46 protein-coding genes and 7 pseudogenes (1 of these 53 running past the window's edge) are annotated in these 53,988 nt (G+C 70.0%); 21 read left to right on the plus strand and 32 right to left on the minus strand.

The window, feature by feature from the left end; genetic code table 11:
• The 3 genes from ABZ840_RS30205 to ABZ840_RS30215 form a co-directional block, all read right to left on the minus strand.
• A protein-coding gene (locus ABZ840_RS30205; protein WP_361564701.1) for an acyl-CoA dehydrogenase family protein crosses the window boundary here: on the minus strand, positions 1-1,563 show its 5' portion. 90 nt of this gene lie to the left of the window's left edge; only the first 1,563 of its 1,653 coding nucleotides appear in the window; it begins with the start codon at positions 1,561-1,563; its stop codon lies beyond the left edge, outside the window.
• 37 nt (positions 1,564-1,600) lie between these two features.
• Positions 1,601-2,917, minus strand: coding sequence for an MFS transporter (locus ABZ840_RS30210; protein ID WP_361564705.1), 1,317 nt, complete (start codon positions 2,915-2,917; stop codon positions 1,601-1,603).
• 185 nt (positions 2,918-3,102) lie between these two features.
• Positions 3,103-4,023: a LysR substrate-binding domain-containing protein gene (locus ABZ840_RS30215; protein ID WP_361564707.1), complete on the minus strand. Its 921-nt coding sequence runs from the start codon at positions 4,021-4,023 to the stop codon at positions 3,103-3,105.
• A gap of 459 nt (positions 4,024-4,482) precedes the next feature.
• Between ABZ840_RS30215 and ABZ840_RS30220 the strand changes: the two genes are divergently transcribed.
• From ABZ840_RS30220 to ABZ840_RS30240, 5 genes and pseudogenes are all read left to right on the plus strand, one after another.
• The gene (locus ABZ840_RS30220) at positions 4,483-5,649 is read left to right on the plus strand and encodes a carboxylate--amine ligase (RefSeq protein WP_361564709.1); all 1,167 of its coding nucleotides are present in this window, start codon (positions 4,483-4,485) and stop codon (positions 5,647-5,649) included.
• 44 nt (positions 5,650-5,693) lie between these two features.
• The gene (locus ABZ840_RS30225; RefSeq protein WP_361564712.1) at positions 5,694-7,724 is read left to right on the plus strand and encodes a hypothetical protein; all 2,031 of its coding nucleotides are present in this window, start codon (positions 5,694-5,696) and stop codon (positions 7,722-7,724) included.
• A 124-nt stretch (positions 7,725-7,848) separates the two neighbouring features.
• Complete coding sequence (locus ABZ840_RS30230) at positions 7,849-8,643, plus strand: hypothetical protein (RefSeq protein WP_361564715.1); 795 nt, start codon at positions 7,849-7,851, stop codon at positions 8,641-8,643.
• A gap of 251 nt (positions 8,644-8,894) precedes the next feature.
• Positions 8,895-9,083, plus strand: a pseudogene (locus ABZ840_RS30235) (IS5/IS1182 family transposase); the annotation flags it as partial.
• Positions 9,084-9,124: 41 nt separating this feature from the next.
• Positions 9,125-9,220 (plus strand): annotated as a pseudogene (locus ABZ840_RS30240) (IS5/IS1182 family transposase); the annotation flags it as partial.
• 180 nt (positions 9,221-9,400) lie between these two features.
• Here ABZ840_RS30240 and ABZ840_RS30245 read toward each other — a convergent pair.
• The 3 genes from ABZ840_RS30245 to ABZ840_RS30255 all read right to left on the minus strand — a co-directional run bounded on the left by ABZ840_RS30245 (position 9,401) and on the right by ABZ840_RS30255 (position 10,834).
• On the minus strand, positions 9,401-9,844 hold the full coding sequence (locus ABZ840_RS30245) for a DUF2267 domain-containing protein (RefSeq protein ID WP_361564718.1): 444 nt from the start codon (positions 9,842-9,844) through the stop codon (positions 9,401-9,403).
• A gap of 63 nt (positions 9,845-9,907) precedes the next feature.
• The gene (locus ABZ840_RS30250; protein WP_361564721.1) at positions 9,908-10,303 is read right to left on the minus strand and encodes a DUF2267 domain-containing protein; all 396 of its coding nucleotides are present in this window, start codon (positions 10,301-10,303) and stop codon (positions 9,908-9,910) included.
• 99 nt (positions 10,304-10,402) lie between these two features.
• Positions 10,403-10,834 carry an Hsp20/alpha crystallin family protein gene (locus ABZ840_RS30255; protein ID WP_361564724.1) on the minus strand — a complete coding sequence of 144 codons (432 nt, stop codon included), beginning with the start codon at positions 10,832-10,834 and terminating at the stop codon, positions 10,403-10,405.
• 128 nt (positions 10,835-10,962) lie between these two features.
• Between ABZ840_RS30255 and ABZ840_RS30260 the strand changes: the two genes are divergently transcribed.
• Positions 10,963-11,586 (plus strand): type III effector protein, encoded by a 624-nt coding sequence (locus ABZ840_RS30260; protein WP_361564727.1) that lies wholly within the window; start codon positions 10,963-10,965, stop codon positions 11,584-11,586.
• Positions 11,587-11,889: 303 nt separating this feature from the next.
• Here the strand turns inward: ABZ840_RS30260 and ABZ840_RS30265 are convergent, their stop codons facing one another.
• Positions 11,890-13,647 carry a helix-turn-helix domain-containing protein gene (locus ABZ840_RS30265; protein WP_361564730.1) on the minus strand — a complete coding sequence of 586 codons (1,758 nt, stop codon included), beginning with the start codon at positions 13,645-13,647 and terminating at the stop codon, positions 11,890-11,892.
• Positions 13,648-13,899: 252 nt separating this feature from the next.
• On the opposite strand from ABZ840_RS30265, the gene ABZ840_RS30270 reads away from it, so the two are divergent.
• The 10 genes from ABZ840_RS30270 to ABZ840_RS30315 all read left to right on the plus strand — a co-directional run bounded on the left by ABZ840_RS30270 (position 13,900) and on the right by ABZ840_RS30315 (position 23,905).
• Positions 13,900-14,427 carry a general stress protein gene (locus tag ABZ840_RS30270; RefSeq protein ID WP_361564733.1) on the plus strand — a complete coding sequence of 176 codons (528 nt, stop codon included), beginning with the start codon at positions 13,900-13,902 and terminating at the stop codon, positions 14,425-14,427.
• A gap of 69 nt (positions 14,428-14,496) precedes the next feature.
• Positions 14,497-16,413, plus strand: coding sequence for a molecular chaperone DnaK (gene dnaK, locus ABZ840_RS30275; RefSeq protein WP_361564736.1), 1,917 nt, complete (start codon positions 14,497-14,499; stop codon positions 16,411-16,413).
• Positions 16,414-16,423: 10 nt separating this feature from the next.
• Positions 16,424-17,008, plus strand: a complete 585-nt coding sequence (locus tag ABZ840_RS30280) for a nucleotide exchange factor GrpE (RefSeq protein WP_361564739.1) — start codon at positions 16,424-16,426, stop codon at positions 17,006-17,008.
• 6 nt (positions 17,009-17,014) lie between these two features.
• A complete protein-coding gene (locus ABZ840_RS30285) occupies positions 17,015-17,962 on the plus strand; it encodes a J domain-containing protein (RefSeq protein ID WP_361564742.1) in 948 nt (315 codons plus the stop codon).
• Complete coding sequence (locus tag ABZ840_RS30290; protein WP_361564744.1) at positions 17,962-18,330, plus strand: chaperone modulator CbpM; 369 nt, start codon at positions 17,962-17,964, stop codon at positions 18,328-18,330. Before ABZ840_RS30285 ends, ABZ840_RS30290 begins: the two co-directional genes overlap by 1 nt.
• Entirely contained in the window at positions 18,321-20,960 is a 2,640-nt protein-coding gene (clpB, locus tag ABZ840_RS30295) for an ATP-dependent chaperone ClpB (protein ID WP_361564747.1), read from the plus strand. Before ABZ840_RS30290 ends, clpB begins: the two co-directional genes overlap by 10 nt.
• Positions 20,957-21,415 (plus strand): thioredoxin, encoded by a 459-nt coding sequence (gene trxA / locus ABZ840_RS30300; protein ID WP_361564750.1) that lies wholly within the window; start codon positions 20,957-20,959, stop codon positions 21,413-21,415. Before clpB ends, trxA begins: the two co-directional genes overlap by 4 nt.
• Positions 21,416-21,421: 6 nt before the next feature.
• Complete coding sequence (locus ABZ840_RS30305; RefSeq protein WP_361564753.1) at positions 21,422-21,682, plus strand: UBP-type zinc finger domain-containing protein; 261 nt, start codon at positions 21,422-21,424, stop codon at positions 21,680-21,682.
• A complete protein-coding gene (locus ABZ840_RS30310; RefSeq protein WP_361564756.1) occupies positions 21,682-23,463 on the plus strand; it encodes an FAD-dependent oxidoreductase in 1,782 nt (593 codons plus the stop codon). The genes ABZ840_RS30305 and ABZ840_RS30310 overlap by 1 nt, the downstream gene beginning before the upstream one ends.
• 136 nt (positions 23,464-23,599) lie before the next feature.
• Positions 23,600-23,905: an antibiotic biosynthesis monooxygenase gene (locus tag ABZ840_RS30315; RefSeq protein ID WP_361564758.1), complete on the plus strand. Its 306-nt coding sequence runs from the start codon at positions 23,600-23,602 to the stop codon at positions 23,903-23,905.
• Positions 23,906-24,021: 116 nt separating this feature from the next.
• On the opposite strand, the pseudogene ABZ840_RS30320 reads toward ABZ840_RS30315, so the two are convergent.
• The 15 genes and pseudogenes from ABZ840_RS30320 to ABZ840_RS30390 all read right to left on the minus strand — a co-directional run bounded on the left by ABZ840_RS30320 (position 24,022) and on the right by ABZ840_RS30390 (position 41,423).
• Positions 24,022-24,645: pseudogene (locus ABZ840_RS30320) on the minus strand (UbiX family flavin prenyltransferase).
• Positions 24,646-24,647: 2 nt separating this feature from the next.
• Positions 24,648-26,009, minus strand: a complete 1,362-nt coding sequence (locus ABZ840_RS30325) for a UbiD family decarboxylase (protein ID WP_361564761.1) — start codon at positions 26,007-26,009, stop codon at positions 24,648-24,650.
• Positions 26,009-27,433: an aldehyde dehydrogenase family protein gene (locus ABZ840_RS30330; RefSeq protein WP_361564764.1), complete on the minus strand. Its 1,425-nt coding sequence runs from the start codon at positions 27,431-27,433 to the stop codon at positions 26,009-26,011. Before ABZ840_RS30330 ends, ABZ840_RS30325 begins: the two co-directional genes overlap by 1 nt.
• On the minus strand, positions 27,430-28,206 hold the full coding sequence (locus ABZ840_RS30335) for an SDR family NAD(P)-dependent oxidoreductase (protein WP_361564767.1): 777 nt from the start codon (positions 28,204-28,206) through the stop codon (positions 27,430-27,432). Before ABZ840_RS30335 ends, ABZ840_RS30330 begins: the two co-directional genes overlap by 4 nt.
• Before the next feature lie 83 nt (positions 28,207-28,289).
• The gene (locus ABZ840_RS30340; protein ID WP_361564769.1) at positions 28,290-29,477 is read right to left on the minus strand and encodes an FAD-dependent oxidoreductase; all 1,188 of its coding nucleotides are present in this window, start codon (positions 29,475-29,477) and stop codon (positions 28,290-28,292) included.
• Complete coding sequence (locus ABZ840_RS30345) at positions 29,474-29,665, minus strand: ferredoxin (RefSeq protein WP_361564772.1); 192 nt, start codon at positions 29,663-29,665, stop codon at positions 29,474-29,476. Before ABZ840_RS30345 ends, ABZ840_RS30340 begins: the two co-directional genes overlap by 4 nt.
• 80 nt (positions 29,666-29,745) lie before the next feature.
• Complete coding sequence (locus ABZ840_RS30350; protein ID WP_361564775.1) at positions 29,746-30,924, minus strand: cytochrome P450; 1,179 nt, start codon at positions 30,922-30,924, stop codon at positions 29,746-29,748.
• Positions 30,925-30,939: 15 nt separating this feature from the next.
• Positions 30,940-32,298 (minus strand): MFS transporter, encoded by a 1,359-nt coding sequence (locus tag ABZ840_RS30355; protein WP_361564778.1) that lies wholly within the window; start codon positions 32,296-32,298, stop codon positions 30,940-30,942.
• 119 nt (positions 32,299-32,417) lie between these two features.
• Positions 32,418-33,317 carry a LysR family transcriptional regulator gene (locus ABZ840_RS30360; RefSeq protein WP_361564781.1) on the minus strand — a complete coding sequence of 300 codons (900 nt, stop codon included), beginning with the start codon at positions 33,315-33,317 and terminating at the stop codon, positions 32,418-32,420.
• Between the two features lie 16 nt (positions 33,318-33,333).
• Positions 33,334-34,497 carry an XdhC family protein gene (locus tag ABZ840_RS30365; RefSeq protein ID WP_361564784.1) on the minus strand — a complete coding sequence of 388 codons (1,164 nt, stop codon included), beginning with the start codon at positions 34,495-34,497 and terminating at the stop codon, positions 33,334-33,336.
• 6 nt (positions 34,498-34,503) lie between these two features.
• Complete coding sequence (locus ABZ840_RS30370) at positions 34,504-35,748, minus strand: 2Fe-2S iron-sulfur cluster-binding protein (RefSeq protein ID WP_361564787.1); 1,245 nt, start codon at positions 35,746-35,748, stop codon at positions 34,504-34,506.
• The gene (locus tag ABZ840_RS30375; protein WP_361564790.1) at positions 35,745-36,641 is read right to left on the minus strand and encodes an FAD binding domain-containing protein; all 897 of its coding nucleotides are present in this window, start codon (positions 36,639-36,641) and stop codon (positions 35,745-35,747) included. The genes ABZ840_RS30370 and ABZ840_RS30375 overlap by 4 nt, the downstream gene beginning before the upstream one ends.
• Before the next feature lie 8 nt (positions 36,642-36,649).
• Positions 36,650-37,429: an enoyl-CoA hydratase/isomerase family protein gene (locus ABZ840_RS30380; RefSeq protein WP_361564793.1), complete on the minus strand. Its 780-nt coding sequence runs from the start codon at positions 37,427-37,429 to the stop codon at positions 36,650-36,652.
• Positions 37,430-37,431: 2 nt separating this feature from the next.
• Positions 37,432-39,864, minus strand: coding sequence for a xanthine dehydrogenase family protein molybdopterin-binding subunit (locus ABZ840_RS30385; protein ID WP_361564796.1), 2,433 nt, complete (start codon positions 39,862-39,864; stop codon positions 37,432-37,434).
• A gap of 5 nt (positions 39,865-39,869) precedes the next feature.
• Complete coding sequence (locus ABZ840_RS30390; RefSeq protein WP_361564799.1) at positions 39,870-41,423, minus strand: AMP-binding protein; 1,554 nt, start codon at positions 41,421-41,423, stop codon at positions 39,870-39,872.
• Between the two features lie 118 nt (positions 41,424-41,541).
• On the opposite strand from ABZ840_RS30390, the gene ABZ840_RS30395 reads away from it, so the two are divergent.
• Positions 41,542-42,111 carry a PadR family transcriptional regulator gene (locus ABZ840_RS30395; protein WP_361564802.1) on the plus strand — a complete coding sequence of 190 codons (570 nt, stop codon included), beginning with the start codon at positions 41,542-41,544 and terminating at the stop codon, positions 42,109-42,111.
• A gap of 143 nt (positions 42,112-42,254) precedes the next feature.
• Positions 42,255-42,845: pseudogene (locus ABZ840_RS30400) on the plus strand (hypothetical protein); the annotation flags it as partial.
• Here the strand turns inward: ABZ840_RS30400 and ABZ840_RS30405 are convergent.
• Positions 42,846-43,841 carry an AraC family transcriptional regulator gene (locus tag ABZ840_RS30405; RefSeq protein ID WP_361564805.1) on the minus strand — a complete coding sequence of 332 codons (996 nt, stop codon included), beginning with the start codon at positions 43,839-43,841 and terminating at the stop codon, positions 42,846-42,848.
• A gap of 924 nt (positions 43,842-44,765) precedes the next feature.
• Here ABZ840_RS30405 and ABZ840_RS30410 point away from each other — a divergent pair.
• Positions 44,766-44,846 (plus strand): annotated as a pseudogene (locus ABZ840_RS30410) (SAM-dependent methyltransferase); the annotation flags it as partial.
• Positions 44,847-45,021: 175 nt separating this feature from the next.
• Here the strand turns inward: ABZ840_RS30410 and ABZ840_RS30415 are convergent.
• Positions 45,022-45,647 (minus strand): annotated as a pseudogene (locus tag ABZ840_RS30415) (transposase).
• 98 nt (positions 45,648-45,745) lie between these two features.
• Positions 45,746-45,895 (minus strand): annotated as a pseudogene (locus ABZ840_RS30420) (GNAT family N-acetyltransferase); the annotation flags it as partial.
• A gap of 191 nt (positions 45,896-46,086) precedes the next feature.
• Between ABZ840_RS30420 and ABZ840_RS30425 the strand changes: the two are divergent.
• Entirely contained in the window at positions 46,087-47,445 is a 1,359-nt protein-coding gene (locus ABZ840_RS30425; RefSeq protein WP_361564808.1) for an HAD family hydrolase, read from the plus strand.
• A 377-nt stretch (positions 47,446-47,822) separates the two neighbouring features.
• Here the strand turns inward: ABZ840_RS30425 and ABZ840_RS30430 are convergent, their stop codons facing one another.
• From ABZ840_RS30430 to ABZ840_RS30445, 4 genes are all read right to left on the minus strand, one after another.
• The gene (locus ABZ840_RS30430; RefSeq protein ID WP_361564811.1) at positions 47,823-48,398 is read right to left on the minus strand and encodes an EF-hand domain-containing protein; all 576 of its coding nucleotides are present in this window, start codon (positions 48,396-48,398) and stop codon (positions 47,823-47,825) included.
• Between the two features lie 144 nt (positions 48,399-48,542).
• Positions 48,543-49,121, minus strand: a complete 579-nt coding sequence (locus tag ABZ840_RS30435) for an MFS transporter (RefSeq protein WP_361564814.1) — start codon at positions 49,119-49,121, stop codon at positions 48,543-48,545.
• Positions 49,122-49,125: 4 nt separating this feature from the next.
• Positions 49,126-49,899 (minus strand): MFS transporter, encoded by a 774-nt coding sequence (locus ABZ840_RS30440; RefSeq protein ID WP_361564817.1) that lies wholly within the window; start codon positions 49,897-49,899, stop codon positions 49,126-49,128.
• A complete protein-coding gene (locus tag ABZ840_RS30445) occupies positions 49,871-50,716 on the minus strand; it encodes an alpha/beta fold hydrolase (RefSeq protein ID WP_361564819.1) in 846 nt (281 codons plus the stop codon). The genes ABZ840_RS30440 and ABZ840_RS30445 overlap by 29 nt, the downstream gene beginning before the upstream one ends.
• 91 nt (positions 50,717-50,807) lie before the next feature.
• Between ABZ840_RS30445 and ABZ840_RS30450 the strand changes: the two genes are divergently transcribed.
• Positions 50,808-51,791, plus strand: coding sequence for a LysR family transcriptional regulator (locus ABZ840_RS30450; protein WP_361564822.1), 984 nt, complete (start codon positions 50,808-50,810; stop codon positions 51,789-51,791).
• A 129-nt stretch (positions 51,792-51,920) separates the two neighbouring features.
• Here the strand turns inward: ABZ840_RS30450 and ABZ840_RS30455 are convergent, their stop codons facing one another.
• The 3 genes from ABZ840_RS30455 to ABZ840_RS30465 form a co-directional block, all read right to left on the minus strand.
• On the minus strand, positions 51,921-52,043 hold the full coding sequence (locus ABZ840_RS30455; protein ID WP_361564825.1) for a hypothetical protein: 123 nt from the start codon (positions 52,041-52,043) through the stop codon (positions 51,921-51,923).
• Positions 52,044-52,222: 179 nt separating this feature from the next.
• Positions 52,223-53,122 carry a GAF and ANTAR domain-containing protein gene (locus tag ABZ840_RS30460; RefSeq protein ID WP_361564827.1) on the minus strand — a complete coding sequence of 300 codons (900 nt, stop codon included), beginning with the start codon at positions 53,120-53,122 and terminating at the stop codon, positions 52,223-52,225.
• 285 nt (positions 53,123-53,407) lie between these two features.
• Positions 53,408-53,764, minus strand: coding sequence for a hypothetical protein (locus ABZ840_RS30465; protein ID WP_361564830.1), 357 nt, complete (start codon positions 53,762-53,764; stop codon positions 53,408-53,410).
• Positions 53,765-53,988 lie beyond the last annotated feature (224 nt).

A 53,988-nucleotide genomic window follows, 5' to 3' on the forward strand; every position in this document is an offset into this window, starting at 1 on the left:
CGCGGCCGGGTCGTCGAGCAGGGCGCTGTAGGTGCGGGCGACGAGGAGGGCGCGGCCGTCATCGGTGGTGCGTGTTTCGTGGTCGGCCTGGTCGTGGAGGAGGGTCTCCATGACGGCGCGGGTCAGCTCGTCGGCGTATCGGCCGATCCGCATTTCCTGTTCGTCGGGAGGGAGTTGGAGGAGGTTGTCGCCCCTTTCGCGCAGGTGCTGCCAGCGGGCCCGGGTGGCGGGGCGGTCGCCGTAGGTGTCGGCGAGGGCGGTGTGGGCGTTCTCGCGGCGCATGCAGCGCAGTACGTCGAGTGCGATGACGTTGGAGGAGCCCTCCCAGATGGAACCGAGGTGCGCGTCGCGTACGAGGCGGGGGTTGACCCAGTCCTCGATGTAGCCGTTGCCGCCGCGGATTTCCATGGCCTCGCCGGTGACGGTGCGGGCCCGCTTGCACACGGTGTATTTGGCGAGGGGGGCCAGGACGCGGACCAGCGCGCAGGCGTACTCGTCACCGGCGTCGGCGGCGGTGAGCCGGGCGGCGGCCTCCAGGACGAGATGGAGGGCGGCTTCCGTATCGAGGATCATCGGCAGCAGGGTGGCCCGCATCAGTGGTTGGTCGAAGAGGGGCTTGCCGAAGACCTGCCGGTCGCGGGTGTGGTCGAGGGATTCGCGCACGGCGCGGCGCATGAGGGCGGTGGCGCGCATGGCGTTGGACAGTCGGGATACGTTGAGCATCTCCGCCATCTGCCGGAAGCCGCGGGTGAGTTCGCCGACCGGGGTCGCGTACGCGTCGTCGAGGGTCACCTCGCCACTGGCGATGGAACGCGAGCCCAGCTTGTCCTTGAGGCGGTCGATGCGGAGGGCGTTGCGGGTGCCGTCGGGGCGCAAGCGCGGCACGAGGAACATGCCGAGGCCGCGGGTGCCCTCACCCTGGCCGGGGACGCGGGCGAGGGTGAGGATCACATCGGCACTCGGGTTGGACGCGAACCATTTCTTGCCGGTCAGTGTCCAGTGCGTGCCGTGGTCGGTGGCGATGGTCTCGGTGCGGCCCACATCGGTGCCACCCTGCTTCTCCGTCATGAACATCGCGCCGGTCTTCCGCAGCGCGGGGTCGGTGGACGACAGGGCGGCGATCTCGTCGGCATACCGCTCGGCGTCGAACAGGCGCAGGATCCGAGCGGCCGAGTCGGTCATGGACAGCGGGCAGGCCATGCCGAATTCGGACTGTACGTAGAGGTAGGACAGGGCGTACTTGACGGTGTGCGGGACCTTCGTGGGCCAGCCGAGGACGCCGGGGCGGTGCGACATCGCTGCGAGTCCGAAGCGCTCGTACGCGATCGCGGCTGCCTCGTCGTGAGCGGGGTGGAAGGCGATCTCGTCGATGCGGGTGCCGTCGGGGGCGTACTGGACCAACCGGGGCGGATTGGCGTCGGCGAGGGCGGCCTGCCGGTCGAGTTCGCCGGCGGCCAGCTCTCCCAGCTCGACCAGCAGCGGTTCGACACGGGCACGGTCATCGGAGGACAGGACTCGGTCGAGCAGCGGCCGCAGGGCGGGGTCGCGGTCTGCGTAGTTCATGACGTCAGGATTCATGGCGGACACTGGGTGCTCCAGATCAAGCGGGCTGTGTGGTATGGGAGTTCCGCTCCGAGGCAAGGTCGGCGTCGCCGGTACGGGCGAGGAGCGGCAGGACACCGGCGAGGGTGAGCGCGGTGTAGCCGAGGCCGAGGGCGACGACGGGCCAGATCGAGTCGAAGGCGGTGAGCAGGTACTGCGAGACGATGGGGGCGGTCCCCGCGAACAGCGTCGTGCACAGTTGGTACGACAGTGACATCCCGGTGTAGCGGACCTCGACGGGGAAGACGCGGGCGAGGATGCCGGCGAGCGCCGCGTAGTACATGGCGTGCGGGAAGGTGGCGAGGCCCATGCCGAGGACGGCGAGCCAGAAGTTGCCGGTGTCGATGAGGACGAACATCAGCGGCAGTACGACGAACTCGGGCAGCAGCATCCACAACACGGCGCTCCGCACCGGCCACTTGCTCGCGAGGACGGCGCCGAAGGGCTGCACGATGACCTGCACGACGAGGGCGATGGAGATGACGGTGAGGAAGGAGGACCGGTCGAAGTCGAGGTCCGCGGTGGCCCAGGACAGTGCGAAGGTCGTCTTCACATAGGTGATGGCCACGCCGGCCGTACCGGCGATGACGCCGAGGAAGACGAGCAGCGGGAACCGGGTGAGTACGTCCTTGATGGGCAGCTTGACCGGCTTGTTGCGGGCGAGGGCCTCCTGCATTTCGGGGGTCTCGGCGAGCTTGAGCCGGATGAAGAGACCGACGGCGACGAGCACGGCGGAGAACAGGAACGGCACCCGCCACCCCCACGATTCGAAGGCACTGTCCGGGAGTTGGGCAATGCCCAGGAAGGCGACGGTGGCGAGGAGGTTCCCGACCGGGGAGCCCTGCTGTGCGAAGGCGCCGTAGAGCAGCTTTCGGCCGGGCGGGGCGTACTCGGTGGCGATGAGCACGGCACCGCCCCACTCACCGCCCATCGCGACACCCTGAATCATGCGCAGCAGGATGAGCAGGACGGGGGCGGCGGTGCCGATCTGGTCGTAGCCGGGCAGCAGACCCACGCAGAAGGTGGCGCCGCCCATCATGGTCAGCGTTGTGACCAGGGCTTTCTTCCGGCCGTACGTGTCCCCGAGGTGCCCGAAGATCAGGCCGCCGAGGGGGCGGGCCAGAAAACCGACCCAGAAGGTGGCGAAGGCGGCGAGGGTACCGACGGCCGGCGAGGCGCCGGCGAAGAAGATCTTGCCGAGAACCAGCGCGGAGGCGGATCCGTAGATGTAGAAGTCGAACCACTCGATGGTGGTGCCGACGAAAGCGGTGACACCGGCGCGGCGGGCGTCGCGGGCTTGCACCTCGTGCTGCATGACGAGCGTCCTCTCGTAGCGGCAGATCCCGCTACGGAGGGCAGGGCAGCTACTGCGATCAACCCTCGCCCTTTCGCGAGACATGGGTCACTCTGCCTCGCGATATTAGGCGCTGTCCAAGACCAATAATGGGGTCGATTGCAACAAGATCGCGCACAATCGTCGGGCGCGATCGTCGTGCACGATCACTCGTCCTTTGCCGTGTCCGGCGCGGACTGCGGGGTCGGCAGTACGTCCTCCGCCACGCGCAGTACCGCCTGCAACGCTGCCGACGCGTTGCCGGTGCGCCAGCCCAGGGCGATGGGCAATACCGGCACGTTGTCCCCGACGAGGGGCCGGAACACCACGTGCTCCAGGTGAATGCTGCAGGCCGACTCGACGACGACGGCTGCACCGACGCCGGCGCCGACGAGAGCGAGCATGTTGTACGAGTCCGGGGCCTCCTGCGTGATCCGGGGTACGAAGCCGGCGTCGTGGCATGCCTGCACCATCGCCTCACGCACTGCCGATTCCCGCGAGCGCGGAAACGTGACGATGGGTTCGCCCGCGAGCTCGCTCACGTGCACCTCGGTGCGCTCGGCGAGCGGGTGGCTGTCCGGCAGGGCGAGCATGAGGCGCTCCATGCGTACGACGCGTGCGGTGATGCCGCGCCGCACCGGCAGCGCGACGAAACCGATGTCGAGGCTGCCGTCCGCGACCCGGCGCAGCGCCTCGCCGGAGTACGTCTGCCCTTCGAGCACCAGCTCGATCCCGGGGAGTTGTGAGGTGACCGCGCGCGTGAGCAGCGGCAGCGCCGAGTAGCTGCTGGCCCCGGCGAAGCCGACCGTGACCCGGCCGGCCTCGCCCAGGTGGGTGGCGCGGACGGTGCGCCGTACGGCGGAGGCGTCGGCGAGCAGCTGCTTGGCCGGTTCCACGAGGGCTTGGCCGGCCGGGGTGAGCCGCACGCTGCGAGTGGTGCGGTCGAACAGTTTGACCCCCAGGTCGCGTTCGAGGAATTTGATCTGCTGGCTGAGCGGTGACTGCGCGATGTGCAGACGCTCGGCGGCCCGCCCGAAGTGCAGCTCTTCGGCGACGGCGACGAATCCGGTGAGGTGTTTCAGGTCCACCGGCCCAAAATAGCCCGCGGCCCATTCGGGGTGCCGTGCCACACCGCTCCGCCGCGATGGGGGCCGATGGCCTGCGCGCTGAGAACCGATGACCTGCGTACTGAGAGCCGGTGGGCGGCGCGCTTCCCCACGCGGCCGTCCGGTCCCCGCCTCGTAGTGCAACACCCTGGTCAAGGAGTTGGCGGGCCGGGCCGGCTCCCGCCTGTTGCGTCTCCAGCGTGCCCCCGATCGAAAGGCGTACCCGCGAGAACGTTCGGTCTCCGTCCTGCCGTGCGGGCATGAGGTGCTTGCGCGCGGGCATGAGGTGCCTGCGCGGCAGATCGCCGGGCACGGCCGTGCCCGGCACGCCGTCTATGAGCGCACGCGCCGAAGGAGAAACGGCCTATGACACAAAGCGAACCGGTCACCAGGAACCCCGAAAAAGGCTATGTAGCTCTTCTTGGCTGGAGTCTCAATGCGGTGGAAGCCCTCGACCGGTTCGACCGGCGATACGTCGTCGTGGCGCCGGAGTGGGCCGAGAAGTACTGCGTAGAGCACGACATCCCCTACGTGCCGTGGGACTTCGAACGGCTCAACGACCGTTCCTTGGAGATCGCCGAGACTCTTCAGAACAAGGGCGTCGACGTCGCGATCCCGCTGTTCGAGGAGACGGTGGAGTGGGCTGGGGCGATCAACTCCGTTCTGCTGGACAACCCGCGTCTGTACGGTCAGGCCATGCTGCTGCGGGACAAGGCGCTGATGAAGCGCCGCGCGCAACTCGGCGGCATCCGGGTCGGGATCTTCGAGGAAGCCCACGACCGGGACGACGTGATCCGCTTCCTCAAGCGCGTCAATCAGACCCTGCTCAAGCTCGACGGTGACCCGAACGACCCGATCCACCTCAAGGCGTTCGACAAGGCAGGATGCCTCGGGCACCGCGTCATCCGCACGCCGGACGAGGTCGACATGATTCCGGAGGAGGAGTTCCCGGTTCTCATGGAGTCCCACCTCGACGGCTGGGAGTTCGCGGTCGAGGCGTGGGTGCACAACGGGAAGATCAAGTTCCTCAACATCTCCGAGTACGTCACGCTGGGTTACTCGGTGTTCGTGCCGGCGACCCCGGAACTGGAGCGGTACCGCCCGCAGATCACGGCGCAGATCGAGAAGCTCATCAAGACGTTCGACATCGAGTTCGGCTTCGTGCACCCGGAGTACTTCGTCACCAGTGACGGCGAGATGTACTTCGGAGAGGTCGCCTACCGGCCGCCGGGCTTCAAGGTGTTCGAGCTGCTGGAGCGGGCGTACGGGTTCAACGCCTACCATGCGCTGGTGCTGGCCTTCGACCCGAAGACGACCGAGGAGGAGATCGACGCCTTCTTCCCGCGCGAGGTCGTCGACGCGTCCGGGGTCGCCGGCTGCTTCGGTGTCTACCCGCGGCGGCGCGTCGTGAGCGGCCTGGAGATCCCGCAGGAGACCGAGGACGACGACTACTACGAGTCGCACGACCTCTCGACACCGCTCGAGGAGACCGTCACCAAGAGGACCGCGTTCGGCACCCACTGGGGCCTGGTGTACTTCTTCGGTGAAGACCCCTACCGGATGCGCGACCTGTTGAAGAAGCAGGAAGAGCTCGACTTCTACGTCTGACGGGCCGACCCGTGGACGCAGGAGACCAACCCGAGGGAAACCCTTTGAAACCGACCGTCGACGACAATGGTGAGGCCACGACGCTGGACAAGCGCGTGACCTCACTCGACGACGCCATCCGGGCCATGGCCGAAACCCGCGACTTCGGCAAGCACACGAAGCTGCGGCGAGTCCTGGAAGCACTGCGGCGGGTGCTCATGCAGCCGGGCGGCGTCGTGGCGGTACAGGCCAGGGCGCAGGCCCTCGAGGAGGCCGGGCTGTTCCAGGGGACGGACTGGGCGTCACCGGAGATCCTCATCCCGTCGCTGGTCGGCCCGGGCCTGCACAGCGGAGACGCGGACACCGTCGTCATGGAGGCGACCAGCGAGCTGCGGATGCTCGCGGTCGCCCGCGGCGACTACGCGCACCCGACGCTGCCCGCCGAGGACGCCCGCCAGTTCCTGTCCCAGGTACTGGCAATGAACCTGGAGCTGCTGTTCACCCCGCCCAGCGAGGCGGAGCGAACCCAGCAGGGCCGGACCGCACAGCTCATCCGGGACCTGTTCCGCCACCTCGCCGACGAGATCGGTTACGACAGCCTCCTGGACGACCTGGTAGACGAGATCTGGCGGATCCTGCGCCAGCGTCCGATCCAGGTCGAGGCGGTGCAGTCGCTGATCACCCGGATCGCGATCTACCGCAACGATCCGGACGTCGCTCTGGGCGTGTCCTCAGGGCAGGGCGTCGACCGGCTCATCTCGAGCCTGTTCGGGACCACCGAGGCGTGCCGGGAGGACCCGGGCATCGACGTCTTCCGCTCCCGGCTGGAAGCGATGGACACCGTCGGCCTGCAGTACGAGGCGGCGGGGTTCGCGCGGGCGATGCACGACACCGGCCTGGTGTCGCCGTACCACGCGGAACTGCTGCGGTACCTCCTGCGCGAGAGCGACTACCTCATCGGGGAGGCGCTCGGGCTGTCCGACACCGGCCGGAACTGCCTGCTGCGCTACAGCGAACTGGTGCACCGGCTGATCGAGGTGGCCGTGCACCCGCAGACCGCGCAGAGCGTCTACGGGCTGGCGCTCCTGCTCGACCGCGGCATCCTCTACGAGCCGCCGGTGGTGCCCGCGCTGTGGCGCCAGCTGGGGCTCGAGCTCTCCCCAGCCGCGCGGGAGCGGCTGACGACGGTCTTCGGCGACGAGCCGGGGCCGCAGGCGCGGCTGGTCGCGGGCGTGCTCTCGATGCTGGGCCTGCCGCTCGGCGTCGGTCAGGGCGACAACCCCACCTGCCAGTCGGCCCGCGCGCTGTCGATGTGGGCCTACAACGACCCGGACTACCTGCTGCAAGTGGTGGTCTGGGCGGCGCGCGACGACGAGATCCTCATGCACTTCGAGGGACAGCCGATCTCGTCGAAGGACAGCGCGAGCGGAGTCGCGACCACGCTGCCGATGGACCTGGACCCCGTCTCGCTGCTCGTGGTGCCCCACCTGGACCGGATCTACGCCGAAATGGGGCGGCACTGCGCCGCACGGCCGGGGGACCCGCACCGGTGGATCAACCCCGAGTTCCACGGCTGGTGGACGGCTCGTGGGTTCCACATCAACGTCGACGTCGCGACCGGCAACCTGGTCGACCTCGACGAGTTCCTGCGGCAGTTCCACGCCGGCTACCACCCCACCTACAACGGCGAGCAGCCGCTGATCCATCCGCAGCCGGCCGGCGTCGCCGTCACCGACAGTGCGGCCCGCTACGTCGGCTGGCACGCGATCACGATCCTGCGGGTCGCGCCGGACCCACAGGACGTCATGCGGGTGTATTTCTTCAACCCGAACAACGACAGCGGCCAGGACTGGGGCGACGGCGTCGTCGTCTCCACCGCGGGCAACGGCGAACGGTTCGGCGAGGCCTCACTGCCGTTCGACCAGTTCGCCTCGCGGCTCTACATCTTCCACGCCGACCCGCTCGAGCACGGCGAACCGGAGCGAGTACCCGCCGAAGACGTCGCGCGGATCATCGGCTACATCGAACGCAGCTGGGGCAACGACCGGCTCCCCGCGGGAACGCTGCAGGCCCTTGAGGGGCCCACGAGCCTGTGAGGGGCCCACTAGCCTGTGAGCCCTGACAAAGCCGCGAGAAGGCGTACACCAAGACCGTAAAGCTGCGCTGCGGCGTGTGATGTGAGCACGGGAAGCCGGTTGGGGAGCTGTTATGCACTGTGGAATGACCGTGGGAGTGCACGGGACCCTCAACCGGCACTCCTGGCTCGAGAATGCCGACGCGGAGGAGTTCCGCGAGACGGTGATGGACCTCGCCCTGGTGCGTGCGGAGGCCTATGGCTGGCGCGCGCCCTACGGCTGGCGCACGCCGCAGGGAAAGAAGCTCTTTCCAGACCCGGAGCGCTGGCTGGAATGCGACAGGGGCGGTGACTGGACCGGCGGCGATGAGGTCCGCGAACTCGCCTGGATGCGGGCCGACATTCCCGAGGACGTCCGCCACCCGCGTCTGCCGGTGCTGCCGATGACCCGAATGCTGTCCGACGCCCTCGGGCGGGTGGGGGAAGTAGCGGTCATGGCGCTGTGCAGTTACCTTCCGCTCCAGATCACCGGCGAGGACGCGTCCGGTGACTTGGAGGACATGCGGGAGTGGTTCTCCCTGGCCTCCCCGTCCGCGCCCGTCGATGTCCACGTAACGGTCTCCGCAGCCCCCACCAAGGCATGGGACGCCCCGAAGGAGCCGGCGCGTGTGCTCACCGCTGTGCAGGAGCGCCTTGGCACGGCGGTCGAGGCACGTATGCCTTCGAGGAACGACGCGGCGAATCTTGTGCGCTGCGGGACGAGCGGCGAGCTGCTGCAGGGAACCCGGCCGATGGCACAGTTCTTGGTCCGCGCGCGGGAGTGGTCACCGGAAGTAGCAGCGTGGTTGACCGAAGCGACCGGCGACGCTCTGCGGACAACAGGCCACTCCACGCCTGCCGTGGTGACCGTCTCCCACGCGCCGTCACCGGCCACCGCCTGACTCCTCGCCGCCACGCGGAGCGGAAGGCTCAAACCTGGGCGGCCGCCCAAGCCCCAGCACGCGGCGCAACCCACCGAACGCCGGCCGGACGGGGCGATCGCCGCCGCCACCGCCCGGCTGGTCCTGCCCGCGGCGTGGCACCCACTTCCTTGCACAGGTCACTGCAGATGCGGACCCCACCGCCTCGCCGGTTCAGGGCTGCCGCCTGCGCGTCGACAAGGCCTGCTCCAGCCGGCGGCAACCGGGCCTGCCTCCGTGGCCGGGGTATCACGGCGACCATTGCCGACCCCGAGGACCAGCGGGCCCACCGCCGGCGCCGCGGCGCTGCCGGCGGCCGCTCGCCCGCCTTCGACCGGGCTCAGTACCGGCGACGCAACACCGTCGAGCGTTGCGTGAGCGAGTGGAAACTGTTCCGTGCGGTGGCCGCCCGCTTCGACAAGCGCGGCCACCTCTTCAACGTCACACTTGCCGTCGACGCGATCGTCTGACCCGCGACTACGAGACCCGGCCCGCCCGCTCCGAAGCCATGGTCCACCTGGCGCTGACCGACCTGATGGCCCGCGGCCTCACCGACGAGATCCCCGTTTGTGAGGATTACCGCCTGCGGCGATCGTCATGCACAGCCGCACACCGGTTGGGCGCGGTGAGCGACAGGGCGGAAGTCCCCGATCGCGGCGGATCGGGGACTTCAGTCATTTACGAGGCCGGCCGGTGGGATCGGAGCGGGCCCGTTGCCCCCCCGGGGGCGGTGTCTCGTCTACGCGGCCGGGGTGAGTTCGGCGCGGCCGAACAACAGCGCGTAGCCGGTGGGGAGTTGGTGGATGATGCGGGTGATGAGGTCGGGGCCGGCATGCGCTGCGACGGCCGCGAAGACGGAACCGGTGTCCCACCGGGTGGTGGCCAGGGAAGCGCCGGAGCGGGCGGCGAGGTCCTTGACGAAGGCCCATCCGGTCAGCGGCTGGGTGTCGGGTATCTGCGCGGTCAGGACGCGTGCGGCCTCCAGGGGCAGCCGGGCGGCCAGGTCGACGCGTTCGTCGCCGGTCAGCTGGCGTCCCAGCCCCGCCAGGACCAGGCGGACGGCCTCCTCGGCCCTCTCCCGGGTGGGGTAGGCGCCTTCGTAGCGGACCTTCTCCAGCATCTGCTCGTACGCCGTCCCGTACGGCTGCGAGTGCTCAGGCGGTACGCGCACGTCGGTGATCACTGCGGTGCATGCCTTTCGTGGAGCCAGGTGGGATGGTGCCGGTGTGTGGCACCGAGGTATGGGTCAGGTGGGCCGCGGGCGGCCGAAGAGCAGGTCGTAGCCGTCGGGGAGCTGGAGCAGGAGCTGCCCCAGCAGGTCGTCGCCGGCCGTGTCGGCGACGGTGGACAGTACGGCGCTGACGTCCCAGGTCGCGGTCTGCTCGGTGGCGCCCTCGATCCAGGCTGCGGTCGCCCGCACGAACCGCTCCGGCGACAGCGGTTCGGCGCTCTGGAGCGGGTTGAGGAGGATCAGGGCGAAGTCCTCCGGCAGGCGTGCTGCGAGCTGGGCGCGGACTTCGCCGACCAGGTGCGCGCCGAGCAGGGCGAGCACCACACGGGCCGCGCGCTCGGCTTCCTCCACAGTGCCGTACTCACCGTGTTCCTTCACACGGTCGAGGAACGCCTCGCGTCGCAGAGTCATCTCGACCACCACCCCTCGTTCTTCGGACTGCCCACGGGGGTGCGGAGGGCGGGATGAGGGGAGATCGGGTGCCCGTCCTCCGCACCCCTCCGGCCGGTGTCAGTCGGAGATCTCCTTGCGTCCGGATCCGACGCCGATGGAGATCTTGCGGGGCTTGGCGCGCTCGGCGATCGGGATGCGCAGGGTGAGCACGCCCGCGTCGTAGTCGGCCTGGATGTGCTCGGTGTCGAGGGTGTCGGCGAGCACGATCTGGCGGGAGAAGACGCCCAGCGGCCGCTCGGAGAGCTCGATCTGCACATCGTCGGCCTTCGCCACCGGCCGCCGCTCGGCCTTGACGGTGAGCATGTTCCGCTCGACGTCGATGTCGATCGCGTCCGCGGTGACGCCGGGGAGGTCGAAGGCGACCACGTATTCGTCGCCCTCGCGGTAGGCGTCCATCGCCATCGCCGACGGCTTCGACCAGGTACCCGGGCCCATCAGCGTCTGTGCCAGCCGGTCCAGCTCACGGAAGGGGTCAGTGCGCATCAACATCGTGAAAACACCTCCAGCAGGTTCAGGCAGTTACTGCCAATGCGCCTCACTGGCACTGTTGTAGCATGTCATCCAATGGATGACAAACATGATGTCGTCAGTCTGATGACAACCCGAGGGAGGTGTCCGTGACCCCGGCCGACCAGCCGTCCTCACCCAGTACCGACGCCCACAGCCCGGCGTCGTTCCTTGCCGCCGCGGCGGCTCTTGATGCCATCGACGACGCCCTGCGCGAAGCCCAGCACAAGACCCCGAACGCCCCCGCCCCCGGTCCCGAACAGGCCCTGGCCTCCTTGTCGCTGCTGCGGCAGGTACGCGAGCAGCTCGCCGGATGGGAGACCGGTCTGATCGAAACAGCCCGCGACGCGGGCGCCAGCTGGGCCGATCTCGCCCGCCCGCTCGGCGTCGCCAGCCGCCAGGCCGCCGAACGCCGCTACCTGCGCGGCCGCCCCGGCCCGGCCGGGACCACCGGCGAGCAGCGTGTCCAGGCCACCCGACAAGCCCGCGCCGCCGACCGCACCACCGCCGCTTGGGCCCGCCGCAACGCGGCCGACCTGCGACGTCTCGCCGGCCAGATCACCGCACTCACCGACCTTCCCCCCGCCGCCCGCCGCCCGATCAGCGAGCTCCACGCGGCCCTCGCCCACGACGATCCCGCCGACCTCATCGCCCCGCTGACCGCTGCCCGCCCGCACCTGGCCGCCGCTCACCCCGACCTCACCGCCCGGCTCGACACCCTCACACCTCCCTGACCCCGCCAGGCGCACCCCAACAGCAACCCGGTCCTCGTCCGCCCCCGGGCAAACGAGGGGAGATTTGGCGACCAACGCGGCCGGCCTGCGGGCCCACCTGGCATGCTCCCTCACCAAGCAGTGCCTGGACGGGGGCGCAGCTGGTGGTCAAGGTGTCGAGGCACCGGTTCGTGCCAGGCTGCGGACCGGCCCTGGCTTTTCAGGCGGCTCTACCGAAGCCGGCCGCGGCCGGGTCCTAAGGTCACAGGCGACCCGTTCGAGTGCCGGGCCGACCCGCTGCGCCGGCCCTCCGGGCCCCCGCGGTCAGCGCCGCCCACCCAGGATGATCTTCCAGACGCGGGTTGCCACTTGTAGATTGAGCCGGATCTCCACATCCGCCAGGTCGCGGTCGCTGATCTCACGAATGCGCTGCAGCCGGTAGCGCAGAGTGCTGCGGTGGACCGTCAGTGCGGCGGCCGCATCGTCGTAGTTGCCTCCGCAGTCGAAGTAGCGCGAGAGCGTTTCCACCAACTCCGTATCGTGCCGTGCGTCGTAGTCGATCAGCCGGCCGAGCCACTCGCGCACGAAACCCTCGAGCTCCCGGAGATCGTTTCCGGGCCCCAGGATCCGGTACAGCCCAAGGTCGTCGAAGAACGTCGTCCCGCTGCACTGGCGGGAGTTCTGCCGCACCTCCAAGGCCCGCAGTGCCTCCTGATAGCAGCGGGGAATGCCGTCCGGGGAGTCGCAGCGGGTGCTCACCCCGATCGCTCCGTCGGGCGTCCCCAGCTCATGGGCCAGCGCCGCGTGCACGGCATAGTCGGGCTTCGCCTGGGTCAGCAGGACCACCCGGCCGCCGCGACGGGTGATCAGCGGACGGGCCACCGTGGTGGCCGTCGCTTGCTCGACGGCGCGGGTGAAGGAGTCGTCCTCGGCGTTGCCCAGCCAGTGCACCACGACCACGTAGTGGGTACGTCGCAGATCGTGGCCGACGGCATCGGCTCGGGCGTAGGCGCTCGTCTCGTCAGTGCCTTCCAGGAGGTCGTCGATCAGCTGGCGGCGCAGCCGCAGTTCGACCTCGGCGAGTTCGCGCAGATGCATGAGCTCGTGGGCGAGCGACTGCTGGGCGTGCTCCAAGGCGAACATTATGTGCTCGTCGGCCGTCGCCTCGGGGTCCTCGAGGGCGAGTAGGCCGAGGAGTTCGCCGCGCGGCCGGACCAGGGCGATCAGCCGGCCTCTGACCCGGACCGGGCCCGCCTCGCGCGTGACCTGCCGCAGTATTTCTCCCTGGCGGGTCGAGGACCGCACCGGATAGGGGTCGGGCCGGTCGGGACCTGCCCAGGACCTCAGGTTGCCGAACCGGTCCTCGATGAGCGCCGACAGCCCGGTGAGCTCGTACAGTGCTTGGGTGATGGCGTCCTCGCCGCCGCCCCGGGCAGTGACACGGGCGAGGGCCTCGTGCACGGTGTTCTGTCGGTGCAGCTTGGCGCGCAGTGTGTCCAACTTCCGTAGTGCTGTGGCCCGTTCGGTGCGGAGTCGGCTCAGTTCGACGGCGTTGTCGTGCTGTTCGGGGCGCGAGGCCGCCAGTGACATGGCCGCCGAGGTGAACCCCATGAGGGTCGAGAGCAGGAAGTGTCCCTGCTCATCGGGCTCGGAGTGGGAGGAGACCACGATGTAGCCCAGCAGACCGCCGGCCCCGCGCAGGCCGAACGCCCAGTTCCAGGACCGCGCTGGAAGGAATACTGGGCCGTCGGCCTTGCCCAACTCCTTCATCCGCGCACCGTCGGCGGTCGGCGCTCCCCTGTCGTGGTCAGGAACGCGAGAAAAATCGTCGCCCGTCGCGAGGTATCCGGCCTCGGCGCGGTAGGGACCAAGGGCGCTGATGTGTCGCATGGCCAGCCGCACGATCCCACTTTGCTCCGCGCAGGTGAACAGGGTGTGGGACAGCTCCAGCAGCCCGTACGGGTCCAGCGCCGCGAGCGGACGGGGGGCGTGCCGTCCGGTGTCCGCAGTGTTGCTCGGGTGGCGGGTCACTTTCTGGTCGAAGGCGTCGGCGGACAGCCTCCGCGACGGATGGGAGGCCATAGATCACTCCGTTCTCCTCCGGTCATCGGAGGCGATCGAGCGAGCCGGGGGATCCACGCCTGGACGAGCCCTGAGTACCCAGCCTAGGCGAGATCACCCGATGTGTCCGAATGTGAGCTTTGCTCTCGCGGGCCGACAGACTGCGTGGATTTCTGACCTGCCGGGTGCAGGTGGAGCGCACTGCTCACTGCCACGCTGGGCTTGTCAGGGGTCGTCGGGCGCACCGGTGGCCGTGGCAGGAAGGGCTGGCTGATGAACGAGAAGGCCCGCAGGACCATTGCCTCGTACACGACCTACCAGGAGGCGGAACGCGCCGTCGATCACCTTTCCGATCAGGGGTTTCCCGTCGAGAGGGTGGGCATTATCGGGCAGGACGTGCGCCTGGTCGAGCAGGTGACCGGCCGTATGGGTTATGCCGAGGCCGCGCTGCACGGCGCGGCGAGCGGAGCCCTGCCCGGCGCGCTGATCGGGTGGATCTTCGGGCTGCTGAACTGGCTGAACCCGGTCGTGTCGGGACTGCTCCTCGCCTTGTACGGGCTGGTTTTCGGAGCACTCGTCGGCGCGCTGCTCGGCCTACTGGTGCACGCGGCCCAGCGTGGCCGCCGGGACTTCGCCTCGGTGAGCTTCATGCAGCCCAGCCGGTACGACGTCGTGGCCGACGACGCGGTCGCCGAAGAAGCGGCGCGGCTGCTGGCCGAGCTGCCCGGCGGGACCGGCACCGGCACAAGCAGCGGGGCCGGGAAGAGCAGCCGCCCGCAGAGCGGCCCCGCCATCACCTGAGCGCGTGCGGAAGACCGGGCGCCACCCCGAGGACGAGCGGGGGCCGCCCGTCGCGAAAAGGAGTTCCTCATGGCCAAGGCAGTAGGCATCGACCTGGGCACCACGAACTCGGTGATCGCCGTCTGGGAGGGCGGCGAGCCGACGGTCGTGCCCAACAACGAGGGCAACCGTACGACACCGTCTGTGGTGGCCTTCACCGACACGGGTGAGCGCCTGGTGGGCCAGCTGGCCCGCCGCCAGTCCATTCTCAACCCCAAGGGCACCATCTACTCGGCCAAGCGGTTCATCGGCCGGCACTTCGACGAGATCTCCGAAGAGGCCAAGGCCGTCGCGTACGACGTGGTCGAGGGGGAGGGCGGGGAGGCCCGCTTCAAGGTGGGCGACAAGTTCTACGCGCCCGAGGAGATCAGCGCGCAGGTGCTGCGCAAGCTCGCCGACGACGCCTCCAAGCAGCTGGGAGAGCGGGTCACGGAGGCGGTCATCACGGTGCCCGCCTACTTCAACGACGCCCAGCGCACCGCCACCAAGGACGCCGGACGGATCGCGGGCCTGGAAGTGCTGCGGATCATCAACGAGCCGACCGCGGCCGCCCTCGCCTACGGCATGGACAAGAAGGAGCACGAGACGGTGCTCGTCTTCGACCTGGGCGGTGGCACCTTCGACGTCAGCATCCTCGACGTCGGCGACGGTGTGGTGGAGGTACGGTCCACGGCGGGCGACAGTCATCTGGGCGGCGACGACTTCGATCGCCGGCTGGTCGACCATCTCGCCGACGGCTTTCAGAAGGACAACGGCATCGACCTGCGCCAGGACCCACAGGCGCTGCAACGACTGTTCGAGGCGGCTGAGAAGGCCAAGACCGAGCTCAGCTCGGTGACCCAGACGCAGGTCAGCCTGCCGTTCATCACGGCCGATGCCTCCGGGCCCAAGCATCTGACCACGACGATCATGCGGTCCACGTTCGAGCAGATCACCGGCGACCTGGTGGAGCGCTGCCTCGGTCCGGTGCGGCAGGCCATGGACGACGCCAAGGTCAGTGACAACGACATCGACGAGGTCATCCTCGTCGGCGGCTCCACCCGCATCCCCGCCGTCCAGGCCCTGGTGCGGAGGCTGACCGGCGGCAAGGAACCCAACATGAGCGTCAACCCCGACGAGGTCGTGGCCATGGGCGCCGCGATCCAGGCCGGGGTCCTCAAGGGCGAGGTCAAGGATGTCCTGCTGCTCGATGTCACCCCGCTGTCGCTGGGCGTGGAGACACGCGGCGGCGTGATGACGAAGATCATCGAGCGGAACACCACCATCCCCGTGCGCCGCTCCGAGACCTTCTCCACCGCCGAGGACAACCAGCCCGCCGTCGACGTCGTCGTCCTGCAGGGCGAGCGGGAGAGGGCCGCCGACAACCGGGTCCTGGGCCGCTTCCAGCTCACCGACATCCGCCCCGCGCCGCGCGGTGAGCCGCAGATCGAAGTCACCTTCGACATCGACGCCAACGGCATCCTCAATGTCACCGCGCGGGACAAGGACACCGGCAAGGAACAGGGCATCACCATCAGCGAGAGCTCCAACCTCGACCGCAGCGAGGTCGAGCGGATGGTCCAGGAGGCCGAACGCAACCAGGGCGAGGACCAGGCCCTGCGCGAGGCGGTCGACGCCCGCAACGAACTGGACGCCATGGCCTACCAGGTCGAAAAGCGCCTCGGCGAGCTCGGCGACGCCGCGCCCGCACACGAGAAGGCCCGCGCCGAGATGCTGATAACCGAGGCCCGCGAGGCCGTCAAGAACGAGGCCGGGACGGACAAGGTTCGGCCGCTGACGTCCGAACTCCAGCAGATCTTCGCGGGACTCGCGGCTCACCAGGCGGAAGCGGGCGCGGGCGGTGCGGCGGGTACCGGCTCGCCGGACGGATCCGGTCCCGGCGGGGCCGCGCCGGGCGGCGCCGAGGGCGACGACGATGTGATCGACGCCGACTTCGACAAGGGCTGAGGTGCGTGCCATGCCCACCCCACCTCCGGGCCGAGAGCCCGACCCGCCGCCGGAAGGCGCCGTACAGCCGCCGCGCGAGGAACTTGCGCAGCCTGGACCGCCGACGGAGGAGGCCGAGCCGGGGCCCGATGCCGCAACCGGCACCGCCGCACCTGACGACGACTACGAGGCCGCGCTGCGAGAGGCCGAGGACCGCTGGCGCCGCGCCCTGGCCGACCTCGACAACCTGCGCAAACGCCACGCCAAGGAGCTGGAGCGGGAGGCCGCGGTCGAACGCGCCCGTACGGCTGCGGCCTTCCTGCCCGTCATCGACAACCTGGAACTTGCCCTGAGCCACGCGGCCGCCGACCCCGGTGCGATTGTCGAAGGTGTTCAGGCCGTGCATGACCAGGCCGTGAACGTCCTGGAGCGGCTGGGCTACTCGCGCCACGCAGAGAGGGGTGTGTCGTTCGACCCGGCCCGGCACGAAGTTGTCGGCGTGGTCCAGGATCCTGACGCCGAGCCGAACACCGTGGTCCAGGTGCTGCGACCCGGTTACGGCGAGGCCGAGCGGCAGCTGCGGCCTGCCGCCGTGACCGTCGCCAAGCGGGAGTGACCGTCCATGGCACGCGACTTCTACGAGGTGCTCGGCGTTCCGCGCACCGCCGACCGGGACGAGATCCAGCGGGCCTACCGCACTCTGGCCCGCAGGTATCACCCCGACGTCAACAAGGACCCCGAGGCGGAGGAGCGGTTCAAGGAGGTCAATGAGGCCTTCAGCGTCCTGTCCGATCCGGAGCAGCGAACCAAGTACGACCGCTTCGGCGAGGACTTCCGGAAGATCCCGGACGACTGGGAGGAGCGGGTTGCCGCCGGCGCCGGGGCAGGGGCCGGGGCCGGCACCGGCTTCCGATGGAACACCGGCGGCGGCCCCCGGGCGCGGTACTCCACGGCAGGCTTCGACGGCGAGGATGTCGACGTCGAGGATCTGTTCAGCTCGCTGTTCGGCGGCGCCGGGCGGATGCGCGTGCCCGGGGCCGACCAGGAGGCCGAACTGCCGCTCACCGTCGAGCAGGCCTATCGGGGCGGCCGCCGTACGGTCACCCTCGCCGGGCCGGCCGGGCAGCGGCGTTACCAGGTCGACGTGCCGCCCGGCACCACCGATGGGCAGCGCATCCGGCTGGCCGGAGAGGGCGGGCGGGGGAGCGGCGACGACGCTCCCGCCGGAGACCTGTTCCTGAGAGTGCGGATCCAGCCGCACCGTGAGTTCCGCCTCGACGGCCGGGACGTCCACGTGCGGCTTCCGGTCACCCCGTGGGAGGCGGCGCTGGGTGCGACCGTGCCGGTGCCCACGCCGAGCGGTGCCACGGCGAAGGTGACTGTGCCCGCGGGGTCCTCCAGCGGACGGCGTCTGCGGCTGCGCGGTGAGGGCATGCCAGGCCCGAACGGCGCGAACGGAGACCTGTACGCGGAGCTGAGGATCATGGTGCCGCCCCGGCCGAGCGACCGGGAGCGCGAGCTGCTGGAGGAACTTGCCGCCGTCTCCACGTTCGATCCGAGGAGGACCTGATGACCGACCGACCGGCCGAGGCCCGCCCGTCCCACGCACGCACGACCGAGGCGGGCGTGCAGTACGCGATCGTGCCCGTCGCCAGGCTCTCCCTGGAGACCGTGGCCCGCCGCTCAGGTCTCCATCCCGACCTGATCCGTCGGTTCGTCGCCCTCGGACTGGTGGACGCCGGCCATGACGCCTCCGGGCGGCTGGTGTTCGCCGCCACGGCACCGGCCGCCCTGGCCCGTGTCCAGCGGCTGCGCACCGGGCTGTGCCTGAACTACGCATCCATCGGTCTGGTGCTCGACCTGCTCGATCGCATCAGCTTGCTCGAAGCCGCGCTGCGGCGTGCAGGCATGAGGAGTGATCTACCACCATGGACATGAACAAGCTGACCCAGAAGTCCCAGGAAGCCCTGCAGGAGGCCCAGAGCGCCGCAGGCAGCATGGGGCACACCGAGGTCGACGGCGAACATCTGCTGCTCGCCCTCCTCGACCAGGAGGAGGGCCTGATCCCGCGCCTGCTGCAGCAGGCGGGCACCGAGCCCGAGGAGTTGCGCGCGGCCGTACGTGAGGACCTCTCCCGCCGGCCCAAGGTGACCGGCCCGGGCGCGGCGCCGGGCCAGGTCTTCGTCACCCAGCGCCTGGCCCGGCTGCTGGAGTCGGCCGAGCGGGAGGCCAAACGCCTCAAGGACGAGTACGTGTCCGTGGAACACCTGGTGCTGGCGCTGGCCGAGGAAGGCTCGGCAACCGCCGCCGGGCGGCTGCTGAAGGAGCACGGCGTGACCCGGGACTCCTTCCTCGGCGCGCTCACTCAGGTCCGCGGCAACCAGCGCGTCACCTCCGCCAACCCCGAAGTGGCGTACGAGGCTCTGGAGAAGTACGGCCGCGATCTCGTCGCCGAGGCCAAGGCCGGGCGGCTCGACCCGGTCATCGGCCGGGACGCCGAGATCCGCCGCGTCACCCAGATCCTCAGCCGCAAGTCCAAGAACAACCCCGTCCTCATCGGCGACCCCGGCGTCGGCAAGACCGCCATCGTCGAGGGGCTCGCCCAGCGCGTCGTCCGCGGCGACGTGCCCGAAGGACTCCGCGACAAAATCGTGTTCGCCCTCGACATGGGCTCGCTGGTCGCCGGCGCCAAGTACCGCGGCGAATTCGAAGAACGCCTCAAGGCCGTGCTGTCCGAGGTCAAGGCCGCCGAGGGACGCATCCTGCTCTTCGTCGACGAGTTGCACACGGTCGTCGGCGCGGGCGCCGCCGAGGGCGCCATGGACGCGGGCAACATGCTCAAGCCCATGCTGGCGCGCGGCGAACTGCACATGATCGGCGCGACCACCCTGGACGAGTACCGGCAGCACATCGAGAAGGACGCCGCCCTCGAACGCCGCTTCCAGCAGGTCCTGGTCGACGAGCCGAGCGTGGAGGACACCATCTCCATCCTGCGCGGACTGCGTGAACGCCTGGAGGTCTTCCACGGTGTGAAGATCCAGGACACCTCGCTGGTCGCGGCGGCGACGCTCTCCCACCGCTACATCACCGACCGGTTCCTGCCCGACAAGGCCATCGACCTCGTCGACGAGGCCTGTGCCCGACTGCGTACCGAGATCGACTCCATGCCCGCCGAACTCGACGAGATCACCCGCCGGGTGACCCGCCTGGAGATCGAGGAAGCGGCCCTGTCCAAGGAGACCGACCCCGCCAGCAAAGCCCGCCTGGAGGAGCTGCGCAAGGAACTGGCCGACCTGCGCGGCGAGGCCGACGCCAAACACGCCCAGTGGGAAGCCGAACGACAGGCGATCCGCCGTGTGCAGGAACTGCGCCAGGAGCTGGAGCAGGTCCGTCACGAGGCGGAGGAGGCCGAACGTGCCTACGACCTCAACCGCGCCGCCGAACTCCGCTACGGCCGCCTTCAGGACCTGGAGCGCCGACTCGCCGCGGAGGAGGAGCAACTGGCCTCCAAACAAGGGCAGAACCGGCTGCTGCGCGAGGTCGTCACCGAGGAGGAGATCGCCGAGATCGTCGCCGCCTGGACCGGCATCCCCGTCGCCCGCCTCCAGGAGGGCGAACGCGAGAAACTGCTGCGCCTCGACGAGATCCTGCGCGAGCGCGTCATCGGCCAGGACGAGGCCGTCAAGCTCGTCGCCGACGCCATCATCCGCGCCCGCTCCGGCATCCGCGACCCTCGCCGCCCCATCGGCTCGTTCATCTTTCTCGGCCCCACCGGCGTAGGGAAGACCGAACTGGCCAAGACCCTCGCCCGGGCCCTGTTCGACTCCGAGGAGAACATGGTCCGCCTCGACATGAGCGAGTACCAGGAGCGGCACACCGTCAGCCGGCTCATGGGAGCCCCGCCCGGATACGTCGGCTACGAGGAAGGCGGCCAGCTCACCGAGGCCGTACGCCGCAAGCCGTATTCAGTTGTGCTGTTCGACGAGATCGAGAAGGCGCACACCGATGTCTTCAACACCCTGCTGCAGATCCTCGACGACGGCCGCATCACCGATGCCCAGGGCCGCACCGTCGACTTCCGCAACACCGTGATCATCATGACGTCCAACATCGGCTCCGAGCACCTCCTCGACGGCGCCACCGCCGAGGGCGAGATCAAGCCCGACGCACGCGCCCTGGTGATGGGCGAGCTGCGCGGGCACTTCCGTCCGGAGTTCCTCAACCGCGTCGACGACATCGTGCTCTTCAAGCCGCTCGGTGAGCGGCAGATCGAGCGGATCGTGGAGCTGCAGTTCGACGAACTGCGCCGCCGCCTCGGCGAACGCCGTATCACCGTCGAACTCACCGACACAGCTCGTGAGTTGATTGCCCATCAGGGCTACGACCCGGTGTACGGGGCCCGGCCGCTGCGGCGTTACATCTCCCACGAGGTCGAAACACTCGTCGGGCGCGCCCTGCTGCGCGGTGACGTTCAGGACGGCGCGAAGGTCCGCGTCGACGCCGAGCACGGAGAACTGGCGGTCACCTACGACCAGCCCGAGGATGTGCAGGGGGCGAGGACGGCATGAGTGCCGTGCAAGCCACCAACGTCCCCTGTCCGCACTGCGGGCGCACCAACCGGGTGCCCGTGGCCGCCGAGGGTCGCCCCAGGTGCGGCAACTGCAAGCAGCCTCTGCCGTGGATGGCCGACGCGGGCGACGACGACTTCACCGAGGTCGTCGAGCAGGCCACCGTGCCCGTCGTCGTCGATCTGTGGGCCACCTGGTGCGGCCCCTGCCGCATGGTGAGTCCCGCCCTGGAGAAGGTCGCCGCCGATCTCGCGGGAAAGATCAAGCTGGTCAAGATCGACATCGACAAGAACCCGCGCCTGGCGCGGCGGTTCGAGGTCCAGGCGGTACCGACGCTCTTGGTCCTCGACAAAGGACAGACCATCGCCCGGCAGTCGGGTGCCGCACCTGCCCCCGCCCTGCGGCAGTGGGTGGAGCAGTCGATCGCCGGCCGCGAACCGGCCGGGAAAGGATGATCGGCCATGACCGTACGAACCGACCCCCACCTCGCCCTCGTACGCCCCGTCACCCCGCGCGCCCAGGGGTGCGAGGAGTGCCTGGCCACAGGTTCCCCCTGGGTGCACCTCAGGCTCTGTCTGACCTGCGGCCACGTCGGCTGCTGCGACTCCTCGCCGAACCGGCACGCCCGCAGGCACGCCGCCGCCGACGGCCATCCGATCGTGGCGTCGCTGGAGCCCGGTGAGGACTGGCGGTGGTGCTTCGTCCACCAGGCGATCGTGTGATGTCCGGCAACGAGACGCGGCCGGGCGCAGCGCCCTTGCCGGACGACGCGGAGGAGGCCGTCCCCCTCGAGACGCCCGACATCTACGGCGCCTATCCCCGCCTGTCGGACGACCAGATGGCCTACCTGGCGCAGCACGGTCGGCGGCGCGCGGTCGAGGCAGGTGACGTGCTGATCCGGGAGGGGGATCGGTGCGAGACGTTCTACGTCGTCCTCAGTGGCTCGGTCGCCATCATCGAGGGCTACGGCACGCCCGAGGAACGCCTGCTGCGTGTGCACGGCCCTGGCCGCTTCATCGGCGAACTCGGCCTCCTGAACGGACAGGTGGCCTTCTACACCGCCATGGTCAGGGGCCCCGGTGAGGTTCTCGCCCTGTCCATGAATCAGCTGCGTGACCTGGTGACCCGGGACTCCACGCTGGGTGATGTGGTGCTGCGCGCCTGTCTGGGCCGCCGGGCTCTGCTCGTAGGACAGGGCGCCGGTTTCCGCATCATCGGCTCGCGCTATTCGCCCGACACTCGGCGGCTGCGCGAGTTCGCCGCCCGCAACCGGCTGCCCTACCGCTGGATCGATCTGGAGACGGACGAGGAGGCCGAGGCACTGCTGCGGCGCTTCGCGGTCGGTCCGGAGCAGACGCCGCTGGTGATCTGGCGGGACACGACCCTGCTGCGCAATCCGAGCAACGCCGAACTGGCCCGGTTCATCGGCCTGCCGTCCCTGGAACAGGGCAACGGCCGCGGCGATCTCCTCATCGTCGGCTCCGGTCCGGCCGGTCTCGCCGCCGCGGTGAACGCCGCCTCGGAGGGCCTCGGCACGACCGTGGTCGAAGTGCTGGCCACCGGCGGCCAGGCCGGGACGTCATCCCGCATCGAGAACTGCTTCGGCTTCCCTTCCGGCATCTCCGGCGCCGAACTCACCGAGCGCGCCGTGCTCCAGGCCGAAAAGTTCGGCGCCCGGATCAGCGTCCCTGCGGAGGCGGCCCGGCTCGAACGGCGGGACGGCCACTACGCCGTCGGGTTCGCCGACGGCAGTGAGATCACCGCCCGTACCGTCGTCCTGGCCACCGGCGCACGCTACCGCCGCCTCCATGTGCCCGGCATCGAGCCGTTGGAGGGCGCGAGCGTCCACTACTCGGCGACCCTCTACGAGGCGCAGCAGTGCCGTAGCGGCCCGGTGGCCGTGGTCGGTGGCGGCAACTCCGCGGGTCAGGCCGTGCTCTTCCTGGCCGGGTACGCACCGCAGGCGTATCTGCTCGTGCGTGGGCCGAGCCTCGAGGCGCACATGTCCCGCTACCTGATCGATCAGATCGAGCGCCACCCGCGGGTGCGCGTACTGCTGCGCACCGAGGTGACCGAGGCACTCGGAGACAAGGTGCTGGAGGCGGTCACCGTGGTCGACCACCGTACGGGCGAGCACCGCCACCTCGCGGTGCGGGCCCTGTTCGTCTTCACCGGGGCAGACCCGCACACCGACTGGCTGTCCGGCGCGCTGGCCCTCGACGCGCGCGGCTACGTGCTCACCGGTGCGGAGGCGCAGGCCTGTTCCGTTCCCGAACTGTGGCAGAGCCAGGGCCGTGACTGTCTGACGCTGGAGACCAGCCTGCCCGGCGTCTTCGCAGCCGGCGACGTCCGCAGCGGCTCGGTGAAGCGCGTGGCCTCCGCGGTCGGCGAAGGCGCGATGAGCATCCACTTCGTGCACCGCTACTTGGGCCACACGGCCGCGCCCGGCGGCACTGACAGCTCCCCGCACACCCGTCCGAAGGAGTCCGCCTGGCTCGCCTGACGCGCAGCGGGCGACGAGATCACGAGTAGGAGAAGGAGAAGGAGGCGGTGGGAATGACCACGCCCGTCCGGCGTCAACCGGCCACTTCGGTGCCCCGCCGCTGCCGGGTGGCCGAGCATCGGAAAGGAACTCCCTCATGACCGACATCAACGTTGCGCTGCACGTACGGGTCGAGGCTCTGCCCGGTAGGGAGGAAGAGGTCGCCGCCTTCCTCCGCGCGGGCCTTGCCCTCGTACAGGAGGAGCCCGGCACCGTCGCCTGGTTCGCCGTGCGCCTGAGCCCGTCCACCTTCGCCATCTTCGACGCCTTCCCCGACGACGACGCACGCCAGGCCCACCTCGCCGGCCGCCTGGGCAGTGCCCTGATGGAACGAGCCGGCGAACTGTTCGCTCAACCACCTTCCGTCGAGCAACTCGACGTCCTCGCCCACAAGCTCCCCTGAAGACCAGGCGGACCGGTCCATGCCCGGCGCGTCGGACGGGAAGTCCCCGGTGGACGAACCGGCCACCAAGAACGGCACCAGCGCCTCGTCGTCGACCGGCCGGAGGCCCGGCGCGATCAGCGAAGACGCTCGCGCCGAACCTCAAAGACCTTCCGGCTCCTGCGCTCCCGGCCCCACCGCACCGTCACCGGGTGCGGCAGGCGCAGGTGGTCGAGTGCCCGGCCGATTGTCTGGGTGACCACTTCGTCGAGTGACGTGGGGCGGGTGTAGAAGGCGGGCACCGGCGGCATGATGGTCGCGCCCGCCTCCGTCGCCTGCGTCATCAGCCGCAGGTGCCCGGCATGCAGGGGAGTCTCGCGCAACAGCAGGACGAGCGGGCGGCGTTCCTTCTAGGTGACGTCGGCGGCGCGCACCAGCAGATTGTCGTCGTAGCCGTTGGCTATGCCGGACAGCGTCTTCACGCTGCACGGCGCCACCAGCATCCCGTCCACCGGGAACGAGCCGCTCGAAATCGCCGCGCCCAGGTCATGCTCGGCATGCAGGTGGTCGGCGCGCGCCCGCACGTCGGCCACTGTCAGGTCGGTCTCCTGGGTCAGCGTCGCCTTGGCCGCCTTGGTGAGGACCAGATGGGTCTCCACACCCAGTTGGGAGAGCAGCTCCAGAGCGCGGACCGCATACACCGCTCCGGACGCTCCGGAGACCCCCACGATCACCCGTGGTGGGAAACCGTCCCCGTCCATGATCAGCCCTCCAGTTCGGCGAGGTAGGGGTGCAAGGAAGAGGACTGGGAGCGGATGCGGGCGAACTTCTCGCGGTCCCCGGCCGGTACGGTCGCGTCCATCCCGAGCTTCGCCGTCGTCCCGCCGTGTGCCGAGGGATCCAGGCTGCTGCCGGTGGTGCGCTCCACCACGAACAGGTCGCGGTCGGCCTGCATCCGGGTCGCGATCGCCCACTCGACCTGCTCGTCGTCGAACACGTCCACGTCGTCGTCGACGATCACCGCGAGCTTCACCGTCGTCACCGCCGCGAACGTCGCCATCGCGGCATGCTGCGCCGTGCCCCCTCCACGGGAGCGCAGGGAGATCACCGCGTGCATCCGGCACGACCCGCCCTCGGTGAGCCGCACGGCCGCCACATCGATCCCCGCGGCCCGCAGTGCCCGCAACAGGCGCGCCTCGCGCGGCAGCCCGCCCAGCCAGAAGTGCTCCCGACCGCCGGAGAGAATCGTCTGCAGAAAAGCGCTCTCCCGTGACCAGCGCGAGGACAGCTCCAGCACCGGGGCGGGCCCGCCCGGACCATAGGTGCGCGGATACTCCCCGAACGGCCCTTCGTCAGCGCGCCGGCCCGCGCGGAAAGTGCCGACGAGTACCATCTCCGCGCGGGCGGGCACCGGTACCTCCAACCCCTCCACGTATGTGACGTCCAGCCGCCCGGGATGCAGGGCGCTCGCGACCTCCAGGTCGTCGAGGTCGGCTGCCGCGGGCGACTGCGAGGCCAGCGTCAGCAGCGGATCGACGCCCACGCAGAGCGCGACGGGCAGGTCTTTCCCCGCCGCCTCGTGCTCGGCGAAGATCGACCGGAGCCTGCCCGGCAGCATGAGGGCGCGCGCCTCGCGGTCCCCGGTGACCTGCAGCCGGTTGATCGACAGGTTCGCCTTGCCGGTGCGCGGATCGCGCGCCACGATCAGCGCCGAGGTGAAGTACCGGCCTGCGTCGCGTTCGTGCTGCACCGGCAGCGGAAGGTCCCCGAGCAGGTCGCCTCGCGTATCGTGCCGGGCGGTCACCGGCGCTTCGGCCGACGCGATCACCGCATACGGGCGCGGGGTGCGTACGGCGTCGGCTAGCCGGTCGACCACCTCCTCCTCCGGGCAGCCCAGCGCCAGGGCGAAGTGCCCGCGTGAAGGCATCGTGTTGCCGACGAGCGGGTACCTCGCGCCGCGCACCGCGTCGAAGGCCACCGCGTAGCGGCCGTCGGCATGCTCCAGTACGGCGGCCACGTCCTGGTCCGCGTCGATCTCACTGCTCACCCTGCGCAGCTCGCCACGTTCCTCCAGCAGCGCCAGCCAGCCCCGCAGATCGGGCTGTTCCGGCCAGGTCGTGCCCATCACTCCCCCTCGGGCAGTGCGAAGTGGACGTGCTTGAGCTCGGTGAACTGTTCCAGCCCTTCGACACCGCGGGTCCGGCCGAGGCCGGAGGAACCGTAGCCGCCGCTGGGCATCTCCGGGTACGAGCGGTTGTAGCCGTCCACCCAGACGGTCCCCACCTGCAGCGACCGCGCGACGCGCCAGGCGCGTGAGCCGTCGCCGCTCCACACCGAGGCGGCGAGCCCGTACGGAGTGGCGTTGGCCGCTTCGATCGCGCCGTCCTCGTCGTCGAAGGGTTCGAGGGTGATCAGAGGGCCGAAGATGTCCTCCTGTACGAGAGGCGAGTCCACCGCGACGCCGGCCACCGCGGCGGGGGTCACGAAGTGTCCCGGCAGATCGTCGGGGCTGATGCGCTCCCCTCCGGTCAGCAGGGTCGCGGTGGACCGTGCGAGATCCACATAACCGGTGAAGCGGTCGAGCGCGCGAGCGGAGATGAGCGGGCCCATGTCCGTCTCTTCGGCGGCGGGATCGCCGAGCCGGAGCGAGCGCAGGACGTCGACCACCCGGTCACGCGCGCGCTCGAAGACCGGGCGCTGTACCAGGAGCCGGGTGCACGCCATGCACATCTGCCCGCTGGTGATCACCGATGCCCGGGCCGCGGTCTCGGCGGCCTTCTCGACGTCGGCGTCGGCGAACACCACCATGCTCGCCTTGCCGCCCAGTTCCAGCAGGGTGCGGGTCATGTCCGGGGCCGCCGCGCTGCGGATCGCGGCCCCGATCGCGGTGGAGCCGGTGAAGGCAACGGCTCGGACCAGCGGATGGGTGACCAGGGCGTCCCCGACGAGGCCGTCGCCCACCACGAGCTGCACGACGTCGTCGCCGATTCCTGCCGTGCGGCCCAGTTCCAGCGCCCGCCGGGTGACCAGCGTGGTCTGCGGGGCGGGCTTCACCAGCGCGGTCACGCCCGCGGCGAGCGCCGGGGCCAGGTCGCGGAACAGCAGCAGCAGCGGCCAGTTCCACGGCACGATGAACGCGGTCACGCCGACCGGTTCGCGCACCAGGTGGGCTTCGGACCCGTCGGGCAGCGTGCCGGCCCGACCCCCGATCGAACGGGCGAGCCCGGCGTTGTAGCGGAGTGCTTCGACCGCCCCGGCCACTTCGAGGCGGGCCTCCCGGATCGGCTTGCCGCTCTCCGTCACCAGCGCCTGGACGAGCTCCTCGGTGTGCTCGCCGAGCACGTCCGCCCATCGCCACAGCAGCGCCTGGCGCCGGCGGGTGTCCACGGGCCAGTTCCCGCGCTGGGCCGCCGCGGCGGCCTCGGCAGCCTCGGCGAGCCGGTCGGGTGTGGTCGCGGGGGTCTCCTGCAGTGGCCGCAGGGTGGTCGGATCGGCCGGACGGGCATCCTGCGGGACGCCCCAGGTGCGGTGTTGTGCCGTGGCCGTCATACGAACACTCCGCCGCCGTCGACGACCACGGTCTGCCCGCTGACGAAACCGCTGGCGGGGCTCGCCAGCCACAGCACCGCGCCGACCAGGTCGTCCGGTGCCATCTCGCGTGCCAGGCACCGGGTCTGCTGCATTCTGCCGAGGTAGTCGGGGTCGTTGATGGCGCGGGAGGCGGCGTCGTCGACGAGCCCCGGCGAGACGGCGTTGACGCCGATGCCGTACTGCCCGAGCTCCCTGGCCGCGGCCCTGGTCAGTCCCTCCACGGCCGCCTTGGAGGCGACGTAGTGGGCGAAGCCGGCCGCGCCGGTGCGCGTGACCACCGAGGCGATGTTGACGATCCGTCCGCCGCCGCGTTCCCGCAGGGCGGGGACGGCGGCCCGGATGACCTGCCAGGTGCCGCGTACGTTGACCCGCAGCACGGTGTCCCAGTCCTGTGCGGTCAGCTCCGTGAGGGGACGCTTGGGGCCGAGCGTCCGGTAGACGGCGGCGTTGTTCACCACCGCGTCCAGGCCGCCGAACCGGTCGGTCGCCTGCCCCACGACCGTGTTCACGTCGTTGTCGTCGGTGATGTCGCACGGCGTGAAGACCGCGGTGCCCGGCCCTTGTGCGGTGGCCTTCTCGGCGAGCCGCTTGCCGTCCTCGGCACACTGGGGCAGGTCCGCGGCGATCACGTTGGCCCCCGCCGCGGTGAGCGCGCACGTGTAGGCGGCACCGATGTCGCCCGTCGCGCCGGTCAGCAGTACGACACGATCCTGCAGAGTCGCTGAAGTCATGGAAGTTCCTGATCCTTGAGTAAGTCGTGCCGGTCGCCCGGTCAGGGACGGTTCACACCTCTGGACACGAGAGCGAGGTCCTGTCACGCGGCGGTGGCGAGCGCCTCATGCCAGTCGGCACCGCGGGCGAGCAGGCGGCGGCAGTCCAGGAGCCGCCGTGCGGAGTTGATCGCGAGGGCGCCTTCGAATCGGTCGCCGTCGCGATACAGGGCGAGCAGGCTCTCCTGGTCCTCCCCTTCGTGCACGATGCGGACGTCGCCACTGCTGCGTCCGGCCAGCTGGATGCGCGTCCCGTACTGGTCGGACCAGACGTAGGGCACGGGCGTGTACTCCACCGGGGAGCCGGGGTCGAGCATGTTGCGGGCCACGACCGCGGCCTGTTCCCTGGCGTTGGTCCAGTGCTCCAGCCGGACATGCCGGCCGTAGCCGGGGTGGAACCAGCGGGCGACGTCGCCCGCGGCGTACACGTCCGGCGCCGAGGCCCGGCAGTACGCGTCGCACAGCACGCCGTCGTCCAGGCGGATTCCGGAATCGGCCAGCCAGCCGACGGCGGGTGTCGCGCCGATGCCCACCACGACCAGGTCGGCGTCGATGGTGCTGCCGTCCTCCAGCCGCACCCGCTCGACTGCGGTGTCCCCGTCAAAACCGGCCACGGCGCGTCCGCACAGGACGCGGACGCCGATGCGGACGTGCAGCCGCGCGCACGCCTCGCCCATCCGCTCGCCGAGCCCCCGGGACAGCGGCACCGGCAACGCCTCGACAAGGGTGACCGGCAGATCGCGCCGGCGTGCCTCCGCGGCCACCTCGGCGCCCACGAAGCCGCCGCCGACGATCACCACGCGCGGCCGCTTCGCGAGCGCGTCACGGAGGGCCAGCGCATCCCCGAGCGTGCGCAGGGTGCGCACGCCCTCCAGCCCGCGCAGACCGGGCAGAGAGCGGGGCCTCGCACCCGTCGCGACGACCAGTGCGTCGTACGGCAGAGACGATCCCCCGGACAGCTCGACCGTCTTCGCCACGGGGTCGAGGGCGCGGGCCCGCTCGCCGAGGCGGAACTCCACCTCGAGTGCGGCCAGTGCCTCGTCACTGCGCAACGCGGTCCGCTCCGGCGCCCAGTCCCCGCTCAGCAGCTGCTTGGACAGCGGCGGGCGGTCGTAGGGCATGGCCTGCTCGTCACCGACGAGGGTGAGGGAGCCGTCGTAGCCGTTTCGGCGCAGCGCTTCCGCGGTGCACAGGCCGGCCAGCGACGCACCGACGACCAGGACGCGCTTCACGACGCCGGGTCGACGTCGATGGCGGCGACCGGGCATGCGCCGGCGGCTTCGCGCGCCCGCGCCTCGCCGGGTTCGGCTTTGGATATCAGCCGCGCGATCCCGTCCTCGTCCAGTTGGAACAGCTCCGGGGCGGCCAGTTCGCATTCGCCGTACCCGCAGCACTTGTCGGTGTCCACCGTGATCTTCATGGCGTGTGGTTTCCCCTCGTCGCCGCGTCATCCGTCGCTACGTCACCTGTCATCACGTCACCCACTCCTCGCGGCACCTGTCACCAGGTCACCGGGAGCCGTCGGACGCCGAGGTGCCGGCCGCCGCCTTCCAGTGGATCGGTGCGCTCGACTTCGCCGTTGATCCGGAAGCCCGGGATCCTCTCGAGCAGCGTTTGGACCGCGATGCGGATCTCGGCCTTCGCCAGCGGCATTCCCGGGCAGCTGTGGATGCCGGCGCCAAAGGCGAGGTGCTTGTTGGGCTTGCGGTCGATGACCACCTCGTCCGGGTTCTCGAAGACCCTCCCGTCGCGGTTGGCCGAGGCGAACAGCAGGATCACGCGGTCGCCCGCGGACATCTGCTGCCCGGCCACGCACGCGTCCGCGGTCAGCTGCCGGGGGAACCAGTGCAGCGGGGTCTCGTAGCGCAGGATCTCGTCGATCGCCGTGGGAATGAGCTTCGGTTCGTCGATGAGCCGCTGCTGGGTCTGGGGGTGCTCGGCGAGGTGGAGCAGCACGTTGCTCAGCCCGAGCGCCGTCGAATCGTGCCCGGCGTAGGTCAGGATGAACATCATGTTGGCGAGCGTCCCGTCGTTCACGCCGAGCTCGTCGTTGATGGTCAGCAGCTGCGAGATGAAGTCGTCGCCCGGTTCCTTGCGGCGCTGCTCGAAGAGCCGGACCCAGTAGGCGCACACCCGGTCGATGACCTTCCGGCCCTGTTCGTCGGAGGCGTGCTCCAGGAAGTCCAGGGAGTACTCGCGGATCTCCTCCGCCTGTTGCGGGCCGAGGTCGTACAGGCGCGTGATCACGTCGAGCGGCAGCGGCAGGGCCAGGCCCTCGACCAGCTCGGCCTCGCCGGAGCCGTGGAATGCCGCGATGAGCCGGTCCACCGTGGCCTGGATCTGCGGCTCCATCCGCCGGGCCGCGGCCGCGCTGGTGAGCGGGGCGATCAGCCTGCGGAACTTCTCGTGCTCCGGCGGGTCGTAGTCGATGGGCGGGAAACGGTTGTCCGACACGGCGGGGACATAGACGCCGCCGGTGGAGGAGTAGGTGCCGTGGTCCATGGCGGCCGCGCGCACGTCCTCGTAGCGGGAGAGCGTCCAGTAGCCGCCGTGCTTCTCACCGCGGGCGACGGGGCACTGCGCGCGGAGGCCCTCATACAGTTCATACGCGCGTTCGGGCGAGAGGTCGCGCGCGTGGGGGTCGTAGGTCGGGCCATGCGGGTCGGTCTGCTCTGTCATGGCGCTCTCCTGTGGTCAGGCCTTCGCGGGCTCGGTCATCGGGTGCGGGAGCTGCTCGCGTTCCATGGCTCCGCGGGTCTCCGGGCTGATCGCGTTGGCGATGAGGAACGCGATCACGACAGCGATCAGGCAGACCATGAGCCGGCCGGGCACATCGGCGAGGCCGGGGCTGGCCAGGTTCACGAAGGTCGGCATCAGTCCGCCGATCATGAACCCGGTGTTCCAGCAGACGGCCGTGCCGCGCGAGCGCAGCGCCGTGGGGTAGCGCTCGTTGAGGAACACCAGAACCGGTGCGTACGCCGCGTTGGCGAAGAACGCCAGCGCCGTCGCGTACACCGTGATCAGCCCGGTCTTCGCCGGATCGGTGCTGGTCATGAGCCAGACGAGCAGCGGGAGGGCGACGAGGTTGAAGCCACCCATCAGCAGCATCGACCGGCGGCGGCCGATACGCTCGCTCAGTTCACCGGCGGCGATGGTCGCGACGACCACGCCGAGGCTGGAGACGAGCAGGATCACGCCCTGGGAGCTCTTGTGCACGCCGGTGATCTGATCGAGCAAGGTCGGCAGGTATCCGGAGGTCAGGTAGTACTGCGATCCGGCACTGGCGACGAGCAGGATGTTCAGGGCGAACATCCCGCCCCGGCCGTCCCGCACGAGGTCGCTCATCCGCGGCTTGGGCTGCGGCGCCCCCTCCTTCTGCGCCTGCTGCTGCGCCTTCCACAGCGGTGATTCCTCGACGCCGCGCAGCACGAAGTAGGAGAGGATCGCGGCGGCCAGGCCGGCGAAGAACATGACGCGCCAGCCCCAGACGTCGAACCGCTCGCCGGGGAAGATCTGGCTGACGACGATGAACAACCCGCTGGCTATCGCGGCGCCGAGGCCTGCTCCGCCGCCGCCGATCAGGCCGGACATCAAACCGCGCCACCGCGGGCCGACGCTCTCGGTGCCCAGGGTGTGGGTCGCGGCGACCACGCCCCCGACGAAGATTCCCTGAAGGAACCGGAGGATGAGGAACACGACAGGCGCCCACACTCCGGCGGTGGCGTAGGTGGGCACCGCGCCCATGGCCGCGGTGCACAGGCCCACGCCGGCGAGGACGATCACCATCGTCTTCTTGCGGCCGTGGCGGTCGGCGATCCCGCCGAAGATCGCCGCCCCGGCGGGACGCAGCAGCACGCTGACGGCGAACGAGGCATACACGGCGGCCAGGCTCAGCGTCGGGCTGGAGGCGGGGAAGAGGAGCTCGCCGACGGTGCCGGCGACGAAGAGAAGGATGAACAGATCGAAGAGATCGAACGCCCAGCCGGCGACAGAGGCAAAGGCGGCGTAGAACGTGGCTCTGCGAGAAGGTCCCGTGATGCGGGGTGTGGACATTGCCCATCTCCTTGTGCGGCTCAGTACTGGTATTAAGGGGCGCCGTCGCGCGATGAGCGATGCGCAACTGCCTAGTCGTGCGGTAGTCAGCGCCTATATGGGCAGCTGGCGCCCGGCCTTCAGGTTTCGTCACCGCTGTCGCGGTCACCCTCGAACGCAGCGACGAGGAGATCGAGGAACGCACTCGCGGCGGGAGTGAGAGGGCTGCCCTTGCGCCAGATCACACCCAGCTCCCGCCGGGCCACGGGATCATCGAGGGATATCGCCGTGGCGTAGCCGGCGGAGGCAAGACGCGGCACCACGGACACACCCACCCCGCTGCGCACCATTCCGCACAGGACGGAGAGCTGGCCGGTCTCGACGGTCACCCGGGGACTGAAGCCCGCCTGCAGACAGACCATGTCCATCAGCTCGCGCAGCCCGTACCCGCGGTGCATGCCGACGTAGTCGTCCCCCGCCAGCTGTGCCAGGTCGAGGGCGGGCCGGTCTGCGAGGCGGTGCTCCGGAGGCAGCATCGCGACCATCGGCTCGCGTACCAGGATGCGCCCCGTGACACCGGGCCGTGCCAGGGGCGCGCGGCTTATCGCCAGGTCCAGCATCCCTGTGTGCACCATGCGTTCGAACTCGCCGGACACATTGTGCTCGGTGAGCAGCACTTCGATGCGGGGGTGCGCGGCCCGGTATTCGGCCAGCAGGTCGGGGAGCAGCGTGGCGCCGACGCTGGGCAGTACGCCGATCGTGACGCGGCCGCGGTCCAGGGACCGTATCGCGGCCGCCTGCGTACGGGCCTGTTCGAGATGGAAAAGCGCGGGCTCGACGTGCTCCAGGAAAGCCTCACCGGCTGCCGTCAGTTCAACGCGTCGGCCGAGTCGCTGGAACAGGTCGACGCCCAGTTCCTTCTCCAGCTTGCGTACCTGGACCGACAGCGAGGGCTGGGCGAGGAAGAGCTCTTCGGCCGCGCGGGTGAAGCTGCCCGCTTTGGCGATGGTGAGTACGTAACGAAGCTGGTGCAACTCCATCTTCAGCGCCTGACGGTTATCGGTTGTGGTGGGCGGCGTCGGTCGGCCGGGAGGCCTGAGACCGTGCCGGCGCCGCCGTCGGTGATGCCCCGTGCGCATGGATGTCGGCCGTGAGGCCACTGAGCGGGAGGCCGGTGCCGCCCCAGCGCCGCTGGATGACCTCCGCGGCTATGGACACGGCCGTCTCCTCCGGTGTCCGGGCACCGAGGTCGAGGCCGATGGGGGAGGCGAGGCGGGCGATGTCGGCGTCGGTGACGCCCTGCGCCCGCAGTCGCGCGGTGCGGTCGCTGTGGGTGCGGCGGCTGCCCATGACGCCGATGTACGCCGCCGGGGTGCGCAGCGCGGCCGTCAGCACGGGGACGTCGAACTTGGGGTCGTGGGTGAGCACGCAGATGACGGTGCGTTCGTTGACGTCGGTGCGGGAGAGATGGTCGTGCGGCCAGGCGCACACCACCTCGTGCGCCTCCGGGAAACGTGCGGCCGTGGCGAACACGGGCCGCGCGTCGCACACGGTCACGCGGTACCCCAGACGTGCGGCCATGCCGCTGAGCGCGGCGGCGAAGGCGTTCGCCCCGTAGATGAGCATGCTCGGTGGCGGAGCGAAGGACTGGATGAACACCGCGACCTGGTCCATACGGCGTTCCCCGTACGGGCCGTAGTGCTCGGTAGCGGTGATGCCTTGTGCCAGCAGCCCGCGTGCGTCGTCGCGCACCGCGGCGTCGAGCCGGTCCTCGCCCAGGGAGCCCAGCGTCCGGTCCTGCCAGACGGTCAGCTGGGCCCCCAGGGGCGCCCGTCCGCCGGTGACGGTGGCGACGGCGACCGGCTGCTCCCGCTCGATCGAGGTGAGCACCAGAGGGAGCGACGAAGCGGGAACAACCGGCCGGATCAGGATGTCGATGACGCCGCCGCAGGTCAGGCCGACGGAGAAGGCGTCCTCGTCACTGACGCCGTACCTTTCGCGTCGTGGCACCCCCGTCTGCAGCACCTCGGTGGCCGCCTCGTACACCGCGCCCTCGACGCAGCCGCCCGAGACGCTGCCCACCGCCTCTCCTGACGCGCTGACGGCCATGACCGCGCCCGGGTCGCGCGGGGCGCTGCCCCGGGCGCCGACCACCGTGGCCAGGGCGAAGGCGCTGCCCTCGGCCAGCCATCTGCGCAGCTGCGGCATCACGTCACGCATGGCGGTTCATCCCCGGCGCTTTCCGACACGTAGGAGCTGCTTGATGCGGTCGAGCAGCGGCGCGAGGACCAGGCTCATGGCGCTGGGGGCCTTCACCGGGCCGGACGGTGCCTGGCCGGAGGCTGCCGCTTCGGCGACGGCGTCGGCGAACTGCTCGAACATGCGGCGGCTGACGTCACCGGCAAGGGCGCGGCCGAACTGAGCGATGCGGCCGGTGAGGTAGACCTTGGCGTCGGCGTGCATCGCGGTGCCGGTCTGCGTGGGCTCCGTGCGGAGCGTGATGTCCGCCTGGGTCTGCGCTCCGCCGCTGTCCTGTCCCTGGGCGAGCACCCGCAGCCGGCCGGCGGCGCGGTCGTGCTCGACGATGTGCGCGAGGCCGTGGAACGCCAGCTTGATCGGTCCCACCGACACCCGGGCGCGGCCCGCGTAGTGGTTGTCGCCGAGGTCATCGGTGAGCTCGGCACCGGGCAGGCAGCGGGCCAGGAGGTGGACGTCGTCCAGTACGCGCCAGATCTTTTCCTCGGACACCTCGATCCCGGTCGTGATCTCGACCGCGATGGTGGGGTCACCGCTGGGCAGCACGATGTCCTTGGCCAGGGACGCGGTCGTGCCGGCGTTGTCCTCCTGGCCGTCGGAGGCGTTACCGCCCTGCCCGGAGCGGCCGACGAGCGCCCGGCGCCCGCAGTTGCCCGGGGCGGGAATCCCCTCGGGGTGCGCACGGTGGGCCTCTCCCACCGCGGCGAGGATGTTCCGGTATCCGGTGCACCGGCAGATCACGCCCGAAAGTTCCTCCGGCAGCTCCTCCTCGGTGACCTCCGGCTTGTTCGCCAGCAGGTCGTAGGAGCTCATCAGGAAGCCCGGGGTACAGAATCCGCACTGCAACGCGTGGTTGCGTCCGAACGCCTCCTGCAGCGGGTGCAGGTCGTCGGGCCGCCCCAGTCCTTCGACGGTGACGATGTCCGCCCCGTCGAGCTGTACGGCGAAGAGCAGGCAGGCCCGTGCCGCCTCGCCGTTGACCAGCACGGTGCACATGCCGCAGACGCCGTGCTCGCAGCCCACATGCGTGCCGGTGAGACCCAGATGGTCGCGCAGTGCGTCGGACAGGGTGACCCGCGCGGGCAGTTGGAGAACGGCAGGTGTCCCGTTGACGGTCATGCGCACTTCGACCGTGTCGTCCGCCCCCGCTTTCACCGGCCGGGGCGGGACGGGGGGCGCCGCCCCGGTACGTGCCGCTGCTTCGTTGATGGTCATGCGCTTACCTCGCCGGAGTTCTTACGGGCCCGTTTGTATGCCTTGGAAAGTTCTCTGGCGGCCAGGGTGCGGAGCAGTCGGCGCCGGTAGTCCCTGGACGCGTGGGCGTCACCGTCGGTGTCGACCATCTCCTCGACGACGGCGGAGAGCTGCTCCCCGAGCCGGTCCGCCGGCGCGTCGCCCATGCCCGTGACCGCCGCGGTGAGCTGCTCGGACACGTCGCGGGTGATCGCCTTGTCGGACACGCCGAACGCGGTCATCGTCGCTTCCGGGCGGCCACCGCGCAGGCGCACCCGCGTGGCGACTCCCGCAAGGGCGAAGTCGCCGTGCCGGCGTGCGATCTCGGCGAATCCGAAGCCCTCGTCCGCGGTGGCGACCGGCAGCCGCACGGCGGTGAGGATCTCCTCGGGGCCCAGCGCGGTGGTCATCGCCCCGCTGTAGAACTTCCGGGCGGGTACCTGCCGGGGGCCGTTGGGCCCGGTCAGTGTCAACTCGGCGTCGAGACAGCAGGCCACGGCCGGGAGCTCGGCCGACGGGTCGGCGTGGGCGAGGCTGCCGCAGACGGTGCCCCGGCTGCGCAGCTCCCGGTGCCCTACCCAGGGCAGTGCCAGGCGCAGCAGCGGAACGCTTGCGCTGAGCGGGTCCCGCTCGACGCGGCGCTGCCGTACGGTGGCGCCGATGTGCAGGTGCTCCTCGGAGCGGGTCAGCTCGTCGAGCTTCTCAATGGAGTTGATGTCGACCAGGGTGTCGGGGCGGGCGAGTCGCATGGCCAGCACAGGGGCCAGCGACTGCCCACCCGCGATGACCTTGCCGCCCCCGCTGGTTCCCGCCAGTTCGGCGATCGCGTCGGCCAGACTCGACGGACGAACGTAGGCGAACGGTGCGGCTTTCATGGTTCAGCTCACCGGCCCTGGAACTTCGGGGCGCGCTTTTCGGCGAACGCGGCGACGCCCTCGGCGAAGTCGTGGCTGGAGCGCAGCATGGAGTACGCCTTGCGTTCCAGCTCGATGCCGGAGTACAGCGGCGCGTCGACGCCCTTGTCGAGGACTTCCTTGGCGGTGCGGGCGGCCAGCGGCGAGAAGCCGAGCAGTGCGCCGACGATCCGCTCGACCTCGGCATCGAGCGCCGCACGGTCCTGGACGACGTTCGCGACCAGGCCCCAGTCGCCGGCCTGCTGGGCGTTGATGCGGGTCGCTGTCATGACGTGGTACTTGGCGCGGGAGAGGCCGATGAGCCGGGCGAGGCGCTGGGTGCCTCCGGATCCGGGGATCATGCCCAGCCGCATCTCCGGCAGCGCGAACTCGCTGCGCTCGGTGGCGATGCGGATGTCGGTGGACAGGGCGAGTTCGAGGCCGACGCCGAAGCAGTAGCCGTCGACGGCGGTGATGACCGGCTTCGGGCTGCGGGCCGGCGCGGTGATGTTCTGGCCGAGGTCGGTGAAGTCGACCGGCTCCACCTCCATGAAGCCGGCGATGTCGCCGCCCGAGGAGAAGTGCTCGCCGGCGGCCTGTATGACCACCACCTGGATGTCCTTGTCGGCGTCGATCTCGGCGAAGCGGTCGGCCATCACCTGGCGGGTCTCCATGGTGATGATGTTGAACTTGCCGTGGTCGAGGGTCAGGTAGGCGACGCGTCCGTCGTGGCCGCGGTCCAGCCTGATCTCGCCTCCGGTGAGTGCCATGGTCACAGGGTCCTTTCGCTGTCGCTGCCGTTGAGCAGCTCGTTGAGCACGTTGCCGTGCAGCGGGAGGGTGGTGATGTCCACGTCGGCCGGGGCGAGGGCGTCGGCGACCGCATTGGCGATCGCGACGGGAAGGCTCATGCTGCTGCCTTCACCGCAGCCCTTCGCACCGAGGCGTGTGAGCGGCGAGGGAGTCTCGAGGTGGTCGCTGTTGAGCTCGTACTGCGTCTCCGCAGTGGTGGGACAGAGGTAGTCCATGAACGTCGCGGTGGGCTGCCCGGCGTCGGTGTAGCGCATCTCCTCGAACATCGCGCCGCCGATGGCGTGCGCGAGCGCGCCGTGGATCTGGCCTTCGAGCAGCTGGTGGTTGAGGATCGTTCCCGGGTCGTGGACCGTCACCACCTGCTCGAGCTCGAGCTGCCGGGTCGCGGCGTCGATGCGCACGCCGACCAGTTCGGCGACGAACCCGTAGCACAGGCTCGAGTTGATCTGGTCGGTCCTGCTGGCTGCCTTCGACTGCTGGGGAGTGAAGGCGGCCTCCTCGTACAGGCGCGCGGGAGTGCCCTCGGGCAGCGCACCGGGGTCCCAGTGGACCAGTCCGGCCGCATGCCGGAAGGGAACCGCCCGCTCGGGTTCGTCACGGAGCCGGACCTGGCCCTGGCCGAGTTCGACGTCGGCCGGATCGGCACCGAGCAGGGTGGCGCCGGCGATCTTGATCGTCTCGGCCAGCTTCTCACTGGCCTCGACCAGGGCACTGGTCAGCAGAGGCGCGAACCGGGAGGAGTAGCTTCCGGAGGTCACCGTCCACGGTGTGGTGGCGGTGTCCATCTCGACCACCGGCCGCACCTGTTCCCGTGGCAGCCCGAGCTGTTCGGCGACGACGGCCTGGGCGACCGTGGCATGGCCTTGCCCCTGCGGCACAGTGCCCAGCAGTACCGACACGATGCCGTTGAGGTCGACGCTGATGCGCACGTGCTCGGTGGAGCCGGACTTACCGCGCCCGGCCTTGCGTTGCTCGGCCGGGGTGGCCAGGCCCACGTAGCCGATGTTGGTGGCCGACGGGTCGACGATCGTGGCGATGCCGATGCCGAAGTACTCGCCGCGCTCGCGCGCCTCCCGCTGCTTTTCCCGCAGCGCCTGGTAGTCGGCGTTCTTCAGCAGCATGTCCATCACGCGCTGGTAGTCGCCGGAGTCGTAGATGCCGCCGGTGGGGGTGGCGTACGGGAAGTCCTCGCGCTGTACGAAGTTGCGCTGCCGCAGCTCGGCCGGGTCGAGCCCGCACACTCCGGCGATCTTGTCCATGAGCCGTTCCAGGCCGAAGTAGAGCTGCTGGCCGCCGAATCCGCGGTTGAGGCCGGTCGGTGTCTTGTTGGTGACCACGGCGCGGGAGCGGATCTGCACGGCGTCGATCTTGTATGCGCCGGTGATGTTGCCGAAGCAGCGATACAGCGTGCTGGGCTCCGGCGGGCGCAGGTAGGCGCCGACGTTGTCCACCAGGTCCGCGCGCAGCCCCTGCACCGTGCCGTCGGCGGAGACCGCGGCCTCGAACCACATGACGCGGTCGGAACCGGCGGAGCTGGCGAGCAAGTGCTCGATACGGTCCTCGGTCCAGCGCACTGGCCGGCCGGCGTACTTGCTGGCCAGCGCCATCAGCGCCACGTAGGGGTAGATGCCCGCCTTGATCCCGAAGCTGCCGCCGTTGTCGGCCGGGATCATCAGCCGAACCCGCGAGGCGGGCACGCCGAGTGCTCCCGCCAGCACCGGCACCATGGAGAACGGACCGTGGAAGTTCGCCCAGGCCTGGACGGCGGGCCCGTCGACCTCGTCCTGCCACTCGGCGATGACCGAGTAACACTCCATCGGGGTCGAGGAGTACCGCGGGAAGCTGTACTTGCCCTTCACGATGTGGTCGGCGGCGGCGAAGACGGCGTCCACGTCACCGAAGGCGAAGGTCCGGTCGGTCGCCACATTGCTGTCGGCTCCGTCGTGCAGCCGCGGGGCCTCGGGCAAGAGGGTCTTCTCGACGTCGACCACCGGCGGCAACGGTTCGTAATCGATCTCGACGAGCTCGGCGGCATCCTCCGCGAGATACCGGTCGGCGGCCACCACGACGGCCACCGGCTCACCGACGAACCGGACCTTGTCGGTGCCCGTCGGGTAATACGGCATGGGCGTCTTGAGCGAGAGCGGGAAGGGCTTCAGTGTGGCGAGGACCTCCTCGGGTCCGATCACGGCGGCGACACCGGGGTGCCGTCGCGCCCGCTCGAGATCGACACCGCGGATGCGGGCGTGCGGATGAGGGCTGCGCACCACCGCGGCGGTGAGCGTGCCGGGCAGGGGGTCGATGTCGTCGAGGAAGCGGCCACGGCCTGTGAGCAGCGCAGGGTCCTCGATCCGTGCGGTCGGCCGGGCCGGCCGTTCGAAGGTCGTCGTCATGTGCGTCACCTGTCTGCCGCTGCGGCGCTGTCGGCCAGCGCGTGGAAGTCACCGGAATCCAGCCCACGGCGGAGGATCTTGCCCGCTCCCGACTTGGGGAGCTCGGCCACGGCGATGAGTCGTTTGGGGCGCTTGAGGGAGGGCAGTCCGGAGCGCTCGCGTACATAGGAGTCGAGTACCGCCAACGCCTGGTGGGGGGCCATGTTTTCGGCGGGAACGAAGAACGCGGTGGCGGCCTGTCCCCACCGGTCGTCGGACAGCCCGACAACGACGACCTCACTGACTGCCGGACAGCGGATCAGGCTGTCCTCGATCTCGTCCGGGTAGATGTTCTCCCCACCGGAATTGATCATGTCGTCGACGCGTCCGGCGACCCACAGGTCCCCGTCCTCGTCGGCGGTGGCGAGGTCTCCGGGGAAGTACCAGCCGTCGCGGATCGACTTGGCGTCTGCGTCGGGGCGGTGCCAGTAGCCGGCGAAGGCCTCCGGACTCTGCAGGGAGATGGCGATCTGCCCCTGCTCGCCGGGGCCGACCAGCGCGTCGGGGCCGGCGTCCGGGACCGGTTCGACCAGGCGGACCCGGGAGAAGACACCGGCCCGGCCCGCGCACCCGGGCTTGGCGATGACGTCGGGCCCCACGGTGAAGGTGTAGATCTCGGTGCTGCCGAAGTGGTTGACGAAGGAGGCCGGCTGGAGTGTCTCCGCCAGTTGCTCCACCAGCGCCGGGGTCATCGACGAGCCTGCGTAGGCCAGTTTGCGCACGGACGTGGCTTCCGCGAGGCGGCCGGTGCGCACCAGCGACCAGTAGATCGTCGGTACGAGGTAGAGGCAGCTGATGTGCTCTTCGGTGATGAGCGCGAGTGTCTCGTCGGCGTCGAAGCGCACCTGCGGAGTCCATGTGCCCGCACCGACGACGGTGGCGATGAGTGTGCGCAGCCCCATGGTGTGGAACAGCGGCATCACGCCGAGCGTCACGTCGAAGGGGGCCTGTCCGCTCTGCAGCAGGTGGGCGACCGCGGCGTGGTGCTCGGCACGATGCGTCCGCGGCACGCCCTTGGGTCTGCCGGTGGTGCCCGAGGTGTAGAGCATGACGCTGGTGTCGTGCTCGGACACCCGGACGTCGAGCGGACCGTCCGGCTGACCGGACGCGAGGCGCTCGATCGTGGCATCGGCCGGGTCGCCGGAGAGGATCCACGGCAGGGAGTCCATGCCGCTCAGTGCCTCTTCGGTGACGGCGGCGGTCGACGCGTCGCTGATCACCAGCGCGGGCTCGGCGTCGGAGAGGCAGTACTGGAGCTCGGAGGGGCTGAAGCGGAAGGACAGCGGCACCGAGACGGCCCCCAGCTTCTGGATGGCCAGGTGCAGGCTCGCCAGCGGCTCACCACCGGCCATCGAGAGCACCACCCGCCCGCCGGGGCGGACGCCGAGCTCGGCCAGGGCCCGCGCCAGCCGGTTGGTGTGGGCGTCCCATTCCCGATACGTCATCGGGGCCCTGCCGCCGACCGCCCGGCGCTGCGGGTAGCGCTCGGCCGTCCAGCGCATGACCGTGCCCAGATCCATGGCCTTCCCTCTCCCCCGAGGTGCGGTTGAGCAATGCACGCAACCGCACGCCCGGACCGTTCTATTCGAACCGTATGTTTCAGACCGTGCAGCTTGAACCTACGGTACGCTTCAGACCATGTCAACGGTCCGGCTCTCAACAACATCGTTCGTGGTCCTGGGCATGATCGCGACGCGTGGCCCTTCCACGTCGTACGACCTCAAGCGCGCGATCGGCCGGTCCGTGGGCTACTTCTGGAGCTTCCCGCACGCGCAGCTGTATTCAGAGCCCAAGCGGCTCCAGAAAGCCGGTCTCCTTGAGCTGCACCAGGAGGACACCGGGCGGCGGCGCAAGACGTACACCATCACCGCAGCGGGCCAGGCCGCGCTGGGCGAGTGGCTGGCCGAGCCGGTCAAGGAGCACTTCGAACTCCGTGACATCGCGGAGATCAAGCTGTTCTTCAGCGAGCTGGCGGAACCGCGGGACGTGGCACGGCTCGCCCAGGACCAGATCGAGCAGCACGAAAACCGGATCGCCGAGTACGAAGAGATGCAACGCCGCTACGGCCACATCGAAGAGGTCGCCAGCCGCATGATCACCCTGGAGCTCGGGCTCGGTATCGAATACGCCGCCCTGGAGTTCTGGCGCAAGGTCCGGGCGCGGGCGGAAAGCGGCGACTTCCCGAAGCCCGGCCCGACGCAGCAGTGAGTTTCCCGGTCCGCCGACGCGGCAGTCCGGGTTCCGAGGCGAGGCAGTAGCTCATCACGTGCCCGGCCCCCCGGGGAGGTTGTGGGGACGGTGGCAGCGGAGCTGCTCGCCGAGGAGGCCACCGAAGCGGCTCGGAAGGACGCGTCGTCAGCGGACCGTGCGGATACCTGAGAGTGCTCGGCGGCATGATCCGCGCCAACCGGCCGTGGCGGTTGGTGCCGGGATTGTCGAAAGCCCTGGCGGCCGCTCTCGCCGCGGGAGCCATCGCCACCGTGAACTCCACCGTCTGGAACCTGGGCGGTGCCCTGAGCACGCTGCGCCTCGTGATCGCCATGGTCGGGTCTGTCGTACTCATGACCGGCTGGCTGATCGTCGACGGGCAGCTGTGGCAACGAGCAACAGACGTCTCGTGGGAGGCGCGGCAGAGGGCGAGGCTCTACAACGCCTCGACCGTCATGACCGTGGGTATCGGGGTGCTCGTCTGCTACGGGGGCTTGATGGTCATCAACTTGGTGTGGGCTCTGTTCATCGTCAACGACCGAGTGTTCGCCTCCATGACACGTACTCCGCTGCATGCCACGGAGTACTTGGTGTTGTCCTGGTTCGTCGCTTCGGTGGCCACGGTGAGCGGCGCGCTGGGGTCCGGCCTTGAGAGCGACGAGGCGATCCGGGCAGCCGCCTACTCCAAGCGGGAACAGGAACGTCGCCACATGCTCGAACACGACCACACCTAGCTAGGTCCTGTGGAGAGTGGTCGAGGGCGTCACGCCATAGCGTTGACGGTAGTCGGCGGCGAACCTGCTTCGGTGTGTGAAGCCCCAGCGGTAGGCGACATCGGTGACGGTCACCTGGTCAGGTTCCTTACGGCGCAGCTCCTCGTGAGCACGGGCCAGTCTTATCCGGCGCAGGTAGGCCATGGGTGGCATGCCCACGTGCTGGCGGAACCCCTGTTGCAGCCGCCGTATGCTGACCTCGGCGATCTCGGCAAGGAGCGTCACGGTGAACGGACGCTCCGGGTGCGCCTCCATGGCGTCGATGGCGCGCTTGACCGGGGCAGGCCGGCAAGGTGGGGCCGGCCGCGCCAGTTCCTCGCGATAAGGGTGGTCGGCCGCCAGCAGCAGTCCGATCACCACCGCCTCGTGCAGGCGGTCGGCGACCAGCTCCTGATGGATGAGCCCCTGGGACGTCTGCGCATCTTCCGCGGCCATCCGGACCAGCTGTGCCCAGCTGCGCCCAGGACCGTGAGAGACGTCCATGGCGGGCGAAAGCCGAAGGGGCAACCGGATCGGGGCGTCGAGCAGCCGCTCCAACTGGAGCTCCAGTTCCGAGCGTTCGACCTTGACAGCGAGAAGTCGGCAATCACCGCTCCACCGGTCCAGCACCGTATTGTGGCCGGGCTGGAAGACCGCGGCCTGGTGCACTGTGGCCAGTAGTGGATCGAGGCGCCCCTGATGCCACGTCATGGACCCGGTGAGCGGCACGTCGATGTGGTAGGCCCCCAGCTCACCGAAGCGCATGCACAGGTCTGCACCGAATTGCAGAGTACCGAGCGTCACATGGTGGAGCCTGCTGATCGCGAAGTGTCCGGTGAGAACGGCTGATGGCTGGAGCAGGTCGACGACGTTGGAGTAGAAGTTCCGCCCGATGACCTGCCGGGCCTCGTCCAGGTCGTCGGTGCGAAGCTGGACCGGCTGGCCGAATTCGGCTCGTGGGGCCGGAACCTGATACATATCCTCCGTCGCTCCTCTTGCAGGACAGCGCTTGTTCGCTCATGCCCGGGGGGCCGGGGGCGGTGCTTCTCTTCCTTCAGGAACCAGGCCCGGTGCCGGTGCGTTGGGCCGGCACGTCAGCCCACCCGCTGGGGGAACACGTGGGTGATTCCGCGACGGGCGGCCCGGCCATCCTCCGGCAGCGGGCCCGGACCGGCGGCGACGCCGCGGTCCGGGCGGCACCAACGAAGCCGCGCAGCTCCCAGTCCAGCAGGCACAAGATCATCTGACATCCGTGGCAGTCTGCCGCTCCACCACTCCGGCAGTCGAGCCCCCCACCGAACTCATACTGCACCGATTCGGTTGGTTGCGTTTACAGGATCACTGCAAGTGTTAACCGGACCATGTCCTCAGGCAACAGAACTTAGGTTTCTGCCTGGGCCACTGCCCCTGCGCAGGGCTGCCGAGAGGATGCCGCTCGGTAAGCCTGCGGGCGGCGTTCCGGTTGCCCAGACCCCGCACCCGGAACGCCGCGCCCATCGAAGCAGCGGGCCGCGCGCTCAGCGGGTCGCCGGCAAAGCGGTCTGAGATGCACGGCTCGCAGCCCGGTCGGAGGGGGGCTACGACGCCCTCCCACCAGGCCCCTCGACGACGTGCTCCGCGACGTCCGCGAGTGACACGTCTCGCCCGAGTCGGCCCGTAGCCGTTAAGGGGCGGCGCCGGCGTGGACGGCAGCAGGCCGGTGGGAGGCCGAGGGAGCGGAGACCAGGCAGCTCGGGGGCGCGAGCACCGGCTGATCCTCCGTCTCGCAACGTCACGCTCGCCGCCCGTTGGTGAGACCTGCTTGAGCGCATCCGCCCAGCAGTCGGGTGGAGCAAGCACCCATGGTCCCGGCAACCGCAACGAGTCTGGCCAAGACCGAGGCGCCGTCGGCCGCCGGACCTCTTGGACGCAGCCCACCTGCTTGTGCCGCCCAGCATCACGCTGTCGGAGTACGACGACTGCTGCGCCGCCGCTGGCCTCACGTCGTTGACCGCATATGGCGGCCCCGAACGGCTGCAGTCGGACTCATGCTGACCATTGCTGACGTCGCTGACTCACCGTCATTTGACGCGGGCTGCGTCAGGGCCGTGAGCAGGGGTGGTGGTGATTGTCAGATGGATGAGGGACCGGCCTGCCCTACGAGGGCGTGTCCTGTCGATCAGCGGAGCCGGATCGCGATGGCGGCGATGACGACTTCGGCTCGGTAGATCGCGGCGCGCTCGGCGTAGCCGGTGGCCAGGCCCCGCCATTGCTTGAGCCGGTTGAAGCAGCGCTCGACCACGTTGCGGTCGTGATAGAGGTCGCGGTCGAAGCGAGGTGGTCGGCCGCGGCGCCAGCTTTTCTGATCAGTACGCTCCGGGATGGTGGCGGCGATCCGGCGTCGGCCTGCGGGTTGTCACTGGCCTGTCCGGGCGTCAGCAGGAACGACAGTGGACGGCCACGCCGTCCACAGCCAAGTGCAGCTTGGTGCTCAACCCGCCGCGGGATCGTCCCAGCGCCTCGCCGCCAACCCGCGCAACCGGCCGCGTGCCGCACCCTCCCATTGTCCGGGCCCCTGCCGCATGCTGGTGGGCCCGCCGTCCACCGGCGCAGCCGCTCATGGCAGGTCTTCCAGGGGCCGTACCGCTCCGGCAGATCCGGCCATGGCGCACCCGGGCGCACCTTCCACACGATCTCGTAGATGACCTGGCGATGATCCCGCCACCGGCCGTGACGCCCGTTGGAGCGCGGCAACAGCAGGATCCGGGCCCAGGCCGCATCCCTCACCTCACCACGACGAACCATCCGACCATGATCGAACCCCGATCCACCTCATGATCAACGGGCGTTCGGCCCCAGCCAGGGTCAGCGACGCGGCCCATTTCCCAACCGCCTGAACATTGTCAGGCGGCTCGGCTGACGTCCAGCCGCTCGGACAACGGCTCGAATCCAGCCGCCCTGTAGGTAGCGACGGCGGCAGCGTTCGCACTCGGGGTGCAGACGAGCGCGCTTGACGCACCCATCTCCTTCAGCGCCGCCGCCGCGGCGACGCTGGGGCCCTGCGCAACTGGATCGAAGCCAACCGCCGATGACGGCACACCCGGCGCTCAGGCCGCGGATACGCCCTCGACAGGGGTAGTCCACCAGGGCGCAGGACCGGCGGAAGCCGCCGCCGATGGCAGCCCGAGGGAGCCGAAAAGAGGATGATCGGATCCGCAAGAAACACCGTCTCCACGGAGGACCGATGCGCCAAAGGCACACCCCCAGCAGCAAAGCCCGCACCATACCCACCGTCGTCTCCGTTGTGTCCGCGGTGTCCGCGCTGGTCATGGCCGCTGGAACCGTGGCGGCCGGTACCCCTGCCGTCGCCCGACCGGCCGGCACCGTGACCGCCGGTACCGGGGCATCCGACACCGCCGGACCGCGTGGACGCTGCCCGCAGCTCTCCCGGCACCTGACGTGGCACGGCGACAACCGCGCCAAGCTCCAGAAGATGATCGACGAGCGGGGCGCCTGCTCGGGCCACCACGGGCCGCGTCCCGTCGCCGCGTTCGACTGGGACAACACCATCGTCAAGAACGACATTACGGATGCCACGCTCGCCTGGGCCCTCAAACACGACAAGATCCTGCAGCCCCGGAGCTGGCGCGGGACCAGCAAGTGGTTGACGGCCGCCGCCCACCGGGCCCTCACCGGGGCCTGCAGCACGTCCGTGCCCGCCGGCAAGCCGCTGCCGACCTCCAAGGACACCGGCTGCACGGACGAGATACTCGATGTCTACCTCGATGCGAAGACCTCCGACGGCAAGGCCGCCTTCGCGGGGGAGTGGAACCACCGGCGTACCGTTCCCGAGTACGTCTGGGTCACCCAGTTGTACGCCGGGATCCGCCCGGCCACCCTCACTGCGTACGCCGAGCAGGCCCGAGCCGAGAACCTGTCCGCGCCCATCGGCCACCAACAGACCGTCGGTACGCACAAGATGGCCGGCTACGTCCGCTACTACGAACAGCAGAAGGATCTGATCCGCACGCTGCGGGCGGCGGGCTTCCGGGTGTACGTCGTCTCCGCGTCCTCGGAGCCGATCGTGCGGGCCTGGGCGGGCAGGCTGGGCTTCGACCGCACGCACTCCATCGGCATCCGCAACCTCATCCAGCACGGCAAGCTGACCACCGGCGTGCGCGGCTGCGGCGACGTCCAGGATGGCCGAGGTGAGGTGCTGCCCTACATCGACGGCAAGCGCTGCTGGATCAACCAGGAGATCTTCAAGATCAAGGGCGCCGACGCCTGGAAGAAGCAGCACCCGGCGCACCGCATCGCGTTCGGCGCGGGTGACGCCGAAACCGACGTCACCTTCGTCAACGACGCCACCGGCGCGCATCTCGCCATCAACCGCAACAAGGCCGAGCTGATGTGCCGTGCGTACGACAACGCCGACCGGCGTTGGGTCATCAACCCCATGTTCATCGAGCCGTTGCCGCGCAAGACCGGCACCTACCCGTGCGCGAGCACGGCCTACACCGCGGAGGACGGCACCGGCGAGCCGGTCCGCCGCCCGGACGGCACCATCGTGCCCGACCAGGAGGACCGGGTATACAGCGGCTGAGGACGCCGACGCCGGAGCGCGGCCCGAAGGACTCCGGGACGGCTGTCCCGGCGGGCTTGACGGACTGGCTGTCGGGGCTGCGCACTGAACGGATCAGTGTGCAGCAGATCAGTGGTCTCAGCCGCGCAGCAAAGAGTTCAGTGCCCAGGTCAGGGACCTGGGCACTGAACTGTTCTCCCGACGGTCGCGGTGCCGTGAAGAGGGACGCCCTCTCGCCTGAGCGCATGACCACCACCTGCTCACCTTCAACCAGCTGGTCAGCCGCTCGACTTCGGTTCTGTCTTGCCGGGGTAGTCGTGCGTGACAATCGCCGCCGCGGGGCAGAGGAGGGGGCCGGTCGGCCCAGATCCCCCGTACAGTGAATCGCGGTGATCAGTTCAGTGCGGGTCTAGCGGGCCGAGCAGCCAGACGCCCGTTGATGTCGGCTCCTCGTTGAAGTAGTACTCCCGGATCGCTTCCAGCATCTCGTCGCGGCTGATCAGGCCGTCCACGTCGCGGTCCAGGCGGCCGAAGACCTCCCGGGCATCCGGCTCCGGCAGCCCCATCAGCGCGCCGGTCCAGCGCACCTGCTCGTCCCGGGTGAGCTTGCCGTCGGCGTCGGTGTCGGCGATGTCCATCAGCGCGTTGAGGAAAGGCACGTACCCGGCGTCGAAGGAAGCGGGGGTGACCAACAGGCCTGCCGCGAACGCCGCCTGGTATTCGGCCAAGTCGATGCGGCCGTCGGCGTTGGCGTCCGCGGCCTGGACCAGGTGCCGCCACACCTCGTCGCTGAGCTCACGCAGATGCTTGAGCTCCGGGGCGTCGGGGCTCAGGTGGAAGGCGGCCGCGAGCCGATCGCAGGCGGTCTGGAAGTCGGCCCGGTCGACGTAGCCGTCGCCATCCGTGTCGAACGTCTCGAAGCGGCGAGCGAGCTTGCGCCGCAGGAACAGGGACATGCCGGCAGATGCGTCCATGACCCCATCCTGCGCGCGGAAGCGGCCCGTCAGTAGTAGGCCCGGCAGCCCAGCAGCCGGTGCACCGCATCCCTGCTGGGGAGCAAACGACCGGGCGTGTCCGCGGCGGCCCCGAAACCATAGACAGAGCCACTGCGATCCAACTCATGCCGATGGGGCCCGCTTCGACGGGGGAGCCGGGAAGGCATCCGAGAGGGCGTGCAGGAACGCGGTGTCCGCATCGGCGGCGGGGGCGTAGTAGGCGAGTCCGGCCGCGGTCACTCCGATGGATCCGCCGAGCTGCTGTGCTGTGGGCAGCAGCCCGGAGACCGAACCGGCGGCGGGGCCGTGTACCTCGGCCAGTACCAAGGTGAACACCGACGCGGTGAAGGCGCCGAACGCGGCTCCGCCGACGGCCAGCACGGGCAGTGCCGCCTGGCGTCCCGCCGCCGAGCCGACGAGCGGGGCCAGTGCCAGGCACATCCCGGCCATCACCAGCGACGCGGCGGTGAGCACCGTCGGTCCGTGCCGGCGGGTGAGAGCGGGTGCGGCTCTGCTGCCCACAACGGCGGCGGCAGCGAACGGTGCGGAGGTCAGTGCGGCCGACAGGGCCGAGTACCCGACGGCGGACTGAAGGTGGAGGAAGCGCAGGTAGGTGAAGGAGGGCACGCCCGTGTTGCACACGAACACCAGCAGTGTGCCCCTGCGCGCCGACCGGTCACGCAGCACCGCGGGATCGATCAACGGGTCAGGCCGGTGCGGGGGGGCTCCGGACGAAGTGGCCGAGGGCGGCCACGGCCACGGCGAAACCGGCCCACGTCCACCACCAGGGCCGGCCCGCTTCCCGCCCCAGTGCCAGGGGCAGGACCAGTGCGCCGGCTCCCGCGGTGACCAGCCGCGCGCCCAGCTTGTCGACGCGGAGTCCGTCCGCCCCGCGGGTGCGGGGCAGCGCGGTCGCTCCGGCCAGCGAGGCGAGTGCCACCGGCACGGTGAGGAGCATCACCGGCCGCCAGCCGAGGCCGAAGGGGTCGGCACTGAGGACGAGGCCGCCGATCAGCGGCCCGGCCAGTGACGCGACGGCCATGGTGGCGCCGTACAGGCCGAGGGCGCGCGGTCGGCGTGTCGCGGGAGTGGTGGCCTTGATGAGCGACAGGACCTGGGGGGCGACCAGGCCGCTGCCCGCGCCCTGCACCAGCCGGGCCGTGATCAGCGATGCGGCGTCGGGGGCACACGCGCCGGCCAGCGAACCCGCGGTGAAGACCACGGTGCCCGCCACGAACGGCCGGCGGTAGCCGTACCGGTCGCCCAGCCGTGCGGCGGGGATGAGCAGGCACGCGTAGGTCAGGGTGCATCCGGCGAGGACCAGTTGCACGGCGCCAGGACCGGCGCCCAGGCCGGCCTGGATCGCCGGCGCCGCGACCTGGGCGACAGCGACGTTGAGCAGTTGCGTGAAAGTGGCGCTGAGCACCACCGGCAGCACGAGGCGCCGCTGTTCATGGCAGCAGTGCCGCTGCGAGCTCACGGGGCCGGGCGGCGAACGGGCTGTGACTGCCCGGGAGGGTGCGCACGGTGAACGGGTTGCCGGGCATGGCCCGGTCGGCTTCCGCGATCATCAGATCCTGCACGGCCGTCGGCAGTGCCCGGTCGTCCGCGCAGCGAAGGAAGGTCCGCGGGATGCGCCCCCACCGCTTGGGAGTCACGATGACCGGGGTGGTGGGGATCGCCAGCGGCAGATCGGGGCTCAGTGCCGAGCGCCAGCGGTCGAAGCGGTCCAGAGCGGTGTCGTGGTAGTGCGTTTGCCGCAGTTCCTCGGCATAGGCGGGATCCTGCGAGAGCGGGTTGATCCGCACGGCGCCCAGTTCCCCGGGGTCGCCGAGGTTGAGACTCCGGCCCCGTGCCGTGGCGTTCTCGGGCGAGCCGAGATAGTCGAAGAACCGGGGCCGCCCGGCGGGCACGAAGGCCGAGAGGTAGACGATCTCGTTGACGAGTTCGGGTGCGCGCTCGGCAGCCAGTGACGCGGGGCCGCCTCCCGCGCTGTGCGCGACGAGCACGACACGACGGTAGCGGCGGGCCTGGCGCAGCGTGTCCAGCACGGCCTCGGCGCTGTCGTCCATCGTCACGGTGGCGAGCGCGGACTTCTCGGTCAGCAGGCCCGGCTGGCCCGGCTGGAGGTATCCGGTGGGCAGTGGTGCGTCGAAGCCGTGCCCCGGCAGATCGATGGCCATGCTCGCGGCACCGAGCGCGGCGAGTGCGCGCTGCGTCGCCGCCCACTGCCCGGAGCCGTGCCAGGCCCCGTGCACGAAGACGAAGACGGTGCCTGGGGAGGAAGAATCGGTCATGACTGCATTCCATGCGACCCGGTCCCGGTCATCCACTGAAAGATCTGACAAGCTGGTCGGCGATATGTATGGAATATGACGGGAGGATGGCATGGAGGCGCGGCACCTGAGGTACGCACTGGCCCTCGCCGAGCACGAACACTTCGGCCGGGCCGCCGGTGCGCTGGGCATCGCGCAGCCTCCGCTGTCCAAGCAGATCGCCGACCTCGAGCGGGAGGTGGGCACCCGCTTGTTCGATCGCACCCGCCAGGGGGTGTTCCCGACGGCTGCGGGCGCGGCCTTCCTCTCCCGGGCGCGCAGGGCGCTCGACGAGATCAGGGCGGCCTCGGTCGACGCGGCCAGGGCAGCACGCGGCGAGACGGGCCGACTGCGCCTGGGTTTCATCGCCTCGGCGCTGCTCGAACCCCTGCCGGACGTCCTTGGCCGGTTCGGCCGTGAACGGCCCGACGTGCGGCTGGAACTGCACGAGATGGCGACCAGCCGCAGCACGGCCGCACTCGTCGCCGGCGAACTGGACGTGGCGATCGGCCTCGGCCGGCCACGGGGCGTCGGGGCCGAGCAGCTGGTATCGGTCCCGATCGGGCACGACCACTTGGTCGCGGTCGTGGGCAGCACCCACCCGTACGCGGGGCAGCCGTCGGTGGACGTGGACCGGCTGCGGCGACAGCCACTGATCGTGGCGCCGGGGGAGGACGAGCCCGCCGTCGACACCGGGCTGCGGGCCCTCCTGGGCAAGGACTCCCCGGCGCTCTCCGGCGCGACCGTCGCGAGGGACATCCACACGATCATCGGTCTCGCCGCATGTGGTGTAGGCGTCGGCCTGGGGCCCTCCCGCATGCTTGCGGCCCCACGCCGGGGCACGTGGTTCTGCGAGGTGACTCCGCGCACGCCTCTGCCCGATCTGGTCCTGTCCTTCCAAGCCCGGGACCGTTCCCCGGCACTGAACGCCTTTCTCGACGTCATCCGCACGAACTGCCCCGATGTCGGTGCCGCGCTCGACCACCGGCTCGGCCCACTGGAACCACACGAAGCCGGACCGCAAGGAGAAGGCGACCCCGACTCACCCCCTGCCTGACTTCGCCCCGCCGGACGAGTGGGAGGAGTTCACCCCGTTCCTGTGCCTCGGCACCGAGCTCCGCCGCTGCTTCGGCACCGAGCTCCGCCGCTGCTTCGGCACCGAGCTCCGCCGCACCGTCGCTACGACTCATGCTGCCGCGCTCGACGTTCCCCGCCACAGGGTGGACATCTGGCCGGTCTGCTGATCGGCCACCGCCGTTTCGGCCGGGCGCCCCCGCGCGGCGGCCGCGCGCTGGGGCCGCTCTGCCATGCGGTTCCGGTACCGCGTTGAACTCAACCGGCACCAAAGAAGACAGACACCCTGCGTACGCGAACCACACGAAGTGGACCGGAGCCCGTTCTCATGAACAAAGCCAGAGGAGAGGATCTGGTACTGCTGGCGCGCGTCCTTGGACCAGGGGTGGGGCGTTGTCCGTGGCGAGGGCCAAGCTATCCGGTGCCGTCGTCGGAGGGGCGTCGGGGCGGTGCGGCACGCAGGGCCGTGCCGTGTCGGTGGAGGTCTTCCAGGGCGTTGAGGACGACGGTGTGCTGGTGCCAGTCCAGCCACCGGCCGGCTTGCAGGGCGATGGCGTCCAAGGCGGTGGCCTGTGCCCGGGTGAGGTCCTGGTTGGGCCGGGGAAGATGGAGGGAGAACACTCCGAGGGTGTGCCCGGCAGTGGAGAGCATGGGCAGGCTGTGGGTGGTGCGGCTGCCGACCGACCAGATCATTTCGCGGGACGGTTCGCTGACGGCCGGGTCGGTGGCGACGTCGGAGGCGACGCGGGCCCGGCTCTGGGCGGCCTGGAAGCAGGAGGTGCCCTCGTCGACTACGGCGAAGAAGTCCAGGAACTCCTCACTGAGGCCGTAATGGTGCTCCATCCGCAGCCCGAGCGAGGGTTCCACGGTCTGCAGGTCACCCATCGGCGCGTCGGTGAGTGTCCGCGCTTGATGCAGCACCCGCTTCAAAACGGTGCTGCGGTTGACCTTGTCCGGCCGGTGGCCGGGCAGGAACCGCAGTGCCGGCGGTCTCCGGCCGGAGCGGCCCGGGAACCACAGGCCCTGCTCCCCGTCGGGGCGGGGCACGGACACAACGGCGGATGCCAGGGTGCGCAATTTGAGGTTGTGCCGCTGTGCGCAGCGTTTCATCAGCTCAAAGGCACTGTGCGTGTCCGGCAGCCGGTAGCGCTCCTGCACGATGCCCTGCGCCTGGGCTATCAGCGGGTGCGTGCGGACCTTGGCGCGCAGGTCCCGCACCTCACGGCGGAGCTGGTCGACTTCCTCTTGCCGGATGTCCGGTGCCGGGCGGCGCCGGGGCTGTGGGGCCGGAGCTGATTCTGTTGGTTCTTGCATGGATCTCCTCTGCCTCACGGCCGGATCGCGCCGGACGGCGACCGGGTCGCAGTGCACGAGCAACTGCAGGCCGAACCTAACCCATCCGGCGTCCCGCCCGCTGTGGCCTGGCCACCGCCGGCGGTGGCCAGGCGGCGCTCCGGGCCGAGATCGGCCATGGGACCTCAGGCGCGGTGCGTGTGCCGCTCCGCGCCTGGTCACCACTGCCGAGTGCGACCGGCACCAGCTGCCTCATGGTGGTGGCCACCGTCTCCAGGACGACGCGCTGCTGCGGGCTGAGGTACCTCAGCCTGTGCGCGGGGAGCGAAGCGTGGTGCCTTCAGCGCCCAGCCGGCACAGCCCGAGCAAGGGGGTGGGAAGCACGGGGGTGGGACCGATGAGGTTGTGGGAAGAGGTGCTGTCGTAGACGGGCCGGTAGCAGCCGGGACACAGCAGACAGTCCTCGAACTCAACTGTCGGCGGCGCGTCCGGGCCGAGCAGCGGGACAACGCGGCGCGGGTTCTCTCCGGCCTCGGCCCAGAGGCCCATCGGCCGTTCCGCCCGCCGCTCGAAGGTGACGTCCTCCTGGCCATCGACGGCGTGGACCCGGACGAGTGTTGCCGACCCCGGCCGCCGGTGACCCAAGAGTCTCCAGTGCTGCACCGGGATGCCGCTCCGGACGCGGAGGGAGCAAGATGCTCCATCCTGCCGATGGAGCAAATCTGTGGTGGAGACAGTAGACATGGATAGGTGAGAGGAGTAGCGTTTCTCTCGTACTCAGGAAGTCGAAGAGGCGCGGCAGAGACGACCTGCCGCGCACCGGAACGGCAGCGGAGTGGCGGGGCCGGAAGTGGTGGGTTCCGTGGCTGGCTGCCGGGCCGAGCGGC

This window comes from Streptomyces sp. NPDC047117 (assembly GCF_040643545.1).
GTDB lineage: Bacteria > Actinomycetota > Actinomycetes > Streptomycetales > Streptomycetaceae > Streptomyces.

Coding starts and splice junctions, on each gene's coding strand:
- ABZ840_RS30405 (WP_361564805.1), bottom strand. CDS start 43,841: ATGTATCAGGTTCCGGCCCCACGAGCCGAATTCGGCCAGCCGGTCCAG.
- ABZ840_RS30460 (WP_361564827.1), bottom strand. CDS start 53,122: ATGCAAGAACCAACAGAATCAGCTCCGGCCCCACAGCCCCGGCGCCGC.
- ABZ840_RS30365 (WP_361564784.1), bottom strand. CDS start 34,497: ATGCGTGACGTGATGCCGCAGCTGCGCAGATGGCTGGCCGAGGGCAGC.
- ABZ840_RS30210 (WP_361564705.1), bottom strand. CDS start 2,917: ATGCAGCACGAGGTGCAAGCCCGCGACGCCCGCCGCGCCGGTGTCACC.
- ABZ840_RS30390 (WP_361564799.1), bottom strand. CDS start 41,423: ATGGATCTGGGCACGGTCATGCGCTGGACGGCCGAGCGCTACCCGCAG.
- ABZ840_RS30280 (WP_361564739.1), top strand. CDS start 16,424: ATGCCCACCCCACCTCCGGGCCGAGAGCCCGACCCGCCGCCGGAAGGC.
- ABZ840_RS30345 (WP_361564772.1), bottom strand. CDS start 29,665: ATGAAGATCACGGTGGACACCGACAAGTGCTGCGGGTACGGCGAATGC.
- ABZ840_RS30315 (WP_361564758.1), top strand. CDS start 23,600: ATGACCGACATCAACGTTGCGCTGCACGTACGGGTCGAGGCTCTGCCC.
- ABZ840_RS30430 (WP_361564811.1), bottom strand. CDS start 48,398: ATGGACGCATCTGCCGGCATGTCCCTGTTCCTGCGGCGCAAGCTCGCT.
- ABZ840_RS30305 (WP_361564753.1), top strand. CDS start 21,422: ATGACCGTACGAACCGACCCCCACCTCGCCCTCGTACGCCCCGTCACC.
- ABZ840_RS30255 (WP_361564724.1), bottom strand. CDS start 10,834: ATGTTGATGCGCACTGACCCCTTCCGTGAGCTGGACCGGCTGGCACAG.
- ABZ840_RS30325 (WP_361564761.1), bottom strand. CDS start 26,009: ATGGGCACGACCTGGCCGGAACAGCCCGATCTGCGGGGCTGGCTGGCG.
- ABZ840_RS30385 (WP_361564796.1), bottom strand. CDS start 39,864: ATGACGACGACCTTCGAACGGCCGGCCCGGCCGACCGCACGGATCGAG.
- ABZ840_RS30355 (WP_361564778.1), bottom strand. CDS start 32,298: ATGTCCACACCCCGCATCACGGGACCTTCTCGCAGAGCCACGTTCTAC.
- ABZ840_RS30445 (WP_361564819.1), bottom strand. CDS start 50,716: ATGACCGATTCTTCCTCCCCAGGCACCGTCTTCGTCTTCGTGCACGGG.
- ABZ840_RS30230 (WP_361564715.1), top strand. CDS start 7,849: ATGACCGTGGGAGTGCACGGGACCCTCAACCGGCACTCCTGGCTCGAG.
- ABZ840_RS30380 (WP_361564793.1), bottom strand. CDS start 37,429: ATGGCACTCACCGGAGGCGAGATCAGGCTGGACCGCGGCCACGACGGA.
- ABZ840_RS30290 (WP_361564744.1), top strand. CDS start 17,962: ATGACCGACCGACCGGCCGAGGCCCGCCCGTCCCACGCACGCACGACC.
- ABZ840_RS30395 (WP_361564802.1), top strand. CDS start 41,542: ATGTCAACGGTCCGGCTCTCAACAACATCGTTCGTGGTCCTGGGCATG.
- clpB (WP_361564747.1), top strand. CDS start 18,321: ATGGACATGAACAAGCTGACCCAGAAGTCCCAGGAAGCCCTGCAGGAG.
- ABZ840_RS30455 (WP_361564825.1), bottom strand. CDS start 52,043: ATGGCAGAGCGGCCCCAGCGCGCGGCCGCCGCGCGGGGGCGCCCGGCC.
- ABZ840_RS30360 (WP_361564781.1), bottom strand. CDS start 33,317: ATGGAGTTGCACCAGCTTCGTTACGTACTCACCATCGCCAAAGCGGGC.
- ABZ840_RS30330 (WP_361564764.1), bottom strand. CDS start 27,433: ATGACGGCCACGGCACAACACCGCACCTGGGGCGTCCCGCAGGATGCC.
- ABZ840_RS30350 (WP_361564775.1), bottom strand. CDS start 30,924: ATGACAGAGCAGACCGACCCGCATGGCCCGACCTACGACCCCCACGCG.
- ABZ840_RS30450 (WP_361564822.1), top strand. CDS start 50,808: ATGGAGGCGCGGCACCTGAGGTACGCACTGGCCCTCGCCGAGCACGAA.
- ABZ840_RS30270 (WP_361564733.1), top strand. CDS start 13,900: ATGAACGAGAAGGCCCGCAGGACCATTGCCTCGTACACGACCTACCAG.
- trxA (WP_361564750.1), top strand. CDS start 20,957: ATGAGTGCCGTGCAAGCCACCAACGTCCCCTGTCCGCACTGCGGGCGC.
- ABZ840_RS30425 (WP_361564808.1), top strand. CDS start 46,087: ATGCGCCAAAGGCACACCCCCAGCAGCAAAGCCCGCACCATACCCACC.
- ABZ840_RS30335 (WP_361564767.1), bottom strand. CDS start 28,206: ATGACTTCAGCGACTCTGCAGGATCGTGTCGTACTGCTGACCGGCGCG.
- ABZ840_RS30250 (WP_361564721.1), bottom strand. CDS start 10,303: ATGACTCTGCGACGCGAGGCGTTCCTCGACCGTGTGAAGGAACACGGT.
- ABZ840_RS30375 (WP_361564790.1), bottom strand. CDS start 36,641: ATGAAAGCCGCACCGTTCGCCTACGTTCGTCCGTCGAGTCTGGCCGAC.
- ABZ840_RS30285 (WP_361564742.1), top strand. CDS start 17,015: ATGGCACGCGACTTCTACGAGGTGCTCGGCGTTCCGCGCACCGCCGAC.
- ABZ840_RS30370 (WP_361564787.1), bottom strand. CDS start 35,748: ATGACCATCAACGAAGCAGCGGCACGTACCGGGGCGGCGCCCCCCGTC.
- ABZ840_RS30310 (WP_361564756.1), top strand. CDS start 21,682: ATGTCCGGCAACGAGACGCGGCCGGGCGCAGCGCCCTTGCCGGACGAC.
- dnaK (WP_361564736.1), top strand. CDS start 14,497: ATGGCCAAGGCAGTAGGCATCGACCTGGGCACCACGAACTCGGTGATC.
- ABZ840_RS30265 (WP_361564730.1), bottom strand. CDS start 13,647: ATGGCCTCCCATCCGTCGCGGAGGCTGTCCGCCGACGCCTTCGACCAG.